Raw genomic sequence first — 55,998 nt, 5'->3', positions numbered from 1 at the left:
TCGGCGCAGCGAAGGTCTTTGCCTTCTGCAACTGTGCGATGTAAGACTTGGTGGCGGAGAGCTGCGCAGGGGTCGTGGTGAAAACAGCAGAGCGATACTGGGTGCCGTGATCGGGGCCTTGGTAGTTCAGCTGGGTCGGGTCATGCACCACTGAGAAAAACACCTGCATCAATTTCCCATAACTTACTTGCGCGGGGTCATAGACCACCTGCACCGCTTCGGCATGGCCCGTGGTTCCGCTGCTGACCAATTCGTAATTGGCATCGGAGGCGTTTCCACCGGCGTAGCCAGAGACCGCGCGCTGTACGCCTTTTACATGCTGGAACACGCCTTGCACGCCCCAGAAGCAACCTCCCGCAAACACGACTGTTTCCAATTGACCTGAGGCTACTGCGCTTGATGACGCGGTCTCAATCGGTGCGGGAACCGCTGCGGCCCGAGCGGATGCGACGACGGAAGGTTTCTGTGCCATAGAGACTCCAGCTATCAGCAAGGCCGTGATGCCAAGGGCAACGGCGGCAGCGATGATCTTGTCTGTCGTGGAATTCATTTCATACTCCCAGAAAGCAGGTCATTCAACCGAAAGTGAAGGCGTGAGCACGAACGCCAGGATCTAGAAAAGCAGCAGACCACTCTTGAAGGAGGGCTGGTCCAACGAGGATCTTTCTAGCCTGTCAGGCCGGCGCGAAGATCATCGCCACACCATTCATGCAATAGCGCAATCCTGTGGGCTTAGGTCCATCGTCGAAGACATGACCCAAGTGCCCACCACACCGCCGGCAATGCACCTCGGTTCGCACCATGCCCAAGGTGGAGTCCGTATCCTCGCCGACCGCATTGTGCAGCGGGGCCCAGAAGCTCGGCCAGCCGGTGCCACTCTCGAACTTGGTAGTGGACGAGAACACGGGCAAGGCACAGCCCGCGCAGGCAAAGGCGCCTTTGCGGTGTTCCGAATTCAATGGACTGGAGTAGGGGCGTTCCGTTCCATCGCGCCTGAGAACCGCGTATTGGCTTGGGGAGAGGCGCTCCCGCCACTCTGCGTCGCTTCGCATGATCTCAAAACGCTTCCCACGAGTAGCAGCAGCAGCTGGAGCCTGCGGAGTACATGCGGCCAAGCCAAGCAGGGAGCCGGCGAGCGCCAGGCCCCCGGTGCGGAGCAGTTCTCTACGGGACAGATTATTCATGCTTACCTCTACGGCCAGGTGGGCCAGGCGGATGCGTGCTACGGTCGTATGCGATCAATATGGGGGCAAAAAGATTCGGGTCCGCTAGGACATGAAGCGATTGTTCAGGAATAGCTGGGAGCCACCAAGCTGGATACTTAATCTGCGGCAGCAGCGCGGATGCAGTGGGTTCGACCGCAACTCATGAGATTCCACAGCGTGTTCAGTGAACAAATCCTTGGCTGCTGCGAGTGAGTGTCGAGCAGATCAACCAGGCGACTCAACCAGGCGACTAATTGCGGCGGCGCGCTCGTGCTTGTAGGGCTTTGGCGGTCGAACTCGTCTCGCGGCTTTCAGAGAAGGTCAGGCGAGGGCACCAAAGCCGGGGCGGGTTATGAGCGGAGTTGAGCCTTAACCCTTTAATGGGGACCCAGTGAGCTGGAGCTGTCCTGAGGGTGACAAGCGAGCAGCGAAGTAGCGGGGCTAAAATAGTCTGATGTCATCTAAGGTCCAGATACATGAATGCGGCGGAGCAAGCTCGCTTTTGCAGGCGTCGGATTGTTTCGTCTTGCCCTCCGGCACGCTTTATCTCGACGCAGCTGCTCAAGGTCCGCGCTTACACAGTGTGTTGATGGCTGGACAAGCAGGCCTTGAGGCCGGCGCTCAGCCCTGGAAGCTCACTTTCGCCCATTGGGAGGCGCAGATAGAGGGCTTGCGCGCATTAGCCGCCGATTTGTTGTTCGAGAGTGATGTTGAGGGCGTGGCCATGGTGCCCTCTGCGGCGTTTGGCATCTCCACCGCCGCGCGCAACTTGCCTTTGCAGCCAGGACAGGAGGTCTTGGTGCTCGAAGGTCAGTTCCCATCGAACTTGCTGCCCTGGCAGCAGCGCTGCACGGAGGTGGGTGCCAAAGTCATCGCAGCAAAACGAGAGCTGGAAGAAGACTGGACCGAGGCTGTGATGCGAGCTTGGGACAGGCGTACGCGCCTGAAGATAGTGTCGCTCCCACACACCCACTGGCTTGATGGGTCGGCGTTAAACATGGATCGGATCGCGCAAAGAGCACGTGAGAGCGGCACCTTTTTGGTGCTGGATCTCAGCCAAAGCTTGGGGGTTTTGCCTGCCGAGCTCGGTCGGTGGCAGCCGGATTTCGTTGTGTCCGTGGGCCATAAGTGGCTGCTGGGCCCGCATGGTCTGGCATGGCTATGGGCAGCGCCGCAGTGGCGCGATCAAGGCGTAGGCCTGGACCAGCACTGGCAAGCGCGCCAAGCAGGGGATCAATGGTACTTCCCGGCTACCCAGCCGCCTCCTTACCGCGCAGGTGCCCGGCGCTTTGACGCCGGTGGCGTAGCCGATCCCACGCGCTTGGCGATGGCAACTGCCGCGCTAGCTCAGCTAAGGCAATGGGGCTTAGCCAATATCACCAGAAGGCTCGACCAGCTCATCATCGAACTTGATCGCGCTTTGGATGCCCACGGTTTGGAGGGATGGAAAACTAACGGACATGGACCGCACTTCACAGGCCTTCGCGCGCCCGACGCGGCCCAATACTTCGCCGCTACGAATGCATTGGCGACTCACGGCGTCGTATACACTGGCCGCAGTGGACTGCTACGCATTGCTCCGCACTTGCATATTGGGGTCGCGGACATGGCGCGAACGGTACAGTTTATTGCCTCGGCCGTGCAACCGGGCTAAAACTCTTCTCCGCGGTTGTTTTCTGATTTCACACTCTCAGCGCAAAGTGGGCGATACCACTGGTCCCAGCTAGCCTCTTGCCCATGCCTCTTTCTAAGTCAAAATTCTCTTCTTCAGCGTGGCCTGACCTTCAAGCGCTTCTTGGTCGTTACCAGGTTGTGCGTGCGCGCAGCATCAAACTTGCTGCGTCACTCTCCCCGGAAGACGCCATGGTGCAAAGCATGGAGGACGCCAGTCCCGCCAAGTGGCACCTTGCGCACACCACGTGGTTTTTTGAGCGATTTGTTCTCGCCGCACGCGAGGGCTATCTCCCAGTCGATGCGCGATGGGACTTCGTATTCAACAGTTATTACCACAGCGTAGGCCCCATGCATGCGCGACCGCGCCGCGGACTGTTGTCGCGCCCTGCGTTGGCAGAGGTGCTGGGTTATCGCCACGAGATCGACGCGCGTATCGCTGCACGATTTGAAGCGGGCGACATTTCATCGGATTTGGCTCGGGTAGTGCTAATGGGCACACACCACGAACAACAACACCAAGAACTCTTGCTTACCGACATCAAGCACGCATTCTGGAGCAATCCCCTGCATCCGGCGTATCGCCAGGAGTTGACCACGCACCCCACTGCCGAAGCTTCACCGCTGCGATGGATCGCTTGTGATGAGGTCATTACCGAAATGGGGGCGGCGCCTTGGCCAGAAGCAAGGGAGTTCGCCTTTGACAATGAAGCGCCCCGTCATCGTGTGATAGTGCCTGCGCATGCCTTGGCCAGTCGCCCGGTGGACAATAGCGAGTATCTCGCGTTCATTGCCGATGGCGGCTATGAGCAGGTGGGGCTATGGATGAGCGAGGGTTGGGATCGGCTACAAGCGCAGGGGCACCGTCGTCCTCTTTATTGGCATCCCCAGGAAGAACTGGAATTCACCTTGGGAGGATGGTGCGAGCTGGACCCCCGCGCGCCGGTTTGCCATCTCGATTATTTTGAAGCCGACGCTTTCGCTCGCTGGGCAGGTGCCCGCCTTCCTACCGAAGCGGAGTGGGAGCAAGCCGCTGCAGGGTTGTCGGCGGAAGGCAACTTCCTCGAAAGCGATGCGCTGCATCCACAAGCCAGTCAGACGACGTCGAACACGGGATTTGAGCAGCTATTCGGTGACGTCTGGGAATGGACCTCGACGGCTTACACCCCGTACCCAGGATTTAAGACCTTGCCCGGCTCACTGGGCGAATACAACGGCAAGTTCATGAGTGGGCAATGGGTGCTGCGCGGCGGGAGCTGTGCCACCCCTGGCGATCATATTCGCGCCACCTACCGCAACTTTTTCCCACCCCCCACGCGCTGGCAATTTTCCGGCGTGCGTTTGGCCAAGGACATATGAACGCTGAGATGATATCGACCGACCTGCACCCGACTCCTAACGACATTATCGGCGATGTGCTCGCAGGCCTTGCGCAATCCCCTAAGCGCTTACCTTCCAAGTATTTTTACGACGCCCGCGGCTCCGAACTCTTCGAAAAAATCACTCGACAGCCGGAGTACTACCTCACCCGGGTTGAGCTTGCGCTGTTGCAAGCCAGTGCTCCAGAGATCTCCCATGCAGTGGGGCCGTACGCGCATGTCGTGGAATACGGTAGCGGCAGCGGAAGAAAGACGCGCCTTCTGCTTGATGCGCTGGAAGACCCGGTGGCCTACACGCCAATCGAAATCTCTGAGAGCGCCTTGCTGGCCAGCGTTGAGCGGCTGGATCGAGAGTTCGGCGATGTGGAAATGCTGCCTGTGTGCGCCGACTTCACTCAGCCTTTCGAAATACCGCAACCTGAGCGGAAGGCAAAGCAGACCTTGGTCTTTTTTCCAGGTTCCACGCTGGGCAATTTTACTGAAGACGAGTCTGTGGCTTTGCTTCGCGCGATGCGCCAGACCATGGGCGCCCGTGGGGGCGCCCTGATTGGCATCGACATGCAAAAGTCCAGCGTACTGCTGGAAGCGGCCTACAACGACAAAGCCGGGGTCACGGCAGCCTTCACCCTTAACTTGCTCACGCGCCTCAATCGTGAGATTGCAAGCGATTTTTCCCTTAAAGACTTCGAGCACCAAGCGCACTATTCCACTGAATGCGGCTCGATCCTCACCTTCCTAGTGAGCAAGCGCGCACAAACTGTGACGATCAGAGATCAGCGTTTTGAGTTTGCCGAACGGGAAAAGATGCAGGTTGAATATAGCCGCAAATACACCGATGCAGGGTTTGCAGCGCTCGCTGGAAAGGCCGGTCTCAAGGTGGTGCGTGGCTGGAAGGATCCACAAGACTGGTTTGGCATAAAGCTGCTCCAGCCCGTATGAATCCGTAGCAGGGGCCGTGGCGCTGGCCTGAAAGCTCGGTCGCCCAGGCTCTCGTTCCAGCTCCAATATTCCCGGCGTTTTGATCTTGCCAAACGCTGGGTCCGCGGTCTTGGCACTTTGAGTCTGCTATGCGGGCGCACCTAGCGCTGTTTAGGCGCGCCTCTTTCGAGGGCAAAACCCGCGAAAACGGGCCTATGCGGCTTTGCCGACGCGCATACTGCCTGCCTCAACCCAACCAAGAGGCAACGCACATGAAACAAGCCATCTGGAACGACACCATCTTGGCAAGCAGCGACGACACCGTCGTGGTCGAGAACAACCACTACTTCCCACCCGCCTCACTGGCGCACGAACACTTCCGCGAATCCAGCCACACCACCGTATGCCCATGGAAAGGCACTGCGCATTACTACGACGTGTTGGTGGGCGATGCGGTCAATGCCAATGCGGCCTGGTACTACCCCGAGCCGAAGGACGCCGCCAAGCAGATTCGCGGACATGTTGCGTTCTGGAAAGGTGTGCAGGTTGCCTAGGGCCTGTTAACGCTATTGGGATAGGCCACGCCACATCTGGGCGCGTGCGGGGCAAGGAAGAGTGAGGAGATGTATGTCGATACCATGATCGAACGATGACGCCGCCCTGCTTTGGCCGAACCTGCCGCGTGCCGGCCTTCCTTGGCCGGACTTGGCTTGCCGTCGCCGCTACACCCTCTATGCCATCGCGAGCCGCAGACGCCTCTGCAAACGCCGCGAGGCCGCGGGGCCAAAGCGGTGAACACGTACACCCAGAGCCTCGAGCGCTCCTTGCGCGCGATAGGTGTTGCAGTGCTCTAGTCCCGCAACGCTCTTGTAGAATGGCGTCATCGGCAACCAGCGGCCGTCGACCTTGGCGAACCAACGGATTCGCCGGTCGTAGCGCCAGCGGTCGGTATAGAACTTTGCTGCGCGACGCAAGTTCTTCTTGATTTCAAGGTTCATTTCAGCGGACTCAAATCGTAGGCAAGTCGCCTACCTCAACTCTTTACAGTGTCGAAATATTCGCTACCCCTGTAATCGTCAAATGGGCCTGCGGATGCGTCTACGAGGCCTGTTGAGGCTTCAAATCGCCCTGTTGAGCCATCCAGCGAGATTTCAGCAAAGTGTCAATGCTGACGGGTCGAGAAGTATTCCAGGATGCGTGCGCCGAGAGCCGAATGTTGATGGCCGAAAAAACCAAGGAGCTTGCGTAACTCTCTACCTCCGCTCGGGGAGAAAGTCAGCGTCGAGGCCTGGATCTGTACCCGGTCAAGCTTTGGATGCCAAGCCTTGGGGTCCAGCTTGAGGTTAAGTTTGAACCAGCTCCAACCGATGTTGAGCGTGGCGGTATCGGTCGGCTTCTGGCCCAGAGCACGCTCCACCTCCTTGGCCAATGTCCGAAGCCGCTTACTCTCGGTTGCGATCGATCTGAACTCGCCTGCGGTTAGCGCCTCCTGATACTGACTGAGCCACGCGCGCAGCTCCGAAAGCCTGTCTCGGATTTGTGACGCCACTACGAACATGTCGCTCAGCGAACTGGCGTCCCGGAGGACCAGCGCCGGCAGCGCAGGCAGAACAACCTGAGCACCGTACAACGCATCGCCACCCGAGGCAGGTCGATACAGGGTGGCGCGATGTTGCGCAACTGCCTGATTGAACTCACCTAAGGCGTTGGCCGGACCGGGAAGTACGACACCGGCGCGCTCGAAGAAGCGACGTCGTAGCGGATGCGGCGTGTAAGGCGCCTCGTTCACCCACGCGCGAGCCAGCATGCCGGCGCCGCCCCAGACGAGCTGCGCAGTGAACTTGTGCGGTGATTGCCCGGATTGGCCCCAGGCTGCCTCATTGGCAGCCTGCTCCCGCGCCATCGTCGGATTGAGGACCAATCGGCGTACGAATTCACGACGCGGACCGTCCAGACGCTCCGGATGCTCTAGGAACGGATGTGGCCGGACGATCGAACGCTGCGCCAGTTCCGCCAATGGGCCTTCGTCTCCGAACCAGGCGTCATGGTAGTTATCGTCGACAAGAATCTGGTCTCGCAATGCGACGTCGGTTATGAAGTCGAACAACGCTTCGAGGTCGGTCACCGCCTGGGGCAGAGCGGTCGTGAGTTTGTCCGGATCTGTTAGAGGGGCGATCCCCGGATTGTCATCGGGGTCCAGTCCCTGGGTGAGCAACTCGCTGACGGCCTGCAACGACCAATTGTCGGCAATGACGCGCTGTCCCATGGCGTTCCTCCGGGCGGGTTCTGCTTGGTAGTGTCCCTCACCAGCCCCACGCGTGCACGACCAATCCGAACGTCTTGTGCCACCGAAGCGTCGCGCTGTCCGGCTTCCCGACACGGCATTGCGAGCGTATGTAAATATTTCACAGCTCGTTTCCTAGAGCATACGGGCCGAGGAATCGGGGTGGAACCAAGTCAAGTGGTGCTGCTGGAATTGTGGAGAAATGGAATCGCAGCTCAGTTCCTTGCTCCCTATACCCGTACAGGTATAATCCATGTTTGGAAAATGAAATTTCCCGCTAGCATAGTCGGGTGAAATCCAGAAGCGATTGAAGGCAGTGCTCGCCCGCTATGGGACGGGCGGGAGAACGTGATGAGTCGCAAAGACAATCCTCAAGGCACTGAAAATGTGCTGATGGATCTTGGTTTCGACAACGCTGAAGAACTATCGGCGAAGGCTGCCCTTGCGCTCAAGCTCAACGAGCTGATCGACAAGAGGGGCTTAAGCCAGACAGAAGCCGCTCATATCACAGGTATGACTCAGCCTAAGGTCTCCCAAGTTCGCCGTTACAGGCTACAGAATATTTCGCTAGAACGGCTGATGCAGGCTCTGGTGTCGCTTGACCAGCACATTGAAATCGTGGTGCTGCCGGCCCGTCGCACCCATGCTCGTGGTATTACGGTCGCTGCGTAATGATTCATCTGGTACCTAGCATGGGGATGCGATGAAGTTCGCCTATGAAGACCTGAGCGACGACCAGTTCGAGAAACTGATCGTCTTTTTGTGCCAACATTTGCTTGGTATCTCCGTGCAAGGTTTCGCTAAGGGGCCTGATGGCGGGCGCGATGCAAAGTTTGTCGGCACAGCCGAACTACATCCGAGCAAGGCTGCGCCTTGGATTGGGACGATCATCGTCCAGGCCAAGCACACTAACGGCTACAACCGAAATTTCTCAGAATCTGACTTCTTCAGTACAAGCGCAGCGAATACAGTGCTTGGCAAGGAGATCCTGCGCATCAAGAAATTGCGTGAGGCCGAGCAGCTCGACCATTACATGTTGTTCGCCAACCGACGGTTAGCTGGCAACGCGGAGAGCGAGATACGCCAGTATATTGCGGAGCAGTGTGGCATTCCTGCTGAGTCGATTTACTTGTGTGGTCTGGAGCAACTGGAGGTCTTGTTAAAGACGTTTCCTAATGTTGCGGTGAAGGCCGATCTCGATCCCATCGATTCGCCCTTGATTGTCAGTTCGGACGATCTTGCCGAGGTCGTCCAGGCGCTGGCACGGCAGAAGGATGACATATCAGCGCTGCTCGACGATCCGCCGACTCCGCGGGTTACCTATGAGCAGAAGAATCTGTTGAACAACATGAGCGCTGATTACGCCAAAGCCCAACGCAGGAAGTACCTGAAGGAAACGACGCAGATCCGTGGATTTCTGGCCGCTCCGGAGAATCTCGAATTGCTGCGCATGTATGAATCGGTGGTTGACGAGTTTCAGCTCAAGATCATTGCCAAGCGCAAGGACTATCAAACCTTCGATGGCGTGATGGAATACCTGGTAGACCTGTTGTTCGGTCGCGACGCCGTCCTACGGCAGCATGCACACAAACGCCTAACCCGTGCCATGTTGTTCTATATGTACTGGAACTGCGATATCGGGGAGGTGGACGATGCTGCGGCCGACTAAGCACTCGCACCCCGATCGTACGGTGATCAACGTTGCATTGCTGCTGCTGGCTCGATTGAAGGATCGTCGAGTAGACGAATACAGCGTGCTGCGCAAGTATGCGAAGAAGGTCGTAAATGGCGGAGACGTGCTGTTTCTGCCGGCTTTGAACTTCCTGTATCTGATGGGACTGATCGACTATCGCCCCAAAACCGACGCTGTGGAATACGTGGGGCCTAATGAAACTGTCTAGACTCTATTCGAACAAGCCTGACTTGTTTGAATCATTGGATTTTGCGCAGGGCCTGAATGTGGTCATGGCGGAGATTCGCCTGCCCGAGAATCGCGAGAAAGACACACATAATCTCGGGAAAACCACGGTGGGGCGCTTGCTCGACTTCGGGTTCCTGGCGGGTCGAGACGCCAAGTTCTTCCTGTTCAAGCACCTGGAACGCTTCAAGGACTTCGTGTTCTTCCTGGAGGTCGAGCTGGAAGACGCTTCATTCGTCACGATACGCCGTGGAGTGGAAGAAGCAACGAAGATCAGCTTCAAGAAGCACGAGGCTGGGCATCAGGATTTTTCCCCCTTGCCAATCTCTGGGTGGGATCATCAGGACGTAGCGTTTGAACGTGCGCGAGACCTGCTCGATGGTCTGCTCGATTGGCGAGCACTCAAGCCATGGTCGTATCGCAAAGGACTCGGCTATCTGCTGCGCTCGCAGGAGGACTTTCGCGAGGTATTCCAACTGCGAAAGTTCGCCTCAAAGCATGCCGATTGGAAGCCATTCCTCGCGCACATGCTGGGTTTCGACGCGCAACTCATCGCCTTGCATTACGAGAAGGAAGAAGAGCTTTCCAAGAAGCAGGCGACCGAACAAACGATAAAGACGGAGCTGGGCGGATCAATAGAAGATATCAGCAAGGTCGAAGGAATTCTGCTGCTCAAGCAGAAGGAGGCTGAGAAGAAGCAGGAGCTTCTCGATGCTTTTGATTTCCGCGCTCAGGATAAGGATAAAACCAAGCAACTGGTCGACGGAGTCGATGAGCGTATTGCGGCGCTGAATAGCGAGCGATATTCGTTGGCCCAGAACAGAAAGAAGATACTGGCTTCTCTGGAAGAAGATCAGATCCTGTTCGATCCGGATGAAGCGCAGCGTTTGTTCGAGGAGGCGGGCGTGCTCTTCAAGGGGCAGGTGAAAAAGGACTTCCAGCAGTTGATTGCTTTTAATCGAGCGATCACGGAAGAGCGCCGGAGCTATCTCCAGGAAGAGCGCACGGAAGTGGAAGCCGAGTTGAAGCGCGTCAACACCGAGCTCGGCTCGCTGGGAAAGAAGCGTTCGGACATGCTGTCGTTCCTGAGTGGGACCGACATATTCGGCAAGTACAAGCAAGTTTCCGACGATATGGTCACGCTACGTGCCGACATCACTTCCCTGGAGCGTCAGCGTGGCTTCCTGCATCGCCTGCAAGAATTGCGTACAGATATTAGGACATTGACCGAGGAGCGCGGCCATCTTCAGACTCAGATAGAAGCTGACGTGGAGAAGCGCAACTCTGACCCGCATAGTTTGTTCTCGACGATCCGGATTTTTTTCAGTGAGATTGTCGAAGAAGTGATCGACCGCAAGGCGCTGCTGAGTGTCTCTCCGAACAAAGAGGGACATCTGGAGTTCCGAGCTGAAATTCTCGATGAGTCTGGCAATGCGACCAGCGCCGACCGCGGTCATACGTATCGAAAGTTGCTATGCATTGCTTTTGACCTGGCCGTCCTGCGCGCACACCTGGATGACAAATTTCCCCGCTTCGTCTATCACGATGGTGTGTTCGAGTCGCTGGATGACCGCAAGAAGGAGAACTTGCTGACAGTCGTTCGCCGCTATGCTGAACTCGGCTTGCAGTCGGTCATCACCTTGATTGATTCAGATTTGCCTGACCGGCCAAGCGGCGAGCCGGTATTCGCCACGGACGAGATTATCCTGACCCTGCACGATGAAGGGGACCAAGGGCGTTTATTCAAGATGCGGGCATGGTGATGGCAGCATCTCGCGGCGCACATCTGGTCGTAACGCCACTATCCGCGGAACAGCTTGATTACCTCCGTCTCTATCCGCCGGGACAGGCTGTGGCGCTGGCGTTGTCCGATTTGTTGCTTAATGACCATCGCCTGCTTGATATCAACGCCAATGAGCGCTCCATAACCTTTCGCTTCGCTATGTATCTCCAGCCACAGTTTCCTGACTGGATCGTGGATTGCGAGTTCAATCGGGACGGGATAGAACCCAAGCGACTCGGGCATTTGGAGCTTAATCCGGACAGCGAGGACGAGGATGCCAAGACGGTATTTCCCGACGTGATCGTGCACAAGCGAGGCACCGAGGCGAATCACCTGGTCTTGGAGTTCAAGAAGTCGACGAGTTATGTTGATCGGGAGATCGACCTCAGGAAACTACGAGGCTACAAAGAGCAGCTTGGCTATACGTATGCGCTGTTTGTCGAAGTCGGAACAGGCGGTCAGGCGAATGTCACCGCAATCCAGTGGGTCTGAAGAGCACCTAGCCAAGTCATGACGCCAATTGCACCGTTCAACCCGCAGCACCTGGAAGCCGCGTGCCGCGTGCTCGCAGATACCGAGCGAGGCCTGACTGGCACGCAGATCGAAAGGCTACTCCAGGAAATCAACGTTACCGATGTCTCGCCTGATCTGTCCAAGTGGAAACGAATGTTCAATGCGCTGGCAGCGGCGCAGAACAAGCACCAACTCGGCAATCACCTCATTATGCTGATAAACCGGGCCATGGATCCGGTGAATTATGCGCGAGATATGGAGGCCTTTCGCTGGCGGCGCGACGAACTAAATGTGGTGCTGGCTTTCTCCGGCTTCTACGTGCGCGATGACGGGAAGGTTGGGAACGCAGACAAGGCCACTACGTTGAGTGCGGCCCGTGCCCGTGCCGGCCGGCTGAAGGCGGCGCTCGAAAGTCGGAATGTCCATGCCGAAGTGCTCAGTTACTGCCGTGCCGAACTGCTGGACGAGAACTACTTCCACGCCGTGTTTGAGTCGACCAAAGGTGTTGCGGAACGCATCCGCTTGATGTCGGGTTTGACCTTGGATGGTGCGGAACTCGTGAACAGGGTATTTTCGATCCAGAACCCGATCTTGGTGCTGGGTCCATTGGCTTCTGAGTCGCAAAAGAGTGAACAAAAGGGATTTTCCACTCTACTGGTCGGACTATTTGGGGCTGTGCGCAATCCACTCGCTCATGCGCCCAAGACCAACTGGCCTATGTCAGAGCAGGATGCTCTCGACATCCTGACGCTGGTTTCGCTCATTCATCGGAAGCTGGACCGTACCCAGAAAGCCGATGCAACAGCAGTGTGATATTGCACCTGGTCCAACACCCTAAGGTGTCGGCGCAGCTATGGGCGTAGTTCCCGGCGCAGCCTTGCGCATCTTGGCCGTCTCTGTGCTGCGTTTTTCGATCTGTACGCGCCATTTCTCCAGCGCTTTAATGTCCTCAAGGAGCTCGTCCGGATCGGGAACTGAAGCGCCTCCCTGAAGCGCTTTGTCGTGCGCGTAGTTTGAACATTTTGTCATGCCGGCATTGACCTGGGCATAGTCCTCGTCATCGACCACGACCCCAGCGAGCCGCTGCGTTTCCACGCCCTTGCGGAAGCGGAGGACGACCTCACGCAGCAGGACTTCCTCAACAGCGCGTTCCCATGTCATGCGCAATCGGAAATAAGCATAGACGGTTTGCTTGCGATGCTCCTGATCCTCGCCATCCTTATGCAGCTTGGCGATGGTTTGCTGTTGAGCCTTTAGCGCGGCGATCCGCTTGCTTGCATTCTTTCCTTCGAATGGCAGTTCTGGATCGGCGACCCCGAATCCTTCGGCGCGACGGACCAGGCTTTGAGTAGAAATGGCTACGCCGGCCAATCTGGCCTCTTCCACTAAGAGGCAAAGAAAGTAGATGTCGTGGGTGAACACGATGACCTGACGGTGCGCGGCTTCGGTGGCTAGACGCTTCGCCACACGCTCTCGCCTGCGATGATCTAGCGACGAAACGGGATCGTCGAACACGATGCCTCCCTTGCCGTCGTCCAATCCCACCTCGGCCAGAAACGAACCGATCGCCACGGCGCGCTGCTCGCCTTCGCTCAGGATGTCGCCGGGACTGCGGACTTGGGGTAGCTCCAGTCTCAGCTTATGCAAAGCCTTCCCTTTATCGGCGCGGCTCTGAAGTGAAACGCTCAGTGTGCCGACACCCAGAGCCTTGAATTCGCGATTCAGTGCTTCAGCCAGTTCCTTGGATACAACCTTCTCGGCCATATCCGATGCCTTCAGCGAGATGGCATTGGTTCTGACAGCGGAGAGGCACTGCACGAGTTTCGCCTGATGACTGAGCTTGCCAGCAGCCGTAACCACGGCATCCCTGACTTGATTCAATTTGATCCGCGCATCGAGATCAGTGAACTGCTTCTGAAGTGCAGCGCGGGCCTTCTCGTCCGAAGCCTGCTCCAAAGTTTCCGCTTCGGCATTCAGTGTGTCAGCCAGTGCTTGAACTCGCGCCGCCGGATTCACCAAGTCTTGAGCGACGCTCTCCCATTGGTGCGAGATCACTGCCGCCTTAATGGCTTCCTGGCGGGTCGCCAGCACTGGCTCGAACGCCTTGGTATCAGCTGCCAGTTGTGGGTCCAAGGCTTCAATCTCGCCGTAGGTCACATCATCGATATTCAATGTCAGCGCATGTGCGATGAACGGTTTGTATTCTGCATAAAGTGCGGTACGGCGGGTCTGTGATGTCTTCTCGGCTTCTTGCTGGATGAATGCTTCGAAACGTAGCAAGCGAGCGGCGCCTTCGGCTAAAGGTTGCTGGCACAGCGGGCAGGGGGTATTGGCGCCCAAGTCGGGGAATTCCTTGGCCGGGTGCGATTCGGCGGCGAACTTGCGGGCGGCATCGAACAATTCGCGCCAAGCCTCGCCACCGGAGCCCGGCAGGAGATTCTCGCTTTCCTTGAACTGGCTGGCTGCGAGTGCAGCTGCTGTCTGCGCGGTGCGATAGCTATCCGCCAAACCACGGAGCTTGGCGACGACGGATTGGCTCACCAGTGCGCTTTTGTTGGTGGCGCTCGTCGCGATAGCTGCTATACGGCGGGCCTGCAGGCGCAGTTGGGCTGCCCTGTCCTTTGGGTTGCTCTCTTTCAGGCTCTTGTCCAGTGCTGGGTGCAGAGCCAATTCTTCCGGTGTCAGAGTTGCCAATGCGTCGATCTGGGCTGGGGTCGTCTTGGCGGATAGCGATGCAATCAGCTTGCCGACCGGTGTGTCGCCTTGCAGCGGCACAAACGCGGAGAGGTCGGCGGCGGACTGCGCATACTCCGTGTCAAGCGCTGTCTTCAACTGCTTGCAGACCTTCGCCAGTGCCTCGAAGACATCAAGTCCGTAAGGAACGTAGGAGAAATCGTCTTCGCTGTCCAGGTAGGCGCGTGCGCATCGTGAGTCGAAGATAGCGAACGACGACAGTTCGGGGGGCGCTGCCTTACCCTGTGTCCATAACACATCCGTTGCAACGCCATTCAAGGTGATTTCAAAGGCTGCTTCGGGAATGGCTGACTTATTCGCCGGAAGGTGGGCGTTGGGGTGGATCGCTTCTACCTGATCGCGAGCGCGGCAAGCGCGCTTGAGTACACGTGAGTATCCCGATTTTCCCGAACCGTTGTCACCATAGATAACGGTTATTCCGGTGGCACTGAATGCCAGATGTTGGTTTTCTGCAATCGCATTGACGTGACGCATGTTCTTCATCGCCAGCAATTCGATGTGTGTTGTTACCTTGACCGGCGCAGGAATCTGGTCGGCTGTGAGCGGTTTTGGCTTGCGGCCTTTCGGATCGGGGATGCCATGAGCCAATTTGAGCAGTGCGAATAGATCGTCCTGATCATCCGCTGTCAGGGTTTGTTTGGCCAGCAGGCGCGCGACTGCATCGCTTTGCCATGCGGGCAGCCCCTGAGTCCAAACCAGTATTTCTTGCAGTATCGACATAGCCCCCTCCAGTGCTCGTCCTACGTTTTACCCCAAGCAGACGCATTTCGCGTCTCGGCGTAACGCCTTCAGGCTCGCGGGCTACGCCCCGTGTCTCCTGCCGAGTCACGGCCGTCCGGCTTGATCCCTGACGCCTCTGTCAGCCGGGCTGCCTGCGCGCTCCGCTTGTCATGAAGGTATGTGGTTGGTTGGCGGTCTTGCTGTTCCCTTCACCGTATCACGGCGTTCTCGCCGTCAGGGGCTGCGCGCCTTTTGCGCTGGCGTCCTGGCGGCCGTCTCCGACCCCTGACTGCTCCGCTGCGCCGTGCTGGTGCTGGTTCCGAGCAATTCCGCCCTGATACCAGAGCACGCACATGCCGCAGTCTTCTTCCTTCATCGATTAATCGCTGTTCCTGCGGGATGAGCTGGGGCAAAATCTGCCGGCGACACCTGAGCAAATTTTGGAGATCGCATGGCGGGTGGTCGACCTGCAGGTGGGGGAGGGGATGTTGTTCTCCTCGCCGACTGTAATGGAATGCGATTCAAAAATCTTTCAAACCCGTACTACTTCCCTGAAGCCAGTACTTTCTGGCTTCGCGTCCGGCACTCCGTACAGCAGTGTCCACAAAGGATGTCCGTGATGATGAAAAACAAGGTCGAGTTGATCTACTGCATCCTGGCGGTAGCTACGGCCGTAATGGCCGGAATCGTCAAATGCACTACTGCCTCCACTTGCGGCAGTTGCGGTGACTTCCTCGATCGCTGATTCCTTCCCTATGGCATTCCTCACAAGGCCCGGCTCGTCCGGGCCTTGTGCGTTTATGCCGCCTACTAAAAGGAAATGACAATGCACCTGATTGAAACAATGGCCTATGTCGGCAACACGCCCTGGCATGGCCTCGGCAACAAACTAGCTCCACACCAACCCATCGAAGTCTGGAAGAAACAGGCCGGCATGGACTGGCAAATCGAGGAGTCCGAAGTCCGCTTCATCAGCGGCAATCACGGCATCGGCGCCATCGAAGCCTTCCCCGAGAACAAGGTGCTGTACCGCTCCGACACCAAAGCTCCGCTGGCGGTGGTGTCCAAGCGCTTCCAGGTGGTCCAGCCGGAGGAAGTGCTGGAGTTCTACCGGGACCTGACCCAGTACAACGGCTTTGAACTGGAAACGGCCGGCGTGCTGCGTGAGGGCCGCAAGTTCTGGGCACTGGCTCGCACCGGCCAAAGCACGACGCTCAAGGGCAGGGACAAGGTGGAAGGCTACCTGTTGTTGGCAACCGCCTGCGATGGCTCGCTGGCGACGACGGCACAGTTCACTTCCGTTCGTGTGGTCTGCAACAACACCCTGAAGATTGCAATCGGGGAATCCAGCGGCGCAGTGAAGGTGTCGCACCGTTCGCAGTTCGACATGGATGCGGTCAAGCGCCAGCTGGGCATCACTGTCTCCTCGTGGGATGGCTTCGTTGCCCGTATGAAAGCGCTGGTCGAGTGTCCGGTGGATCCTGATTCGGTGGATGGGCTCCTGCGCCGCGTGCTGACCTACCAATCGCAGGAGAACAAGGCCACCGTGGTCAACGAACAGGCCTTGGCCAATGTCCGTTCGTTGTACGAAGGCGGTGGCAGGGGAGCGCTGTTGGCTTCAAGCCGTGGCACAGCCTGGGGGCTGTTGAACAGCGTGACGGAATACGTCGATCATCACCGCCGGGCACGTAGCGGGGACCACCGTCGAGATGCGTCGTGGTTCGGTCCAGGCGCCCAGCTCAAGCAACGGGCTTGGGACGAAGCGATGAAGCTGGTGACGTGATGCTGGCCCGGTCACGTGTGCGCGTGCCGACAGTTCCCCGAGTGGCCTCCTCAGACGAGGCCACTCGGGCACGGGACGAGCGGACCATTGCCCGAGCACTTGGCATTCTTGAGCGGCGGGCCTGCGAGCCAGGACAGCTATTTGGGGATGTGTCTACGTGTGGAGCTTTCTTCCGCTTGCGGTTGGGCAATGAGGTGCGGGAGCACTTTGAGGCCGCCTTCCTCGATACCCAGCATCGACTCATCGCTGTGGAGCGGCTGTTTTCCGGGTCGGTAGACAGTGCTGAGGTGCGCCCACGCATCGTGGTTCAGCGGGCACTGGCTTTGAATGCAGCAGCCGTTCTGTTGGCCCATAACCACCCCAGTGGAGACGCCGAACCCTCTGCGGCAGATCGGGCGGTCACGGCCCAGCTAAGGAGCGTCCTGCGGGTGATCGACGTCAGACTGCTGGACCACTTCGTGGTCACGGCCAGTCAGGCGGTCTCGATGGCAGCCCGAGGACTGGCGTAAATCTCATGCTGTTTAGGGAGCGGGGGCATAGCATCCGGCCTTGGGCCGGGTGCTATAGGGAACCTCGGATCACGTGAGGCGAAAAGCTAGGCCCGTAGAGGATTCAATTCAATCGAGAAGCGATCCGGGTCGAACTCCGAGTGCCACGGCGAGACGGTCGATGTTGTAAATCGTTACGTTCTTCTCGCCACGTTCGATCATGCCGATGTAAGTCCTGTGGACGCCGGCTGCCTCTGCTAGCTCTTCCTGGGATAGCCCGCGCTCCTTCCTCAAGCGCCGGACATTGCCGGCGAAGACGGTGACCAACCGAGTTTCATGAGCTGCCCGAGCCATCGTGGGATGGTCTTGGTTTGAATACTACTATTCGACATACTACGATTAGCAATAATTTGGAATTGGGGCTAACTTAGGCAGGCCTATCGCCATCCGGCTACCAATCAAATAGATAGGGGAATCAAGTGAAAAGAATCGTTTATGCCAGCACCGTGCTGGCATCAATCGTTCTGGTTGGGTGTGCAGGAGGCACCCCCGACTGCGGCGATACGGACACATTGTCGTTAATCGACGAAGCCATCGAGATGGAGGTGGAGAAGTACGCCACTCAAACCAATCTCGGTACCGAAGAGGAGTTCCTCGGGATCCTCGATACCTACGAGATATCCAACATCCGCACCCTGGACTACGACAAGAAGGTCGACAGTTATCGATGCGATGCCCGCATCACCTACGTCTATCACGACCGCGAGCGATCTGTGGATTTCAACTACAGAATCGATATTGACCAAGTGAGCGGCAATGTCCTGATCGAGTACCAGAACAAGATGCTGAACCCGATCCTCGGCTATGCCATGGGCTTCTGAAGCAGCCATTCCAACTTCCAATTCAACAAAGGAGCAACAAAGTTATGGGCGTTTTCATTTACTCACTTGCACTGGTCTTCTTCATCATTCCCGTCAGTTTGCGGGCGTATCTGAGTCTCAAGAAAGGTCGTTTCCCCCTGCCGTACTTCCAGAACAACAAGGTGGTCAACCGGGTCAAGCTTCGCAAGGCTATCGGTGTTCTGTCACCGATCGTGTTCTGGGCCTTCCACATATTTTTCCTGTTTTGGTCCCTTGCCATCGAAGCCTGGCTGTCTGCCGTGGCCGTCATCGTCTACATGGTGGTCAGCCCAATGCTGGCGGGCCAAATCAAGGCAAAGCGCATTGTGGTTCTGCAGGAGAAAGCTGCATCAGGGACCGAGGTCGGCAGCTAAGCCATTCGGGACGGGACCCGATGGATCACCACGGGGAGGAGCTTAGGCTCCTCCCCGGTGAGCGGATGTCTTTTCTTCTTGCCCAATCAGGACCGAAGCCGTCGGCGTGCCAGTAGTGGCGCCTGATTCCGGGCGTGATGGGGGGTCGGAGTGGAGCGGGGCGGTGCCGGACCAGGGTCGCAACTGCCACGGCGCAAGAGCAGCCTGCTGAAAATCGCAAAATCCTTGATTTGTTGACCCTTCTTTCCTCGGAACCCACGCATAAAGATGCGGGCGCGATCAATGACGGTCGCATAACGAAACGAGGAAACAATCGTGCTCAGTAGCAAACAACCGCGTGTAACAACACCACCTCACCGGTATGAAGGAGTACCAGCGAGGGAACAAGGGCTTACTGTAGCTCGCGAGGGGATTCGTGAATCGGAAGAGGTCTATGGTCGATTCGGAGAACTGCTGGCAGTAACCAAAGTGAGTCGCAGCCGTGCCTATGAGCTGATGAACCCCAACAGTCCGTTCTTTGATCCCGCGTACCCGAAAGGCTTCTCTCTTTATGACTCTCCGGTGTCGCCGAAGATCTATCGCCTTGATGTGGGTCGGGCCTGGCTTCGGGGACGAGAAGCGAAGTTTCTTCTGGGGCAGGAGGAGTAAGGATGAACACGTTCAACTCTTCTCTGGACCGGATCACGGGTCCGCTCGATCAACTCCAGGCTGAACTCAATCGAGAGCTCACGGAAGGAAAAAGCAAAACGCAGGCCGATTTCACGGAAGCATACCCGTCGATAGAGCAGTTCATTACCAAGGGAGGCACGGTCAGGAAGGCCTTGGAAAAGTTCAACGCCATCTACGGCCACAAGCTTTATCCACCCGGCTTCCGGAAGCTCCTTCTTTCGGAGCGTAGTAAACGCTGCGAAGAGGGCAATGTGGCCTCGTGTCCGAGTTGCGGTCAGCTGCTCCGGACTGCCGAAGTTGTGCCGCCCAATGATAGCGAGACGGGAGGCGAACAGTGAGCGCGCAGGCTGGCTCGATCGCGAGCTCGTCGGAGGCCGCACAGCACGGCGAGTTCATCAACACGGATGTTATCGGGTTTCCGTTCGATCAGCTTCCTCAGGCGGGGGAGTTCAAACTCCCCCGCTACCAAGCGGCCGTACTGGAAGTGATCGAAGAGCACCAAGTGCCGGAAAGGATGGCGTACTACATTGGGATGACGGCGTGCTGTGCTGCTGCGCAGACGCGAGCGGATGCATACAAGCCCAGAGGAGGGCTTGTGGGTCTAGGTGTGTATACGCTGCTGTCGGCCATATCTGGCGAGCGCAAGACAACGGTTGATGGAGAATTCTTTCGATCCTTTGTGGGCTGCAACGAGGAGATCAAGGCATGGTCGAGCATTGAGGCCAAGCGCAACACGGTCCACCAGAAGGTATGGAATCTCAAGATGCGTAAACTCACCTCCAAGTATGAGGAAGCGAAGGAACTCGGCAAGGACACGACGCAACTCTTGCAAGAGATGAAGGATCATGCCGAGTTGGAGCCTGACGAATGTTCAGAGTGGAGCATCGTCATGAAGGACTTCACGATTCCTGCACTCAAGCTCGGACTGAAGAATGTTCCGTGCATAGCTATCCTCTCTAGCGACTGCTGGAAGCTGTTCGCACAGACGATTCTTCCTAATGACGACGACTTCTGCCAGATTTGGAGCAACGAAAGCATCAATGTTAGCCGCGTCAAGGGCGGCTACACCGTTCTCAATCCGCGAGTAACGAAGTGCATTTCCATCCAGCCTGACAAGCTCAAGCTGATCATGGCTGAGAAAGGAGCCGAAAGCATAGCGTCAGGCTACTTAGGTCGCGTGATCTACGTGAAGTGCGGTAGCACTATCGGCACCAGGCTCAGTCGATATGCTCCGACCGATCGCGCTGGACGCGATCTGTTCAACAAGGGGATCAAAGAAGTATTAGATGCATACCTGACTGCACTGAAGGCGGGAAACTACTCAAGAACCATCTTGAAGTTCAGTTCTGATGCCTCGCACTTGTGGATAGAGTACCTTGACTACGTTGAGAAACAGATGCGCGAAGGAGGTAGATACTCCAAGGCGATCGACCATGGGTCGAAGCTCGCTGACAACGTTGCACGGATAGCGGCCGCATTTCATTTTGCTGAGGGATTCGAAGGGGACATCGGCGTGGACTGTGTACTGACAGCGATCGCCCTATGCAACGAAGCATCGAAGGACTACATGGAAGACATCGTCCCCAAAGATCAGGAGGATCTGGATGCGATGGAACTCTACGAATGGTTGAAGAACAGGGACTTCATTACCGGTTCTACTAAAGGAAGGGCTGGCAGATTCATTGACGTTGAAAACATCAGCCAGATTGCTCAGTTTGGACCCTACAGGCTGCGGAAGGCGTCGGTGATAAAGAACCTGTTAGGAGTCCTTGTTCGTAAGGGACTGATCCAGATCGGCAGGCGATCTCAGCCAGGCCGTCGGGACACGTTTTACGTCGACATGACCCCAGGCCCCTTCTAGTCCCAAGCTGGACTGGCCCCCGCCTGAAAATTCACAGGCGGGGGTCAATTTCCTGCTAATTCTGCTAACGCACTAGCAGGCCTAGCGCTTCTAGGCAGTGCCCGGGACTGGCATGTGGTTCTCGCTGATGCTGACTCGTGCTGAGAGCCATGCCTTCCTCTGCGTATCAGAGAGTTGCCGCACGCCCGCAGGGCCCAAGCGGGGCTCCGGAGCTCGAGATGAGCCCCGATCCTTGAGGCTTCGGTGGTCGACGCGCCCGTCGTGGCCATGTGCTGCTAAAGCTTCATTCTGAAGCGTGGCAATCTTCTTGCGTGTCGCAATGACGTCATCTCGGAGTTCTATCGACGTCTTGCCCCCGCTGTCTTTCCGGCACCCGCCAAGTTCCGGCTTTTTGCGGTTGTAACGGGCGAAGCTCTGCTTCTCGGTTCGTTCTATTCCATCTGGAATCCGATCCGAGTACATGATGTGGACATGTGGGTTTGGCGTCCCTCCCAGCTTGCCCTCCGGAACGTGAATCGCGTACTGGTAAGGGCGATCTGGAACTACTTCAGAGACGATTCTCTCTACCAGCGACACAAGGTGTTCGCGACTCAACTCCACGGGCAGTGCAATCTCGTGCTCCCGATATGCTGCTCCATTGCTGCGCTCGTGTCGGTCGGCTCCGCGCCAGAATACAAATGGATCGCCATTCGACCATGCTGGTAGATTGCCGCACCCTCTATGGACCAAGTCCACTCTGTTGCTGTACTTCCCACGCCTGTCGATGTAACCAGCTTGATTGCGTGCGGTTCCCTTTCTTCCGCTCTTGATCCGATGATGGAATGTGGCCATTTCATTACTACCCTTTCTCTAAGTTGGCTAATGACAGCCAAGCGATGGCTTGGCTGCCTCCTAGAGATGGTCTCCAAACACTACTCTCACTCTGAGAGGAGAAACGGTAAGTGCGCTCCCCTCTTTACACCACGTAGTACCTATCATTATCTGGGTGAACTACGTGGCTCTGAGTGGAGATCTTGAGTCCATCTCCATAGCCTGAGATGGATATGTAAAGAATTACATCGCACGACGACTTAGCTGGTCGAGTGTGTTCCGAGCGCCATGAAGACAAAGTTCGTCGAACTGTCTTGAGCCTTTGACGATTGCGGATATGTCATTGAGCTTGAGGAGTTTCTCATACACATCTAGACGAGCCATCTGGAATCTCATCCAGGCGCGGTAGCTGCCGGTGGTGTGAGTGAGTGCGGCGCGATACTCAGAGAACTTGTAGTAGTAGAACTGAAATGCGGCCTGGTATTGGTAAGGGCGATCATCTCTTAGTCCCTTCCTAAGGAGCTGCTCGGGATCTTTGCCTTGACTCTCTTGGCCAGGCCAGTACGGCGGTTCGAGCTCCTTATCTGCCCGAGATTTCTGGCCGTACGCGAAGGCGCAAAGTGCCGCAACCATGTCGACAACCGAGATGCACTTTGCATCGGGATCTGTTTCGTCATAAGACCGATACGCATGTGCCCTGAGGATGAACTGCGAGAGTCCAATGTTCTTCATGTGCCTGGTCTTCACTGTCTTCCATCCGGTAGCGCCGGTCACCAACTTGTTCAATCTGAGTTGGAGAGATTCCATGAAGAGTTGGCATTCCCTGACCGATACAATTTTGGTATCGGGGCAAATCAGCCATCCTGCTTTCTTCGTTAGATACTTGCAGAATGACGCAATGAGTTCATCACATGGCAGTACGCCGTGGATATGTGAATTGCTCTCGAATCGGTCCCGATGCTCCGCAATGAAGTGCTGAAGTCCTAGCGTTTTCAGGTGGCAGTAGATGGCCTCGGCAACCGCAGGTTCGCTTTTCGGAGTAGCAACTGAAAGAGAGCGGATGTTGATCGAGATCTTGTCGTAAACCTCGATCAACTGGTCCTCGGATGAGAGGCCTCGCTTGAAGAGGACAAGAGTTGCGTCATTAACGTGCTCAATGCGCCGATTCAGTCCCTCCGCGAAAGTGAGCTGATCGCCTGCCGAGGCCATGTCATCGAGTAGGCGCAGTTTCACTGGATCAATCTCATTCGCTAGAGCGCGTGCAAGTTTGCTGATGATCCGCGCTCCTTCGGGATCGCGTGGCGTTGTAGTGATGGAGCATTGCTCCATGGTGGCGCGCGCGCTGCTGCCAAGTGGATCGATGAGGGTGAAGAGTTGCTTCTTTTCCCTGCGACTGGTGCGCAAGAGAAGCTTTATGGCTTTTAGGTGTCCTGTCGGGACAGGTTCGTCCAGAGTGGCTGGCTTACGACCGGCCACGAGTGAGATAAATGTCTGAACGCGATCAAGCGAGTCGTATGAGAACAGCTCCCCATTGCTCAGCGCGTTGTCTCCATTCAGTTCTTCTAGTAGTTCGCGAAGAGATGCGCGCGTGAGGGGAGCCGCGTCTGAGTCTCTTCCGAGGTCAAAGCGTGGTTCCGGTGTGGCGGTCTTCCTTGATCGAGGCTTTCGTATGCTCTCTACTTGCTTGCGGTCTCTCATCAGTGCCTGAGATGTATAGCGGTCGCTGAGAATAGCTTACGGATAATTCCGAGACCGGCTCTGGATATGATGGCATAGGTCTTTCGTGCGATACAGAGGGGTGGTGTCTCTCGGGCGCTAATGGCGGCTGCTCTTCGATGGAGTGAAGGCGAGGCGGGGCAGGACCGATTGTTGAGCGGTGCTCCGGCTCAAAATTCTCGTGCATTGCGCTTGCTTGAACCTTGGGGCTTTCGACCTGTTCCAGAGAGGGAGAGAAGTCAGCGCATCCCGGGCATCTTGCCGAACTACGTTGTTCTTGAGCTTGCACGCTCTTTACGGACGGGTCCCTGGCAGTCACAGTCCAGGCGAGCGGAAAAGTGAGTCAGATGTGAATCGCTGCTAGCTCGGGTGGAACGTCGTACAGGGCACGCGGACAACCCTTCTCACATTGGGCGTGCATGCCGTGCAGATGGCTGATGTAGGTCACCGGCTATGATGGGAACTGCCGTCCCGCGCGTTGCCGCTGCTTTCTCTCGGAGTCGCCCGCGGTGATCGTCTCGGGCGCCTAAGCTTGGCCAGCGTCAGGCTAAGGCGGCGCACGTGTCCAGTCCACACAACCCCAGCCGAGCCCAAAGTAGATGACGAACGTATCCAAGGCTCAACTTAAGGTGGAGCTTCTCGACGTCGGTCACGGAGATGCGCTGCTGTTGCACTGGATCCCTGAGCAAGGAGATCCCTCGACGATCCTTGTCGACGGAGGTCCCCGCGCTGGCGGGGACAGGATCAGGCAGTCGGCCGAAGGCATCGGGGCATCGAAGATCGATCTGGTCGTCCTCAGCCACTGCGATGCCGACCATGTGGACGGCCTACTGGCCTACGTCCAGAGCCAGCCTCGCCTTCCCATCGAGAAGTACTGGGGGCCATGCATCCCCGCATTCGAGCGTCACAGCTGGCTCTTTCCGCCACGGATCAGACGAGGGCTTGACCAGACCAGGATACTGCAGAATGCCCTTGGTCCCGGGTGCAAGATCTCTTGGCCTGTCGAAGGGGCCACATGGGTCAGCCCCGACGAGGGGCTTTCGATCAGGGTTATTTCGCCTGCCGGCCGTCTGATCGAGCGCCTGCTTCTCGGTGAAGATGCGTTGAGCCTGTTTCTCGAGTACCCCACACCGTTGGGATGGTTGCTTACCGGTTCCCCCGAACCGCAAGGCGGAGAAGATCCTTTCGAGGACCTGCGAGATGCGATCGCAAGCGGTGAAATCACGCCGGACAGGATCACTGGCAACCTGAAGAGCACGGCCTCGCCGGGCTCCCTCCATGATGCCGTACAGGAGGCGGCTGGCAAGGGCGTGGAACCGGAGTTCTTCGGTAATTCCGTGCTCAACGACACTTCGATCGTGCTGCTTGTCGAAGCCCGGATCGGCAGGGTGCGTCGGCGGCTGTTGTTCACGGGCGACCTAGAGAACTTCACTTACCTGATGGCGCGCTGGCCCATGGGCTTAGGATGCGACATCGTGAAGGCGCCACATCACGGCTCCTATTCGTTTGTCGACCGCGCCCCGGCCTACGATGCGGTATGGCAATGGCTGCGTCCACGCGCGGCCCTGGTGAGCGCCAATGGCAAACACAACTTGCCTCGCACTGATTTCCGGGATGCGGCCCTGCGCTATGGCGCAACCCTGTTCTGCACGTCGCGGCGGAGCCGTGAGATCGTGAGCGGACCTGTCCAGTCGCAGTGTTGCCATACCCTGTACGGCTGCAAGCAGCGTAAGCAGGAGGCGGTTTCGCTTTCAGTCAGCGAAACCAGCATCTATGCGGAGGGCGTAGCGTGTGCGCGCGGCAATCTTTCGGGCGTCATGCCCGTGATCGAGGTTCGCCAGCACGTGGTCGAACCAAGCCCAATTCTTTCCACGCTTGCCGATGGCGAGATTAGGAAGCACGTCGAATGGGTGATGAAGTGGTTGCGTCGCACGATGCAGGATCGACGTGAGCGACCTGCCAATGCCGATCTGGAGCCGATTTCGATCGATACCCTGCAGAAGGCGGCGGTGGCCGAGGGCAGGATTTCGGCTTCGGTGGAGATGGAAACGATTCTTGAGCGCGCTGCTCGCGAAGGCAAGGTCTGGCTTTCGCGGAAAGATCGGTTCCGAAGCACGGATCGGAAGGCGTGGGCTATGCCTACCAAGAACGATCTGGATGATCTGAAAGCCTGGATCGACGGGTACTACGTTGTGCAATTGGCTGTGAAGGATGCAAACAGCGCCTCCGGAATGGAGGAGCTGCTTTATGCGGCCGATACGCAATGGCTCGCCAAGCGAATGGCAGAGAACCTGCGCTTTCCCCACGCCATGTTTGATGAAGCCATCTGGCCCTCGCTGGTCGTGCATCTGCTGCGCACGCGTGCTGTGGGCGAGCGCTCGCTCGTGGATCACAGTCGAAGCGTCTACAGCAGGGCGATGATCAATGCCAACGACGCCACGAAAGTCATAGTCCTTGTCAAGGAAGGGAGTATCGAGAACGGTGCGGTCGGGCTTGCAAGGAAGCTGAGTTCCATAGGCTCTATGGAAGGGCTGAAGCAGTACCTGCAAGACTCTGTGAATGGGTTGGATGCCTTGCGTGCCCCACCCCTGACATGGCCGGACAAACTCATGGGCCTAGTGTCGCCTCTGTCGCTAGCGGAGGCGGTGTTACCTCCCAGTGGACTGATGCGATACAACAAACACGAGACCCCGGAATACATTGGCGTGGAGGGTAAGGAGAAGGAACTCATCGAAAGCCTGATAACCAGCAGGGCGTTTGAATACGGTCACCGCACGATCACCCCCGAGTTGGTTCTGAGGATGTTTTCCGTGCTGATCTTCGCTGGTCTCAAACCCGTCAGTCTGCCCGCCAACCTCAAGCGAAAATAGGATCGGACGACCAACACGTCCAATCCAATCCCGGACTGGTAAGCTCGCCAGTTGTCATGATCGGCGCGCAGACGCGCTCGGTCTACGTCGTGGTCTCAAACTTGGCGGCGAGCCCGACAAACCAGTGGCTGCCTTCCCCCTTGCAGAAGCTCAGCAGGTCATAGGTCCGCACCATGCTCAGCAGGACCGAATGACCATAGGTCTTTGGCGAAAATGCCGGATCGTTGTGCTTCAGGTACTGCCCAAGGACTGCCAAGCTTACCTTGCCTTCGGACGTGCCACTTGCCAGTAACGCAACGGCATCTAACAGAAAACGCCGGCGTTGCTTGGGCAAGGGGGTCGTGGTCTCGGGCTTGGCCGCCTCGGTTCGGCCAGCATCGTTGCCGTCGGCTGCGACAGTCGCGCTCTCGGGATTGCCGGGCGGCGGTTGGCGTGCCCACTCGAAGAACTGATCTTTGGCATGACACATAGCGTTTGGGGTCTTGGGTTCGCCGACGATGTGCGCCGTGGCGCCCCTTTCGTTCGCCGTCTTTCGCGAGTACGGGCTAAAGGCATTCGGCTGAAACTGCGGTACACGCATTCGCCCAGCTCAAGTCGTCAAGGTACTATGTGTGGATGAACTGAAACTTCTTGAAATCAACTACGAAATCGCGAGAAGCGCAAACGAAAGTCCAGACTGTCAAGCCAGATCCAAGCGACGATGGGCTAGGCGGTGGTCGCTACGGTCTTTTACGAACTCAGCTTATGAGCGGCCAACAAGCGGCTATGGGCCATCGCTACACCTCGCTCGACACAGCAGTGCTCCGCCGTTCTTTGACCCACCGCATTAGAGCTTCGGTAGTATCGGTGGGTGAGTCGAGTGTCTGGTAAGAATCCATTCGGGGGTGCTTGCAACACAAACTGGATCTCAATGGATGCGGAGAGCAAAGGTTCCCCTTGAAGGGATTAGCCAGGAGCTGATTGCTGCGGCATGCGTACAACCAAAGGCAGTGCTTACGGCAGAGATCGCCGGTATGTCGTACGACGGCGGACCATGCTGTGCGATAGTTCCTCTACTAGTCCCCTGGCAGATTGAATCGCGTTAGCCGGAGAAAGCTGGCCCCATCTGTTTGAACAGCTAAGCCCGGTTGGATAAGTGGATTGCATACGGTGGACTGGGCTCACGCGCAATCTGCGGCCGCCAGCCGCCGGTTATTCCAAGTGATTGCGCGAGGCCTTTGACTGTCCGAGGATGTCCAGAATGGTCCTGCAGAAGTCGGCAAAGAAAGTGAGTCAGAAAGTGAGTCAAATGATATATTAAATTTAATAAAGACTTTAAATATCAATTATTTATAGGTTAATTTCGGTTGCTGGTGGGCCACCACTAAACGCCTTACGGTTCAACGGTCTATCCGTTTTGCTTCTTGGTGATTTTGGAGACTCCTGAAAAATGTCCCGAGAAATCGGGCATTTTTGCGGTTTCCACGACTGGAGCGTCGTGATCGTAGGTGTCGAGCATTCCCGTGTCTTTATGATCGTTACTTTGTTGCTTGGGACCGTGCGGGCTGAATCGCTCGGATTCTGTGATGACGCCGTCGGTCATCGCAGCGGTGATTTTCTTCTGCCACGCTGCATCTAGATCGTCTTTCGTCAGCTGCTCGCCGCACTCTCTGTGATGAAGATAGGGCGCTGCTCAGGCTTGAGCGGCGCGAGGCGTGCGCTGTTGCGGTCCGTGCAAGGATCTTTGCACGCAATGCTTTGGCTTCATCCCATGCCACCCGTAGCTCAGGAATCCACCGCGCGCTCTTGTCTCGGCTCCCGAGGTCATCCCAACAAAGGCTGACTCTGTCCAGAAAAACCTGGGAACTCCAGTCATCGGCGCTTAGTAATCGGGAAGGTCGCTTCCGGCCAGTGGGCGCACGTCTTGAACAAGATGCACCAGCACTCGTCCCGGCTCTTCGGTTGCAATCATGTGGGCTGAATTTTCAAACCACACTATTTTTTTGAAGGGCGCCTCGACCTTTGGTAGCCAAGATGCGACGTTCTCGGAGGGCGTCGTATTGTCATGGCGACCCGCGAAAATAATGATCGGGGTATCGAACCTGGTGAGACCGGTCAGGTCCAGCTTTGCCTCTTGAGGAAGAAGCGACTTCAAGGACATGGCGGTTCCGCTGTCGATGGCCTCTATGTCCTTGTCCGAATACTCGGGAGACAATTCGATTGCATTGCCGTACCAGCCGTGCGTACTCCTGCCGGCAGCCAGCCCTCCATAGTGCCCCGACCATTTCCTAAGCACACGGACCTTCTCCAACGGCGTACTCCCGTCCACATTCGGATATGGGGCGATGGCCTCAAGCTCCTTGGTGGCCTGTGTATTCCCTGCCTCTCGCGCAATCTGCAGTGTATTGGCGTATCCGACACGCTCATTGTCGTGACCGTTCAGTAGCTGACCTTCGCCCACGTACGCGTAGAGCCACTCCGGGTGGCGCTTGGCCAAACTCAGCCCGAGCACGCTCCCCCAAGAATGTCCGAGCACAAACACTTTCTTCTTGTCGTAGTGCTTTTGCAGATACTGCACTACCTCGCCAGCGTCAGAGATCATGCGCTCAATGGTCAATGTGGGCTCGACCAACTTGGCATCATTGGACGCGTGTGTCTTTCCTGCACCCCGCTGATCCCATTGAACTACGGTGAAGTAGTCTTCCCAGCCGGCTTGATATACCCAGCCCAGGGGCATTTCCACCGAACCAGGCCCCCCGTGGATGACCAGCAGGATTGGGTTTTGGCGATCGCGTCCGCGAACGCTGATCCATTGCTTTATGCCCCCGATCGGAATCTCAAGCTGCTCCTGAACGCCATTAGGCGACACAATCTTCTGAATATCACCGATTGCAGCCCTCACTTCCTCACGCGTATATCGTTGCCCTTCATCAGCGAAAGCGGAGGTGGAGTAGCAGAGAATTGATGCAGCCAACGCGAGCACAATGTGTTTCATTGATCGAGCCTATCCCCTTTTTCTCGCGAACTGTACAGCAATCACATGCAAGCCATCTCAGCTTCGCTGCACTTCAATGTCTGATCGTTAGAGGCTCGAATTTTGTCCAGCGAATCGCTAGCGATGGAGGCCGTCCGCGCCTTGAGCCTACGATGGAAATTGGCTTTTCTGACTTCACACATGCGTACCACGAGTTGGACAAGGCCAACGCTTCAGTGGCTGTGCTGATCATGGGGTATCTCCTTTCTGCTGATCGGCAAGTGCTTTGTAGCGGGGTGCGTTGTCCGATAGAAAGACTTGGGCTCCTCGCGCACCAGCTTGGAGAGTTGTAAGCAAGGCGTGCTGTATCAGCGGCGATGCGGCAGCCAGGAGCGGTTGCAACCTGGAGCAGCAGCAATCACCTGCCCAGTGATAGTCGAACTGCAGTTGGTCGGACCTTGGAATCTTTTGGCGGCTCGCGCGCTGCCGTGCCTGATACAACTCCTGCAGGGCTACATGTGCCTGAAGCTCATTGGCACGACGCACGACGCACGACGCACGACCAACGCGAATCTATTGCTGTGGCAGTGGTTGCCGTTGCCCCGACTCCGGACCTCGGTCGGCCACGAAAGGCTTGGCTAATGGCACCAATCTCGAACAAATAGTATTGCGAATCATTCGCAATTGACTTAGGGTAGCGCCCGCCGGCATATAGCCGGTCGCTCCCATGAGACCTGTCGATGAACTTCCGTCCTTTGGCCTGCCTGCTGCTGGCCGCTGCGGTACTGCCTGCCCAGGCGCATACGCCGTATCTCGCCCCGGCCACCTTCAAGGTGCAGCCGACCAGCACGGTTACCCTGGATGCCAGCTTCGCCGAGCATTTCTTCGTGCCTGAAGTGGTGTTCGACAACAGCGAGTTCGTCGTCACCGATCCTGACGGTGTGCAGCATGCGCCCGATGTGGTGCAGCGACTGAAGACACGCGCCGTGGTCGAGCAGACCCTGCCGGGCAAGAAGGGCACGTACCGCTTCTCTACCGGCAACCGCCTTGGCGCCGTGTTCCGCACCTGGGAAGTGGATGGCCGCAAGGAAAGCAGCCGTGATCCGGCCAAGCCACTGCCGGCCGGTGCCACCATGCTCTCGCACTACCAGAGCCTGTCGCGCTCGGAGGTCTACCTGACCGCCGGTGAGCCGACCCGGCAAGCCTTGGCGCCGTATGGCAAGGGCCTGGAGCTGGTGCCGGTGACCCATCCATCGGACCTGTATGTCAGTGAGCAGTTCGTCTTCGAGGTGCATTACGACGGCAAGCCGTTGCCGGCACAGAAGGTGGAGATCCACGCCGCACGCGGTGACGACGAGATCCAGCCGGCTCCGGCCGAGTTGACCACCGATGCTGCAGGCAAGGCCTCGTTCGCCTTGCAGCAGCCGGGCACCTACCTCGCCCTGATCCGCTACCGCGGTCCGGCGCCTGCCGGCGCGACGGCGCCGGAGTACGGCAACAACTACACGCTCAGCTTCCGCGTGCTCGAGCCCTAAGCCGCTTTCCAACAGGGATATCCCCGATGAAAACCTCCTTTGCTGTTGCCACGCTGCTGGCAGCGGTGCTGGCCCCGCTTGCCTCGGCGCAGGCCGCCGCGCCGCCCGTGGTATCGCCGACGGTTACCGCCTTCCTGACCCAGTTCGATCCGGACAAGACCGGTGCAGTGAGCTGGGATGCCTTTGAGCAGTTCCGTCGGCAGCGTTATGACGCCACCGATGCCAACAATGATGGGCACGTTGATCGCCAGGAATACGTGGACGAGTACCTGCAGCGCTTCGATGTGCGCCTGGCCGATGCGCGTGCCGGCCACCTGCGCCAGACCGATACTCGCTTCAAGGCGCTGGACCGCGACAAGAATGGCAGCATCAGCCGGGCCGAGTTCGATGCTGCCGGTGAGCGCACCTGGGCCGGCTACGAGAAGAGCCAGGACGCCACCCGGGAAACCGCTGCCAGTGACAACCGCGATCCGCTGAAGATGCCAACCTCGCACACCGCCAACGGCATGCTGGAGTTGTACGACCGCAATGGCGATGGACTGGTGGAGCGCGCCGAATTTGACGCTGCACGTAGTGCGACTTTTGCTGCCGCCGCTGCCAATGGCGATGGCGTGTTGGATCTGGCCGAATACACCGCCGAGTTTGAAGGCCGGCTGGACGCCCAGCGCAGCAAGGTCCGCGACGCGGCAAGCCGCCAGGCCAGCGTGCGCTTCGATTCGCTGGATACCGACAAGGATGGCCGCATGACCTTCGCCGAGTATCAGGTGTCCGGCAAGCGCCTGTTCGACCGTGCTGACAGCAACGGCGACGGCATCGTCGATGCGCGCGATCCCGAGCCGGTTGCCGGTGCCCATTCGGCCAACGGCAACCGTTGAGCCCCGCGTACCGGTCGCAGCTCGCGACCGGTCACTCCAGTTTCTGCAATGACACGGCGCCTGTTCGGCGCCGATGCCCCCCAGCCGGCATGGTCCATGTGATCGAGCAGCCAGGAACGGCGTATTCCCGCCATTACCTTTCTGTGGAGATCTCTCATGAACTCAGCTGTATCCCTGCTTGCGCTGGCCGTGCTGGCCAGTCTGTCCGGCACTGCCCGCGCCGAAGCGCTGGCTGACGCCTCCAACCTGGACACGGTCCGGGTTCAGGCCGAGCGGGCAAAGAAGAGCAAGTCGCGCAACCAGAACGTGACCGTTCTAAGCGCCGCCGATCTCGATGCCGAGATGGCCAACAACATGGAAGAGGCGATCCGCTACATCCCGGGCGTAAGCGTGGTCGACATGGGCCGCTTCGGTGACAACGGCTTCAACATCCGTGGTCTGGAAAGCGATCGCGTGGCGATCACCGTCGATGGTCTGAGCCTGGCCGAATCGGTGGAGACGGCGCGCTCCTACGAGTTCTTCCGCAGCGGCCGCGGTGATGTGGATATCGATACGCTGAAGAGCCTGCAGGTGGTCAAGGGTGCTGATTCGATCACCTCCGGTAGCGGTGCGCTCGGTGGCGCGGTGGTATTCACCACCAAGGACCCGGCGGACTACCTCAAGCCTGAAGGCAACGACACCCACGTCGGGGTGAAGTTCGGCTACAGCGGCTCCAACGACGAGAGCATGGGCACGCTGAGCTTCGCCAACCGCACCGGCATCGTCGAGTCGATGCTGGTCTATACCCGCCGCGAAGGCCATGAAAGCGAAAGCTGGTACGACAGCACGGTGGACCGGATCGGTGTCGGTCGGCGCACGCCGGATCCGGTCGACAGTACGCGTGACAACCTGCTGGGCAAGGTTGATCTACAGTTGTCGGACGCACACACGCTGGGCTTCATGTACGAGCGCGGCCGCGCCCACAACGAGGTCGACAATCTTTCACGCGTGTACGCGCCGGGCTATCTGGAGCGCAAAGGCGACGATCGCAATGACCGTGATCGCTATGGCGTGACCTGGCAGTGGCGTGCAGGCAATGCCGTGTTCGACACCCTTGATGCGCAGCTGGACCGCCAGATCACCGACAGCCGCGGCGTTACCCGAATTCTGGCCGGCAGCGGCTGCCCGGGTGGTGGTGCTCCCTGCAAGCGCAGCGAAGACCGCGCCACCGAGCAGACCCTGGATCGCGCCGCGTTGGATTTCAGCAAGGTGGTGGAAGGCCCGGTGCGGCATGACATCGGCTACGGCCTGGCTTGGCAGCAGCGCGACATCGATTACACCGCGGTGGACACCCGTTGGAATGCGGCCGGTGGTATCGCCAGCGTGGAGCATGATCCGCGCCAGGTGCCCAAGACCGATGCCCGCTCCTGGAACCTGTACTTGCGCGACAGCCTGAGCCTGTTCGACGAGCGCCTGCAGCTCAGCGGTGGCCTGCGCTATGACCGCTACGATTACTCGCCGCAGGTAGACAGTACGTTCGTCGACAAGACCGGCAGCGTGCGTGACCTTCGCTTCTCGGCGCCGAGCTGGCAGGTGGGGGCGGAGTTCCGCTTCCTGCCCGACCATGCGCTGTGGGCGCAGCTGGGCCGCGGCTTCCGTGCACCGAGCGTGGCGGATCTGTATTCGCCGACCAGCGCCAGCGCCGCGTTCGATGCAGTGAGCGGTGCACCGATCCAGCTGGATACCTCGATGTCCAACCCGGACCTTGATGCAGAGAAGAGCCTCAATATCGAACTGGGCTATCGCTGGACCACCGATCGCGCGCAGTTGGGGTTCTCGGTGTTCCGCGACCAGTACGACAACTTCATCGAGACGGTGACCACGCCGGTGCCGTATGCCAATGGTTACCGCACCACGCCAACCGGCCCTGTGCAGTACAGCTACAACAGCACGATGCCGATCAATGCGGGCAAGGTGACGGTGAAGGGCGCCGAGCTGGAAGGGCGCTGGCAGATTGCCGACGCGTGGTCGTCGCGGATGGCGGCGGCGTATAGCAAGGGCGAGAAGCACAATGGCGATCCACTGGAGAGCATCGTGCCGGCCAGCGCGGTACTGGGTGTGCGCTATGCACCTTCGCCGCTGTGGAACGTCAGCGCCAACCTGACCCATGCCTGGGGCAAGAGTGCCAGCGATGCCTACACCACATCGGCCAATGGCACGCAGGTGGTGCCGGCGTGGACAGGCAAGGCCGACGGCTACACGGTGCTGGACCTGACCGGCAGCTGGAACATCACCTCGCAATTGCGGGTGACCGCGGGCATCTACAACCTGACCGATCGCGAGTACTACCTGTGGCAGCGCGTGCGGGTGATCAACAAGGGCACCAATACCCTGTACGGCTACGTCAACGATGACGGCATCGGCCGTTACAGCGAGCCGGGCCGCAACGCCCGCGTCACTGTGGCGTATTCGTTCTGAGTCATGGAGGGGTTGACCCCAACCCCCTCGCCCCTGGAACAACAGCGCAGGCACTGCGCTGTTGTTCTTTGGATGGGCCGGTGCGGTTCTACGTGCAGGCGACAACGCTTCCAAAGGTATCGCCCAACTCTCCCCGAACACCGGCTAAGCTCAGTAATCCGTAACGGAGGCTGTTGGCAATGCCGATTCGCACAGTTTCAGGTCGCCGTCGCTTTATCACCCACTCCGCAACCTTGGGCATTCTCGCCGCGTTGCCTTCGGCGCGTGCGCTGGCCGCTTCGTGCAAGGACGCTGCCACCAACTCCTGGATTCCGGACGACACATTCCTCGCCGAGCTGCCCCGGATCATGCAGGCCTTCGCGGTTCCGGGCGTTGGCATCGCCGTGGTTGAAGATGGTGTTGTGGTGTGGAGCAGGGGATTTGGCCTCGCCAATGCGCAGGCGCACACGCTAGTCGATGCGCGTACGGTGTTCGAGGATGCTTCGCTCAGCAAGCCGATGTTCGCCTATCTGGTGATGCAACTGGTGGAGCAGGGGCGGATCGATCTGGATGTTCCACTGGTGGGCTATCGGCGGCCCGACTATCTCGGCGATCATCCGTGGCTTGCGCTGATCACCGCGCGCGATGTGCTGCGGCACACGACCGGCCTGCCTGATTGGCGCAAGTCTCCATCAACCGAGAAGCTGGTGCCGATGGTGAAGCCAGGTACGCGCATCAACTATTCCGGTGAGGCCTTCGTGTGGCTGCAACTGGTAGTTGAGACAATCACCGGCCAGAGCCTGGATGAATCGATGCAGGTGCATCTGTTTGGTCCGGCTGGTATGAACGACAGCAGCTACACATGGAATGCGGATCTGGCGGCACGCTCGGTCTATGGACATCCTGCGCACGATCGAACCGACGCCGGAATGCCGCGCCAGGTGCTCCGCGAACAATGGGGTGTCGCCCAGCAGATCGCAGATCGTTGGGGTAAGCCGCTGTCGGCATGGAAGTACGCAGATGCCGAACGGGCAATGCCTGAAGTGCTGGCGCTGGCGCCGCCGGGTTTGGTGACATGGCCGGGCGATATCCTTGCCAATGCGGCAGCAAGCCTGCGCACGACGGTGCAGGATTATGCGAGCTTCCTGAGTCTGATGATGGCCGGCCGGCAACCTGCGTCATGGGAGATCAGCGAGGCTGCGCGGCAGGCGATGCTCACGCCGCAGATCAGCTTGCCTGGACGATGGACCGAGAAAGGGCTGGGTTGGAACACGGAGCAGACCCGCGACGGCCCGGTGTTCTATCACTCCGGCAGCAATAGCGGCATCTTCAAGAATTTCGCGATTGGTGATGCGCAGCGGCGGCGTGGCATCGTGGTGCTGACCAATGGTGGAAGCGGCTCGTTCGTACACCAGCGCGTGGTGCGTGCGGCGACGGGGTATGACCTGCTTTCCTACGATCTATAACCAAGATTCCGCAATCTGACCGGTTGCAAACGCTAGCCTGACCGGATGGTCTAGACGCTCCAGTTCAGCGTTTGATCCGGAGTTCCCGGATCACTCAAGTGGTTCTGTTCAATGCATCTAACTACTCGCCATCGGCTTGGAACCCAACCTTCTTGTGGCTGCCATCGCAGAAGGGCTTGTTGTTGGAGTGGCCGCAGCGGCACAGCCAGGTTTCAGTGAGCCGGTCGATGGTGCGGCCGGTGCCGCTGACGACTTCGAGATTGCCGATGACGTGCAATGGGCCGTTCTTTGTTGGATTAACCTGCAGCGGACCATCGCGTTGTGGCAGTGCTTCGGATTTCTTCTCCGCCGGTTCACCGGTAGCGATGAAGCCGCACTCGACATGGCGGTGATCGCAGAAAGGTTTGTTGTGCGATTCGCCGCAACGACACAGCGTGGCGCGCATGCCTTCGTCCTTGCCGGCGATCAGCAGGGGTGCGTTGAAGGCGAGCGGGCCGTTCTCACGGATATGCACCAGGTTCACCACCGGTGCCGGTTCGCTGTGCGTGCCGTCGTTGTATTCGTAGCGGATGGCACCGGAAGGGCAGTTGCGTGCGATCAGCTCCACTTCTTCCGGGGCGACTGCATCTGGGTGGATCCATTTACCCACCACATTCGGCACGAATACGTCCGGATGGCTGAGCACGCAGTTGCGCGAGTGGATGCAACGCTCGCCGTCGAAATGGATGGTGACGGTTTTGCCGCGTACGGTTTCGGTTGCCATGGGCTGCCTCCGCTTCGGAGTACGCAGTGTCGCGCGGAAGAGGTGAAGGCGGGGCGTATACAGCTAGGTTTTTTTGTGGGAGCGGCGTGAGCCGCGAAGCTGGGGCCAATGAAGCAACCATTGGACTGTGGCTTGATGGGGTACGAGCTTCGCGGCTTACGCCGCTCCTACAAAGGCAGGTTACTTGCGGGTGGCGAGCACGCCGTCTAGTGCAAGTTCTGCCTTGAAACCGGCTTTCTGCAGTCGGGTGGCGACTTCACGGGGTACATCGCGGCCGCTGGTGAGCTTGTTGGGGGCGCCGGTGTAGTGGAATAGGCGGCCACCTTTACGCAGCACGCGGGCGAGGTGATCGTAGAACACCTGCGAATACAGTTCGCCGGCAATGCCGAAGCGCGGTGGGTCGTGCAGGACGGCGTCCATCGAGGCGTCGGCGATGTCTTCGATTTCCTTGGAGACATCGCCATGCTTCAACTGCAGGCGGCCGCCAGCGTGTTCACCATCGGGATCCGGTGACCACGGGTTCAGGGTGCGCAGCCACAGCACTTCGGGGCTCTTTTCAAAGGAGCGGATGGCGGCCACGCCTTCATCCAGGCAGCAGGCGGCGAAGTAACCCATACCGCCGCAGGTATCGAGCACCTGTTTGCCGCGTGGCTCCACCAGCGCCACCTTGCGGCGGGCATCGTCCAGCGGCGAGATCTGCGCGCTGACCAGCATCTTGATGCCGTCGATCTCGAAGGTGGGGATACCCCAGTCGGTGGGCACCAGCTTGTACAGTCCGCTGCCGAAGCGCGAGGCAGCACTGAACTCCTCGCCATCCCAGTAGTAGATGGTGCGGTCCTTGAGCTTGGCCGGCCACGGGTAGTGCTGGCCGCGGTAGTGCCAGCTGTCGGCGCTGAGACTGACCGTGTCCTGGCTGCGGCCGAGGTCGAGCGATGCGCTGAACTCGCTGCTGCCTTTCTTCAAAGCGCTTTGCAGCTGCTCCAGCAGAGGGCGGGTTAGCAGGGGGCCGGTGTAGTGGGGCATGGGGGGCGAAGGCGATGCGGGGGAGGGAATGCTACCGCAGGGTTGGTTCTAGGGTTTTGGTTCTGCTCGAAAGGCACCCCTCCCCAGCCCTCCCCTTGCCTGCGGCAAGGGGAGGGAGCTTCTGCCCCCTCCCTTTTGCGGAGCAAAGGGGAGGGCCGGGGAGGGGTAGCTTTGGACGTTCACGAAAGCCAGCCCAACCAGCACCCAGCAACTCAAGCGGGCATAATTCGCGCCCCTTACCTTGATTCTGCCCGCACTGCCGCACCTCATCGGTCAGCGCTGGCGGCCAGCCCGTATGTCCTTCCTGCATTCTGAACTGGCGCAATGGCGTGCCAATCCCCTGCGTGAAATGTTGGCCGGTGCGGTGGCCACGTTTGCGCTGATCCCCGAGGTCATAGCGTTCTCGTTCGTGGCTGGGGTGGACCCGCAGGTCGGCCTGTTCGCCTCCTTCGTGCTGAGCATCGTCATCGCGGTGTTCGGCGGGCGGCCGGCGATGATTACCGCGGCTGCGGGTTCGGTGGCCTTGGTGGCGGCGCCGCTGATCAGCGCGCATGGTCTGCCCTATCTGTTTGCCGCGGGTCTGTTGGCGGGCGTCATCCAGATCGTGTTCGGCGTGCTGCGGCTAGGCGTGCTGATGCGCTTTGTCAGCAGCTCGGTGCGTACTGGTTTCGTCAACGCGCTTGCCATCCTGATCTTCGCCGCCCAGTTGCCGCAGCTGCATGGGGCCACTGCCGCCACCTGGGCGATGTTGGCGCTGGGACTACTGGTCATCTACGGACTGCCGCGGCTGCCCCTGCCAGGCGTCCGTGCGATTCCCTCCCCGCTGATCTGCATCGTGGTGCTGAGCGTGCTGGCGTCGTGGTTGAAGCTCGATCTGCCCACCGTCGCCGATCTGGGGAAATTGCCGGATGCCCTGCCGCAATGGATGGGTCTGCCATCGTTGCCGTTTGATCTGGAAACGCTGCGCATCATCGCGATGCCGGCCTTGGCGATCGCGATGGTGGGCCTGCTGGAGTCGATGATGACGGCACGGGTGGTCGATGAGCTCACCGATACGCCCAGTTCCAAGAACAGAGAATGCACCGGTCTGGGCGTAGCCAATATCACCGCCAGCCTGTTCGGCGGCATTGCCGGCTGCGGCATGATCGGGCAGACCGTCGGCAACGTGAAGTACGGCGGTCGTGGTCGGCTTTCGACCTTGTTTGCTGGCGTGTTCCTGCTGGTGCTGATGGTGTTGCTGAAGCCCTGGGTTGGCCAGGTGCCGGTGATCGCACTGGTGGCGATCATGGTGATGGTCAGCGTGTCTACCTTTGATTGGCGCAGCCTTGGCGCCCTGGTACGGCATCCGCGTCTGTCTGGTGTGGTGATGCTGGCGACGGTGGCAGTGACCTCGGGTACGCACAATCTGGCGGCCGGTGTTGGCGTTGGTGTGCTGCTGAGCGGGGTGTTCTTCGCGTTGAAGGTAGCGCGCCTGCTGCGTGTGGAAGCGCTGGATCAGGCTGATGGGAGCCTTCGCTATGTGGTGCGCGGGCAGGTGTTCTTTGCGTCGGCAGATGCGTTCATTGATGCGTTTGACCCGCGTGTGGCTGATAGGCGTGCGGTGGTGATTGATCTATCCGGCGCCCAGCTGTGGGATATCACCGCAGTAGCAGCGCTGGAGAAGGTGGTCAGCCGCTATCGCCAGCATGGCGTGAAACCGCGCGTGCTGGGGTTGGACCGACAGGGGCGGGCATTGATGCGGCGGGTGCTGCGTGAGGGTGAGCTGGCTGTGGACGACCTGCCGTTGTAGGAGCGGCGTAAGCCGCGAAGCCGGTGGAACTGCCGATCACCAGGTTGATTGCAATTACAGGATCTTCTTCGGCCGGTAGTTCGATGGCTTCGCGGTTTACACCGCTCCCACAAGCGTTGGCCGCAGGTGATGCTGCTGTGGGAGCGGCATCAGCCGCGAAGCTGATGCACTTGCCGGTTGCCTGGGAGTTTGCAATTGCAGGAACTCCCTCGGCAGATGGCGCTGTGGCTTCGCGGCTTACGCCGCTCCCACAAAACACATGGTTTACATCACATCCCAGGCATAGCCGCCGCGCTCCAGTACCGATGCCGCCAGCGATTCGACGATGTCGTCTTCGTTGCGCTCCAGCCCGCGTACGTTGCGCGCCATGCGTCGGCGCGCCTGGCGGGCAAACAGGCGGGCGATCTTCACTGCGTCGTCGGCTGCCGGGTGTCCCGCCTGCAGCAGGCTCTCCACGCGCGACAGCACGCACAGGCCGACAAAGAGATCGATGGCGATATCGGCTACGCGCTTCTGTGCGTGCTGCTGGTCGGCGATCTTCTTGCCGTGCTTGCGCAGCAGCCGGTCCGAGGCCTTGGACAGTTCCACTGTGTACTTCTCGCACAAGCGCGCCAATGGCCGCAGTGCATCGTTGAGCGGTGCACGAATACGGCCGGTGCCATAGCCGGTAGCCTCGCGCACGCGGCGGCCAGCGTAATCGCTAAGCACGCCGAAGCCCTTGATCGGGTCGTTGAAGATGCCGCCGACTGCAGTCTGCAGTTCACTCAGCGTCGCGCCAACACCCTTCAGGCCATTCAGTGCCACATACAGGCGCAGGATCTCGTTGGTGCCTTCGAAGATCGAAAGGATGCGCGTGTCACGGGTCATCTGCTCATACGGAAGTTCACGCATGAAGCCGTTGCCGGCGGCGATCTGTAGCGCCTCGTAGCAGCTGCGCTGCACCGCTTCGCTGGCGAAGATCTTGCTCATCGCCGCTTCCACCGAGTAATCGCTGCGACCGCTGTCGATCAGATGCGCCACCATCCACACCGTGCTTTCGGCGGCGAAACAGTCGGCGCTCATCTGCGCGATCTTTTCGCGCACCAGACCGAACTCGGCAATCGGCTGACCAAACTGTTTGCGCTCGTTGGCTTGGGCGCAGGCCATGCGGATCAGCGCACGCATGCCGCCCACGGCGCCGCCGCCCAGACCGGTGCGGCCGCTGTTGAGGATGTTCATCGCCACCTTGAAGCCCTTGCCGACCGGGCCCAGCACGTTGGCTGCGGGCACACGTACATCGCTGAAGGCGACCGTGGTGGTGGACGAGGCGCGGATGCCCATCTTGTCTTCGTGCGGGCCGTGGCTGACGCCTTCCCAGCCGGCTTCGACGATGAAGGCGGTGACCTTGCCTTCCGGCGTGTCGGTGCGTGCGAATACGGTATAGAAATCGGCGATGCCGCCGTTGGTGATCCAGATCTTCTCGCCGCTTAGCGTCCAACTGCCGTCGTCGTTGCGGTGTGCCTTGGTGCGGATGGCCGCAGCATCGGAGCCAGCGCCGGATTCGGTCAGGCAGAACGCGGCGATCATCTCGCCGCTGGCCAGCTTGGGCAGGTAGCGCTGTTTCTGCTCATCGTTGCCGAACAGCAACAAGCCCTTCATGCCGATCGAACTGTGCGCACCTATGGTCAGCGACACCGAGCTGTCATGGCTGCTGGTCTGGCCCAACACGCGCGCATAGGCACCGTTGGACAGCTCCAGCCCACCGAATTCCTCGGGGATGATCAGGCCGAACAGACCCATGTCACGCAGTGCCTGGATGAACTCCGGCGGCTGCTCGGCATCACGGTCGTACTGGCGCAGATCGGCGGCCTTGTCGGCCAGGAACTGGTCGATGGCATCGGTCATCGCGCCCAGCATCTCGCGGTCACGCTCGCGGATCTGGGGGTAGGGGAACAATACATCTTCGGCGATATGGCCAAAGAACAGCTGCTTGGCGATGCTTTCATCCAGGTTCTGTGCTGCAACGGTATTCACGTACGGCTCCTTGTGCTGCGAACGATGACGGCGTTTGCCCGATGATGACCCACTCTTGCCACAGGTTCACGCATTCGAAGGGCACAATCGTGGAACTCGTTGCGCTCTTGTCGGTCTCTGTCCTGTGCGTTTGTACCGTGACAGGGCCGGTTAGTGCTCTGCGTCGTGTTTCTGATGGAGTTGCATGCGTTCTGACCGTTCAGCCGAACCGCTATCGACCCGACTGACCGCCGGCGTTATTGCCTTGGCATTCATGTCAGGGCTGGCGCGCCTTATGTTGCAGCTGCCGGAGCTGAACGTAGCGCGGGAAGAGACGCGGATCCAGCTGCGCTGGTTGGCGCCGTCAGCGGCGCCTGCCGTGCCGTTACTGCCGCAACAAGCGACGACGGCAGCGGTGTCGCATGAGCACACCGCACCGGTCACGGCGGTAGTCGATCGGCGAGCGGTTGCAGCCAATGCGCCACCTGCGCCGGCAGCGGCGAGCGCACCTGCGGCAGCGCAGGCGGGGTGGTCGCAGCGACTGTATGGCAAGGACGGCAACTTGGCGGTGCCCAAGGACGGCGCTGATCCGCGCCAGAAGAGTGCGACCGAACGCGTGTTCGAACACCGTGATGAACTGGCTGCCGGCGTTGGCGAGCGGCCGCTGGAGAAAATGGTTTCCGGCATGTTCGAGGACAAGACCAAGCCGCCGACCCTGGGTCAGATCGGTTCGCGTTTGATTCACGGCGCGGACATCCAGCCGGCGCAGGCAAGGCGCCCGCCTGAGGTGGCGTTCAATCCCAACCTGCATGAGCGCAAGTCCGACCTCGGTAGCGAAGCTACCGGAGATGCCTATAAGGCGGCGCCCATCCGTTACGAGAAAGCGCCGGACATGAAGGGTGAGGCCAGCCGTCGCATTCGTGTTGCGCTGGGCGCACTGGAGCAGCGCTATCCACGTTGCAATGCGCAGCAGCGAAGGCAATGGCTTGCCCCGGTGATGACACATCTGGATGCACTGCAACGCGCCGAGTACCGCTACAACAACGGGGCCGATCCGGTGGAGGCAGTGCACAGCCTGCTCAGTGCGGCCGACAGCGCCTACGACATGGCCCGTCGCGCGCTATGGGACGCCGAGCGACGCATGAAAATGTGCACTTGAGCGGAGGTCATCGCGGGCCAGTGGCGAGCCTTGCTGTCGTCATTGCCGGTGTCCATTGATCAGGCTGCGCGTCATGCCGCGGACAAACCGGGACAAACCAGGACGACTTTTATAAGTTGTTGTCTTTAAATGGCTTTTTGCTGGTTTCGCATGCCTAGAATCGGGCGTCTTCCTTTTCTGGTGTTGTGATGAAGTCGATCGGACTGTTGTTCTCCACGTTGGCGCTTGCTTCCACATTTGGCTGTCAGGCAAAGCCGGTGCCGGTGCCGTCCGCAGGCGTGGGCGTCGCTCCCGGGCATAGCCATGCGCTACCCAAGCATGCGCTGGTTGGCTATCTGCACAACTTCGACAACGGTATTGGCGTCTTGCCGGTCGGCAAGGTGGATGAAAGCTGGGACGTGATCGTGCTGGCTTTCGCCGATGACAAGGGCGAAGGCAAGGTGGCGTTCAACCCGGATCGCGCATTGGATCGCACGCAGCTGATCGCCGACATCGCCGCCAAGCGTGCGCAGGGCAAGATCGTGGTGCTGTCGTTCGGTGGTGAGCTGGGCACGGTGACCTTGAACACGCAGCGTGATGAAGACAACTTCGTCCGCACCACCGCCGATGCGATCAATACCTATGGCTTCGATGGCATCGATGTTGATCTGGAGAAGATTGCCGGTGTGGTGCACGGTGCACCGGTTACGCCGCACCTGATCTCGGCGGTGAAGCGCCTGCACGGCATGTACCCGAACCTGTACGTGTCGATGGCACCGGAGCACCCGTACGTGCAGGGCGGCTTTGTGTCGATGGAAGGTATCTGGGGTGCCTATCTGCCGCTGATCGACGGCCTGCGTGAGGAATTGGATCTGCTGCACGTGCAGCTCTACAACAATGGTGGGCTGCCCACGCCTTACCGTGCCGAGAAGTACCCGGGTGGCAGCGTGGACATGATGGTTGGCTCGGCCAAGATGCTGATTGAAGGTTTTGATCTGGCCAGTGGCAAGGGGCGGTTTGCAGGGCTGCGTGCCGATCAGGTTGCGCTGGCGTTGCCGTCGGGTTTGCGCGCTGCAGGCAATGGTTATGCGACGCCAGCGGATATCAATCGTGCCTTCGATTGCCTGACCACGGCTACTCAGTGTGATGAGGTGAAGCCGAGTCAGCCGCATCCGGATTTCCGTGGCGTGATGACCTGGTCGATCAATTGGGATGTTGCCGATGGGCGCGCGTTCTCGGTGCCGGTGGGCGGGCATCTGCGGGCGGCGCAGGGGCGTTGATTGCGGCGGGAGCTTTTGTGGTTTTGGGTTTTGGTTGAAGCAAAAGCAAAAGCAAAAGCAAAAGCTCCCCTCATCCGGTGCTTCGCACCACCTTCTCCCGTGAACGGGAGAAGGGAAGACTCAAAGCTAGAGCTAGAGCTAGAGCTAGAGCTAGAGCTCAAAGCCGAAGCCCAAAGCCCAAAGCCCAAAGCTCAAAGCTCAAAGCCGATCTGTTCGCTTCTCTGACGTCTGCGCTCTCACTCCACCCGGAAATGCACTAGCGTCACCAGCTCATCGCTGTGAAACCCGGGATACAAGCGCTGCATCACCGCAAGCAATCCTGCAGGCGTACGACAGTCAGGATCATGCTCATCGCGCAGATCGGCTTCATCCAGGGCATCAAAGGCCCGCAGCTCGGTCTGCAGTGACAATGGACCAATCTGGCGGCCTTCACCCAGTTCGATAAACGCCAATGCCACTCCGTGCCAACGCGCGCCTCGCCGTACGCTGGTGTTGCGTCCGGTATGGAACTGGGGGTTGTCAAAGCCGAGCAGGGGCACAGTCATGGGCGCTGGAAGGGGCTGGAAAGCAGGTATTCATTCTGGGCGCGATTGGCGGGTTTTTCATCACCTGCCGTTCAAACAGGCAGGCTCAGCATCGTCTCCTTCCTCACGATTGGATCCGGCCCCATGCCGCGCGCGGCCGCGCTTGTGCTGTTGCTGCTGTTGTACGGGCTGTGCTCGCCGTTGCAGGCGCGCACGGTGTACCGCTGCGTGCAGAAGGGCACGGTCAGCATGGCCACTGCGCCGGAGCCAGGCTCCAGCTGCAAGGCTATCGAGGTCGATGACAACGCCGTGCAGACGCCCAATCTATGGGGCAACTTCGGTGTGTTCAGCGGCACTCTGTATGAGCGTGAGCAGGACGGCAAGCTGGTCTATTCCACCCGCAATCTGCCGGGCTCAACGCCTTACCTGCGCTTCACCGTGGCCACGCCGCCGGGTGAGCCTGCGCATGAAGGACTGGGCCGGGTAGGCACGCCGCAGTTGAACCGGCATGCCCCGCAATTCCGCGCCGCTGCCAAGGCCACCGGCGTGGACGATGCCTGGCTGCGTGCGGTCGCTCATGCAGAAAGTGCGTTCGACGAAAAAGCGGTATCGCCTAAGGGCGCACAGGGGGTGATGCAGTTGATGCCGGAGACGGCAACCGAGTACGGGGTGAGTGATCCCTTGTCGCCGGCACAATCCATCAGTGGTGGCGCGCGTTACATGAAATCGCTGCTGCGTCGCTACAACGGTGACCGGACGTTGGCGGCAGCGGCTTACAACGCCGGGATCGGCGTGGTGGCACGCTATGGCGGAGTGCCGCCCTATGCGGAGACGCGGCAATACGTGGACAAGGTGCTGGCCTTGTATGGGCGTTACCGGGAGGCGATGGGGACGGCGCCGGAGAAGCCTGCTTTGTAGTGGGTTTTTCGGGACTGGGAAAGGCAAAAACGGAGCAGAGGCACCCCTCCCCAATCCTCCCCTTGCCTGCGGCAAAGGGAGGGGAGGTTCGCGCGGCGCTGCAGTTTTGGCTTGAGCCCCCTCCCTTGCGCAGCAGGGGAGGGCTGGGGAGGGGTGCTGTTGCTCTTGCTCTAATTCTCAGCACCAGCCAGCCCAGCTTCCAGCAACCGCAACTGCTCCCATCCGACGTGGTGCATCAGCTCACGCACCACCACCAGCGCGGCCACGAAATCCGGGCGCTCAGGGATATCCAGGCTCTTTGCCGGCATCCCCGCCGCAACCTGTGCCAGCTGGTTGAACGCCCGCTCGACTTCGTCGATGTCCAGCTCACAGATCGCTTGCGGCGGATAGCCCAGCACGCCCGGCAAGGGAGCCAGCACCGCATCGGCACACTCCAATACCTCCAACGAATCCAGGCGCAGGGCCGGAATCCACGGCATCAAGGCATCTTCGGTGCTGGCGATGGCCTGTTCCATTGCCTGCTCCGAAGGCGGGAAATGCTGCAGTCCCGCCTCCAACAACGAGGGCAGTGACAGCGACAGGCTGATATCCGTGCTCTGCCCAGCCTGCAGCCGGATCGCCTCTTCTTGCAGATATAGATGCATACGGTTCTCCACCATGCAGGGCTTTCGGCGGTTTCGCCGCGGGCCGTGAGCGTCTATGGTGCCGGGTCCGTAGTTGGTTGGGTGTACATGGATCGCAAATATTGGGCAATTGCCGTCATCGCCGTGACCGCCGCCGCGCTGGCTGCCACCTTCGTGTGGTCACCGCAGCCGCCCGCGCCAGCTGGTCCGCTGCCTACGCCGCTGGGCTGGCAGGCGCAGATCGAGCTGCTGGGTGGAGATGGCGTGGCGGGTAACAGCGCCGGCAAGGCTGCACAGACCCGCTTCAGTGATCCCTGGGGGCTGGCGATGGGCGGTGGCCTGTTGTTCGTCGCCGATGCCGGCGACAACAATCGCATTCTGTATCGCGGCTTGGACGGTGCCTTCCAGGTTCTGGCTGGTGGCATTGAAGGCTTTGCCGACGGGCAGGGCGCTGCGGCGAAGTTCAACACGCCTTCGGGCATCGCCTTGGATGCACAAGGCAATCTTTATGTGGCCGACACCGGTAACCACGCCATCCGCAGGATCAGCACGCAGGGCCAGGTCACTACCCTGGCCGGTGATGGCACGCCAGGCTTCGCCGACGGCAAGGGCGCGCAGGCGCGCTTCAATGGACCCATGGGCGTGGCGGTGGGTGCGGACGGCCGCGTCTATGTCGCCGATACCTGGAATGACCGCATCCGTGTGATAGCTGCTGACGGCACGGTCAGCACCCTGGCTGGCGGCGCACTGCCGGGTTGGGAAGACGGGCAAGGCGCACAGGCACGTTTTGATACGCCGACCGACCTGAAGTTCGACAGCCACGGCAATCTGTGGGTCGCCGATCTGCAGAACAACGCGCTGCGCACGGTCAGCAGCACCGGCATGGTCAGCACCCGCGTTGGCATACCCGATGCCGAACGCGTGCTGTGGGGGCCGATGACCCTGGCCATCACCCATGACGACGTGGTCTATGTGGGCGAGCGCCTCAGCGGGCGCGTGGTGCAGCTGTCACCGCATGGCCATAGGGTGGCCATCGCTGGCAACGACGCGCAGCGTTTCGCGCGTCCAGCGGGATTGGCGTTGGCACCCGATGGCAGCCTGCTGTTGAGCGACGCTGATGCCTATCGCATCCATCACCTTGTGCCGCGCACCGCGACCACAGTGCAGATGCTGCCGCAGCTCGGGCCATCGGCAGATAATCCGCTACCCGCCAACCAGGGGCGTTGGCCGCTGGCACCACAGCTGGGCTGGCATGAAGTGACCGGCACGCTGGGCGAGGTGCGTGGCAACTTCAGCGGCGAGAGCCGCCATCATCTGCATAGCGGTTTCGATGTGCGCGGTGATGTGGGCCAGACCGTGCTGGCCGTCGCCAGTGCCAAGGTCAGCAGCCCCGCATCGACCTGGACGCTGGGGGGCCAAGCCGAGGGCCTGTCGTTGGACAAGCTCGACTACATCCACATGAAAGTTGGTCGCGATGCAGCCAATCGCGGGCTGGATCCAGCGCGCATGCAGCTCGTGTACGACGAAGCAGGCCAGCTGGATCGGGTGCGCGTGCGTCGCGGTACCCGCTTCCAGCCAGGAGATGCGCTGGGCAGCATCAACAACCAGGCGCATGTGCATCTTGCCGTGGGACCGTCAGGTTATGAACGCAACGCGGTGCGTCTTGGTTTCTCCAACTACGCCGATCACGTCGCCCCGAAGATCGACGACATCGCCCTGCTCGACAGCAACAATCAACGTTTGACCGAAAAGGTTGATGGCCGCCTGCAGGTGCCACGCGATGGCGGGGGCCTGCAGTTGGTGGTGGAAGCCTGGGACCAGGTCGACAACAACCTGCCGCGTCGCCGCCTTGGCCTATACAGCCTTGGCTATCAGATCCTCGATGCGGGTGGCCAAGCACTGCCCGGTTACGAACAACCGCGTACCAACATCATCTTCAACCGCATGCCGCCGCAGCGCGAGGCAGTGAAGCTCGCCTATGCCGCCGATAGTGGCATCACCGTGCATGGCAGCAGCAGTACCCGCTTCCGCTATGTGCTGACCAATACCGTGCGTGATGGTTTGTTGGCCAGCGGAGAGCTGCAGCCGATGGAGCTGCAGCCAGGTATTTACACGATCCGGATCAGTGCCAAGGACTTCAGCGGCAATGCGGCGGTGGCAGGTAAAGAGTTGGCGCTTCAGCTTTACTGAGTGCAGTCCATAAGGGACCCGGGCGAGGGGAGCAGCTCCCTTGGGGCCTGAGCGAATTGTTTGCACCGGCCTGTTGCATGGGCGGGTACAAATCTGCGAATGGAGATCACGCCCTGACCCGCACCCGCTCAGCATCCAGATCATCCACCGCCCGTACCTCGATGCTGCCGTAAGCCGCCCACGGGAATTGCCTGGCGATGCGCATGGCCTCATCGGCGTCTGCTGCTTCGATCAGGTTGAAACCGGCGAGGATTTCGCGTGTCTCCGCGAACGGGCCATCGATGATCCGCGACTGGCCCTGACGGCTGCGCAGGGTCTGTGCGCTGGCTGCTGGCTGCAGACGTTGCGACATCAGCAAGGTGCCCTGCGCCTGCAGGGCATCGGCGTGTTGCAGGCAGCCACGCATCAGCGCGTCGTAGTCGTCGCCAGGCAAGGTCTGCAGCAGTTGCGGGTCGATGTAGATCAACAGCATGAACTTCATGGGTCCAGCCTCAGGCGCAGGGGTTGCACATGATGTCGCATCGCGTGTGCTGCGTTGCCGCATGAATCCATTCATAAAAAGGTGCCGGGAGCTTGTCGAGGTTGCCCGTTGTGCATCGTCGTACCTGATGTGTAGCGGGCATGCCGCCTGCAACGGAGCACAGTGATGAAAGTGATGGTGCTGGTGAAAGCCACCTCCGAGACCGAGGCCGGGGTCATGCCCACGCAGGCGGAGATCGCAGCGATGGGCGCTTTCAACGAAGAACTGGTCAAGGCCGGCATCATGCTGGCCGGCGAGGGTTTGAAGCCCACGTCGCAGGCGGCGCGGGTGCGTTTCGCCGCCGAAGGCCGCAGCGTGATCGATGGCCCGTTCGCCGAAACCCGCGAGCTCGTTGCCGGCTTCTGGCTGTGGCAGGTGCGTTCGCTGGATGAGGCGGTGGAGTGGCTCAAGCGTGCCCCATTCACCCCAACCAACGGCAGTGCAGTGGAAGTGGAAATCCGGCCGTTCTTCGAAGCTGAAGATTTCGGTGCGGCCTTCACTCCGGAATTGCAGGCGCAGGAGCAGCGTTTACGCGAGCAGATCGAACGCAACAACTGAACCCAACCCCGAGCAGCAGGAGCAAGACGATGAAATTGATTCCTTTTTTGGGCTTCAACGGCCAGACCCACGAGGCGATGGCGTTCTACGCCAAGGCCTTGGGCGGCAAGGTTGTATCGGAAATGAAGTACAGCGACATGCCGCCCAGTCCGGACATGGACGCGGAAGGTTGCGGCGGTTTCATGCCGCAAGCGGATCAGGTCGCGCACTGTCAGGTTGAAGCCGGCGGCGCGACGCTGATGGCTGCTGATGGTCCGCAAGGCGCTGGCGGCAGCGCCACCACCATCAATGTCGACGTCGACAGCATCGAGGAGGCCGAACGCGTGTTCGCAGCCCTGGCCGAAGGTGGGCAGGTGCAGATGGCGCTTGCCGAAACCTTCTGGGCGCACCGCTGGGGCATGTTGCTGGACCGCTACGGCAAGCCGTGGATGGTCAACTGCATGAAGCCGATGCCGGCGGAGGGCTGAGCATGAGCAACCCGCAGATGATCTTCGTCAATCTTCCGGTGCGTGACCTGCAGGCCTCCAGGACCTTCTTTGCTGCGCTTGGCTACAGCTTCAACCCGCAGTTCAGCGATGACAACGCCGCCTGCATGGTGATCAGCGACAGCATTTTCGTGATGCTGCTGGTGGAACCGTTCTTCCAGACCTTCACCACCAAGCCGCTGAGCGATGCACGCAAGCAGACCGAGGTGATCACCTGTTTGTCGGCGGTCAGCCGGACGGCGGTTGATGAGCTGGTGGACAAGGCCTTGGCCGCAGGTGGCAGCGAGCCGATGCCGGCGCGTGACTACGGCTTCATGTACCAGCGCGGCTTCCAGGATCTGGATGGCCACCTGTGGGAAATCGCCCATATGGATGGCGAGCCGGGCCAATAACCAGGAGACGATCATGGCTTACGTGGATGGATATGTATTGCCGGTGCCCAGCGCGAGAATCGATGATTACAAACGCATCGCGCGCAAGGCCGGAAAAGTGTGGAAAGAACATGGCGCCTTGGCCTATGTAGAGGCAGTGGCCGAGGACGTGAAGCCAGGCAAGCGCACCTCGTTTCCGCAGGCGGTGAAGCTGAAGGAGGACGAAGTGGTGATATTCGCCTACGTGCTGTTCCGCTCGCGTGCGCATCGCGACAAGGTAAACGCCAAGGCGATGGCTGATCCACGGCTGGCCGGCATGGGGCCAAAGGACATGCCGTTCGATGGCAAGCGCATGTTCTGGGGTGGGTTCAAGCCTTTCGTGCAGTTGTGAGGCGTCGCCCCCTCCCTTGCGTCGAAGGCGGAGGGGAGGGCTGGGGAGGGGTTGGCTTTTCGCATCACTGGTGCAGGCCCTTGCCGAGCATGGCTCGGCACTACCGCCGCTCACGCAAATGCAGGTTGCTCACTTGCGGTGATCGCACCACGATGCTCTGATCGCGCCCTATGACCGATCCACAACTGCAGCGATTGCTCGAGACCCTCTGGCGCATGGAATCGTCGCGCTTGATAGCGCGTTTGGCACGCATGCTCGGCGATCTCGAAAGCGCTGAAGAACTTGCGCAGGACGCATTGGTCGCGGCATTGGAGCATTGGCCAAAGCAAGGCGTCCCGGACAATCCCGCCGCCTGGTTGATGGCCACCGCACAGCGGCGTGCAATTGACCGGTTGCGACAGCGTCGCCTGCATGCGCAGCGGCAGGCGCAGGTCATCGACGAACAACAGGACTACGCCATGGGCGCGGATCAGTCCGACCATCTGGACGACATCGGTGACGATCTGCTGCGGTTGGTGTTCGTCGCCTGCCATCCTGAGTTACCAGCTGACGCACGGGTCGCACTGACCCTGCGCCTGCTATGCGGCTTGAGCACAACCGAAATCGCCCGCGCCTATCTGCTGCCCGAGCCCACCATCGCCCAGCGCATCGTCCGCGCCAAGCGCTTGTTGGCCGAACGTAAGGTGCCGTTTGAAGTGCCGCGTCTGCATGAACTTTCCGTGCGGCTACAGTCGGTGCTGGACGTGGTCTATCTGGTGTTCAACGAGGGCTATGCCGCCAGCAGCGGTGAGGATTGGATGCGCCCAGCGCTATGCGAGGAAGCGCTGCGCCTGTGCAGGGTGCTGACCGGTTTGATGCCCAATACCGTACCGGTGCTCGGCCTGTTGGCCTTGATGGAGCTGCAGGCCTCGCGTCTGCGCGCCCGCGTGGCGGCCGATGGCTCGGCCGTGCTGTTGCTGGATCAGGACCGCAGCCGTTGGGATTGGCTGCAGATCGCGCGCGGCCAAGCTGCGCTGGATCAGGCGGAGAAGTTGGGCGGCGGCGATGACGCCTATGTATTGCAGGCTGCTATCGCCGCCTGTCATGCGCGCGCACGGCAGGCCGAGCAGACCGATTGGCAAACCATTGCTGCGTTGTATGCGCGTCTGGCCGAGGTGATGCCGTCACCGGTGGTGGAGCTCAATCGTGTTGTGGCGGTAGCGCAGGCCCACGGTGCAGCGCCGGCCTGGAGCTTGCTGCAGGCGTTGATCGATGACCCGCAGCTACAAGGCTACGCACCACTGCAGGCCGTGCGCGGTGATCTGCTGGCGCGGCTTGGGCGTGCGCCCGAAGCGCGGCAGGCTTTCGAGCAGGCCGCTGAGCTGAGCAGCAATGCGCGCGAGCGCGAGGCGTTGCTGAGGCGAGTGGCAACCCTGTAATAAGACACTGCACACGAGCGTGCTGGGCTGGCTACACTCCAAAGCTTGCCTTACCACTGGAGTACTGCGTGAAACGAGTCGTAATCAGCCTGTTGGCGATGTCGGTATCCACGGCCTTGATGGCTGCACCGCCCAAGTTTGATGGCGCACGCATCTCGGCCGACGTCCGCGAGCTTTCCTCCGACGCCTATGAAGGTCGCTCCCCGGCGACTGCGGGCGAGGAAAAGACCATCGCTTTCCTGAGCAAGCAGTTCGCTGCTGCCGGCATGCAGCCGGGCGGCGACCTGCAGGACGGCAAGCGCCTGTGGACACAGGCTGTGCCGCTGCTCAAGGGCGATATCGTCGGCAAGCCGGTGCTGTCGCTGAGCAGCCAGGGCAAGCCGCAGACGCTGACCCAGGGCCAGGAAATCGCCGTGCGTGCCGCCATGAACGGTGCCAGCGCAGTGGATATCAGCAACGCACCACTGGTGTTTCTGGGCTATGGCGTCAAGGCGCCGGAGCGCAACTGGGACGACTTCAAGGGCGTGGACCTGAAGGGCAAGATTGCCGTGGTGCTGATCAACGATCCGGATTTTGAATCCGGCACCGGTGACTTCGACGGCAAAGGCATGACCTATTACGGCCGCTGGACGTACAAGTACGAAGAGGGCGCGCGCCAGGGCGCGGCCGGCGTGCTGATCGTCCACGAGACCGCACCGGCTTCCTATGGCTGGGCGACGGTGGCTGGTTCCAATACCAACACCATGTTCGACGTGGTCCGGCAGAACCCGGCCGAGGCGCACCCGGCGCTGGAAGGCTGGATCCAGCGCGATCTGGCGGTGGAATTGTTCAAGCGCGCCGGTCAGGATTTCGAAGCGCTGAAGAAGCAGGCGCAGTCGCGTGACTTCCAGCCGGTGGAGCTGAAGGGCGAAACCTTCTCGGCCAACTACCAGGTCAAGAACGAAGTCATCACCTCGCACAACGTGGTCGCACGTCTGGAGGGCAGCACCCATCCGGACGAAACCGTGATCTATTCCGGCCACTGGGATCACATCGGCGTGGGCGAGCCGGACGCACGCGGCGACCGCATCTTCAATGGTGCGATGGACAACGCCTCGGGCACTGCCGCGCTGGTCGAGCTGGCGCGTGGTTTTGCCACCCAGCCCAAGCCGCAGCGTTCGGTGTTGTTCCTGGCGGTAACCGCGGAAGAAAAGGGCCTGCTGGGCTCGGAGTACTACGCCAGCAATCCGCTGTACCCGCTGGCCAAGACCGTTGCCGTGATCAACATGGATGGCATGTCGCCGTACAGCCCCTCGCGCGACTTCGGCATCTACGGCACGGCCAAGGTCGAGCTGCTGGACCAGCTCAAGGACGTCGCCAAGGCTTGGGACATCCGTTACACCCCGGACACCAAGCCGGAAGCTGGCCTGTTCTTCCGCTCCGATCACTTCCCGTTCGCCAAGCGCGGCGTGCCGGCGCTGTCCTACGGTGCGGGGCAGGACTGGATCGACGGTGGCGTAGCAGCCGGCAAGAAGGCCTCCGACGAGTACACCGCCAAGCGCTACCACCAGCAGGGCGACGAATGGCAGGCCGACTGGACCTTCGCCGGTGCCGCGCGTGACCTGGAAGTGCTGTACACCCTGGGTGAGAAGCTGGCGAACTCGCGTGCCTGGCCGAACTGGAGCCCGGAAGAAAGTTTCCGTGCGACGCGTGATGCGAGTGCGGTTGAGCGGAAGTAAGGCGCGAGGGCTGTGCTTTGAAGCTTGTGCGTTGAAGCCCCTCTCCCGTTTACGGGAGAGGGGTTGGGGTGAGGGCAGCTCTTGCTGTAGAGCGCAGCCATGCTGCGCTTGGGACATTGCCGGTAAGGCCTCTGCCGAGCATGGCTCGGCACTACAGCCCCCCACCGGGAGAGGGGTTGGGGTGAGGGTACGGGCTCCCCACATACATATGGCGCCTCCAGAATCCCGACACAGCACCACCAAGGAAGACCCATGACAAACACCAGCGCTTGCCGCGCGATCCTGTGCCTGGTCGGCATTACCTCTTCGTTGTTGGTCTCCGCCGCGCCCTTGCCGGCAAACTGGCAGCTGCTGCCCACAGCACAACAGGAAGCAGAGAAGGGCCTGCCCTCGGCCCTGCAGACGCCGTTGCTGGCAAAGAACCAACGCCCGCTGCAGCAGGTCGAGTTGCTGGTGGCATTGCCGTTCGAGCAAGTGCTGCCGGTGGTACAAGCCAGCCTGGCACCGATGGGCAAGTTCAACGCATCGGTACAGCGCACCCGCGTGGCCTATATGGATCACGGCTGGGGCAATGTGCTGATCGCGCGCCGACCGGAGCTGAAGGCCGAGTTCATCCGTCGCTACCGCATGCCAGCATTGCGTACGGCGGTGGAGCAGGGCGCGTTGTTGGCCGAAGAGCTGCCGCTGCGTGAGCAACGCCTGCAGCGCGATCCAACGGTCGATGCAATGAGCGACAAGCTGGCCGAACTGCAGGGTAGCTTTGCCAGCTGGCAGGCCAGCGCCGAACAGAAACATGGTGTACTTGGTCGCGCCAGAAGCACAATCGAAGTGCGGGTCATGCAGGTCGACGAAGCACTGGGCAAACCGGCTACGGTGATCACCTTGAGCCGCACCGACGACTGGCCAAATCCGAACGGCGGCATCGTCGACCAGCTGCGCGAGTTCAACGTGATGGGCGGTGGGCCCTCGCCACGTCTAAGCCGCCGCCGCGTGCCTGAGGCGGTGTTCACACCGGTTTATGACGCCGTGCGCGTGCTGCCCGGCGCTGCGCTGCAGATCGGCGTCAGCGCCAGTGATTGGCAGCTGCCGGTGCAGGCAGGCAGTCGCATCGTCGAACCGATCTTGACGGCGCCGGGCGGCAACAAGGACGCAACCGCAGCGCAACGTCTGCTGCCCTTCGGCAGTGGTGACTACTACGACATGCGGCCGCTGGCCGATGGCAGCGTGCTCCTGCTCAGCAGCTATCCCGAGGCCCTGTGGCGCTGGGCGCCGGGCATGGGCGACAAGCCGCAGAGGCTGTGGCAGGCAGCTGCGGATGCCGGCCGCGCTGGCCTGAGCGTTGACCCGCAGGGCCGCAATGCCTGGCTGGCGGTGCAGCAGCAGCTCGTCAGCTACAGCCTGGACCAGCAACGTGCGCTGGCACATCCGCTGCGCTGGGCAGCCGGTGTGCGTAAGCCGATCAGCGGCGGCTGGAAATGGATGCAGGATGCACAAGGCAGGCCGGTGCCGTATGACCATGCCCTGGATGGCGGTGGCGGTATCCGCGACGTATTACGTGTACTGCAGCCGCAGACGATGCCGTCGGCCGACGGTGAGCCCTGGGTCTATGCGCAGCGCTTCGACGCGACACGACAGGGCGTGGTTGGCAGCTATCCCGGCAACTCGTTGGTCAAGCCGGTGCGCTGGGACGGACCGGGACGGGGCTTCTGGATCGAGGATCCGGCGGGCTTGACCGAATTGGATGGCACTACCGGTCGGGTCAGCCGCGTACTGAGCTTGCCGCGTCGCTTTGGCAAGGTCGATGGCAATGATGACACCGGCATGGCGCAGTGGGTGCCAGCGCCGTTTGGTTCGGGCAAAGGTGGTTGGGTCGCGGTCGGCTTCGTGCTGATGGAAGGCAACAGGCGCGATCCGGGTATGCATGTGGTGGATCTGGCCAGCGGCAAGCTTCGGCATTCACTGGCATTGCCGGGCCTGAACTCCTTGAACGCGGCAACGGCCTCGGCCGACGGGCGTCTGCTGGCCTTGGGCGGTAACGATGGCGGCACCCCGGTGCTGGCGGTGTGGAATCTGCAAAGCGGTCAATCGCTTTCCTTGAACCCCAGTCGCTCTGCCTGCTGGGATCTACGCCAGTTGCACTGGGCGCCGCAAGGTGACGCGCTGATCGGTCTGTGTGGCGACGGCGTGGCGCGTTGGGCGCTGCCAGCCGAATGGCGGTCCCGGTGATGCAGGTCGGATTTGTAGGAGCGGCGTAAACCGCGAAGCAGGTCGATCATCTGATTGCGGGCTTGTCTGGCCCGTCATTGCTGCCGGCTTCGCGGCGTAACCCCGCGCGAAAACCGCCCCGCCGAAACAAACCCCCCCAAACCAGCAGGGGGGCCGTTTTGAGGGGTTTGTAGGACGCCCCGTGCCAGCGG

General features: G+C 59.9%; 53 protein-coding genes (1 of these 53 only partly in view). 35 read left to right on the top strand and 18 right to left on the bottom strand.

What is annotated here, in order from left to right; translation table 11 throughout:
• Positions 1 to 550, bottom strand: the 5' portion of a protein-coding gene (gene msrA, locus ACVOLZ_RS08715; RefSeq protein WP_180872663.1) for a peptide-methionine (S)-S-oxide reductase MsrA. It extends 182 nt beyond the left edge of the window; the window shows 550 of its 732 coding nt (coding positions 1-550); the start codon lies at positions 548 to 550; its stop codon lies off the left edge, out of view.
• Positions 551 to 674: 124 nt separating this feature from the next.
• Complete coding sequence (msrB, locus tag ACVOLZ_RS08710; protein ID WP_180872662.1) at positions 675 to 1,184, bottom strand: peptide-methionine (R)-S-oxide reductase MsrB; 510 nt, start codon at positions 1,182 to 1,184, stop codon at positions 675 to 677.
• A gap of 475 nt (positions 1,185 to 1,659) precedes the next feature.
• Between msrB and ACVOLZ_RS08705 the strand changes: the two genes are divergently transcribed.
• The 4 genes from ACVOLZ_RS08705 to ACVOLZ_RS08690 all read left to right on the top strand — a co-directional run bounded on the left by ACVOLZ_RS08705 (position 1,660) and on the right by ACVOLZ_RS08690 (position 5,727).
• Positions 1,660 to 2,859 carry an aminotransferase class V-fold PLP-dependent enzyme gene (locus tag ACVOLZ_RS08705; RefSeq protein WP_180872661.1) on the top strand — a complete coding sequence of 400 codons (1,200 nt, stop codon included), beginning with the start codon at positions 1,660 to 1,662 and terminating at the stop codon, positions 2,857 to 2,859.
• Between the two features lie 83 nt (positions 2,860 to 2,942).
• A complete protein-coding gene (egtB, locus tag ACVOLZ_RS08700; RefSeq protein WP_481515822.1) occupies positions 2,943 to 4,235 on the top strand; it encodes an ergothioneine biosynthesis protein EgtB in 1,293 nt (430 codons plus the stop codon).
• Positions 4,232 to 5,194 (top strand): L-histidine N(alpha)-methyltransferase, encoded by a 963-nt coding sequence (gene egtD, locus ACVOLZ_RS08695; RefSeq protein WP_481515821.1) that lies wholly within the window; start codon positions 4,232 to 4,234, stop codon positions 5,192 to 5,194. Before egtB ends, egtD begins: the two co-directional genes overlap by 4 nt.
• Before the next feature lie 251 nt (positions 5,195 to 5,445).
• On the top strand, positions 5,446 to 5,727 hold the full coding sequence (locus ACVOLZ_RS08690) for a DUF427 domain-containing protein (protein WP_481515820.1): 282 nt from the start codon (positions 5,446 to 5,448) through the stop codon (positions 5,725 to 5,727).
• A 177-nt stretch (positions 5,728 to 5,904) separates the two neighbouring features.
• Here the strand turns inward: ACVOLZ_RS08690 and ACVOLZ_RS08685 are convergent, their stop codons facing one another.
• On the bottom strand, positions 5,905 to 6,171 hold the full coding sequence (locus tag ACVOLZ_RS08685; RefSeq protein ID WP_481515819.1) for a hypothetical protein: 267 nt from the start codon (positions 6,169 to 6,171) through the stop codon (positions 5,905 to 5,907).
• A gap of 164 nt (positions 6,172 to 6,335) precedes the next feature.
• Complete coding sequence (locus ACVOLZ_RS08680) at positions 6,336 to 7,439, bottom strand: hypothetical protein (RefSeq protein WP_481515818.1); 1,104 nt, start codon at positions 7,437 to 7,439, stop codon at positions 6,336 to 6,338.
• Positions 7,440 to 7,808: 369 nt separating this feature from the next.
• Here ACVOLZ_RS08680 and ACVOLZ_RS08675 point away from each other — a divergent pair, with 369 nt between their 5' ends.
• From ACVOLZ_RS08675 to ACVOLZ_RS08650, 6 genes are read left to right on the top strand one after another with little or no spacing between them, the layout of a single operon-like run.
• A complete protein-coding gene (locus ACVOLZ_RS08675) occupies positions 7,809 to 8,129 on the top strand; it encodes a helix-turn-helix domain-containing protein (protein WP_481515817.1) in 321 nt (106 codons plus the stop codon).
• Between the two features lie 31 nt (positions 8,130 to 8,160).
• On the top strand, positions 8,161 to 9,126 hold the full coding sequence (locus ACVOLZ_RS08670; protein ID WP_481515816.1) for an ABC-three component system protein: 966 nt from the start codon (positions 8,161 to 8,163) through the stop codon (positions 9,124 to 9,126).
• Positions 9,110 to 9,358, top strand: coding sequence for an ABC-three component system middle component 8 (locus ACVOLZ_RS08665; RefSeq protein ID WP_481515815.1), 249 nt, complete (start codon positions 9,110 to 9,112; stop codon positions 9,356 to 9,358). The genes ACVOLZ_RS08670 and ACVOLZ_RS08665 overlap by 17 nt, the downstream gene beginning before the upstream one ends.
• Entirely contained in the window at positions 9,345 to 11,138 is a 1,794-nt protein-coding gene (locus ACVOLZ_RS08660) for a DUF2326 domain-containing protein (RefSeq protein WP_481515814.1), read from the top strand. The genes ACVOLZ_RS08665 and ACVOLZ_RS08660 overlap by 14 nt, the downstream gene beginning before the upstream one ends.
• Positions 11,138 to 11,650 carry a hypothetical protein gene (locus ACVOLZ_RS08655; protein ID WP_481515813.1) on the top strand — a complete coding sequence of 171 codons (513 nt, stop codon included), beginning with the start codon at positions 11,138 to 11,140 and terminating at the stop codon, positions 11,648 to 11,650. Before ACVOLZ_RS08660 ends, ACVOLZ_RS08655 begins: the two co-directional genes overlap by 1 nt.
• A gap of 18 nt (positions 11,651 to 11,668) precedes the next feature.
• Entirely contained in the window at positions 11,669 to 12,484 is an 816-nt protein-coding gene (locus ACVOLZ_RS08650) for a TIGR02391 family protein (protein ID WP_481515812.1), read from the top strand.
• 21 nt (positions 12,485 to 12,505) lie between these two features.
• Here ACVOLZ_RS08650 and ACVOLZ_RS08645 read toward each other — a convergent pair whose 3' ends face one another.
• Positions 12,506 to 15,145, bottom strand: coding sequence for an AAA family ATPase (locus ACVOLZ_RS08645; protein WP_481515811.1), 2,640 nt, complete (start codon positions 15,143 to 15,145; stop codon positions 12,506 to 12,508).
• Positions 15,146 to 15,362: 217 nt separating this feature from the next.
• On the bottom strand, positions 15,363 to 15,521 hold the full coding sequence (locus ACVOLZ_RS08640; RefSeq protein WP_481515810.1) for a hypothetical protein: 159 nt from the start codon (positions 15,519 to 15,521) through the stop codon (positions 15,363 to 15,365).
• Between the two features lie 450 nt (positions 15,522 to 15,971).
• Here ACVOLZ_RS08640 and ACVOLZ_RS08635 point away from each other — a divergent pair, with 450 nt between their 5' ends.
• Positions 15,972 to 16,928: a DUF932 domain-containing protein gene (locus ACVOLZ_RS08635; RefSeq protein ID WP_481515809.1), complete on the top strand. Its 957-nt coding sequence runs from the start codon at positions 15,972 to 15,974 to the stop codon at positions 16,926 to 16,928.
• The gene (locus ACVOLZ_RS08630) at positions 16,928 to 17,437 is read left to right on the top strand and encodes a JAB domain-containing protein (protein WP_481515808.1); all 510 of its coding nucleotides are present in this window, start codon (positions 16,928 to 16,930) and stop codon (positions 17,435 to 17,437) included. Before ACVOLZ_RS08635 ends, ACVOLZ_RS08630 begins: the two co-directional genes overlap by 1 nt.
• A gap of 108 nt (positions 17,438 to 17,545) precedes the next feature.
• Here the strand turns inward: ACVOLZ_RS08630 and ACVOLZ_RS08625 are convergent, their stop codons facing one another.
• Positions 17,546 to 17,743: a helix-turn-helix domain-containing protein gene (locus tag ACVOLZ_RS08625; RefSeq protein ID WP_481515807.1), complete on the bottom strand. Its 198-nt coding sequence runs from the start codon at positions 17,741 to 17,743 to the stop codon at positions 17,546 to 17,548.
• Positions 17,744 to 17,988: 245 nt separating this feature from the next.
• Here ACVOLZ_RS08625 and ACVOLZ_RS08620 point away from each other — a divergent pair, with 245 nt between their 5' ends.
• From ACVOLZ_RS08620 to ACVOLZ_RS08600, 5 genes are all read left to right on the top strand, one after another.
• Positions 17,989 to 18,297 carry a hypothetical protein gene (locus ACVOLZ_RS08620; RefSeq protein WP_481515806.1) on the top strand — a complete coding sequence of 103 codons (309 nt, stop codon included), beginning with the start codon at positions 17,989 to 17,991 and terminating at the stop codon, positions 18,295 to 18,297.
• A gap of 44 nt (positions 18,298 to 18,341) precedes the next feature.
• Positions 18,342 to 18,689 carry a hypothetical protein gene (locus ACVOLZ_RS08615; protein WP_481515805.1) on the top strand — a complete coding sequence of 116 codons (348 nt, stop codon included), beginning with the start codon at positions 18,342 to 18,344 and terminating at the stop codon, positions 18,687 to 18,689.
• Between the two features lie 315 nt (positions 18,690 to 19,004).
• Positions 19,005 to 19,337: a hypothetical protein gene (locus ACVOLZ_RS08610; RefSeq protein WP_481515804.1), complete on the top strand. Its 333-nt coding sequence runs from the start codon at positions 19,005 to 19,007 to the stop codon at positions 19,335 to 19,337.
• 2 nt (positions 19,338 to 19,339) lie between these two features.
• Positions 19,340 to 19,696: a hypothetical protein gene (locus ACVOLZ_RS08605; protein WP_481515803.1), complete on the top strand. Its 357-nt coding sequence runs from the start codon at positions 19,340 to 19,342 to the stop codon at positions 19,694 to 19,696.
• Complete coding sequence (locus tag ACVOLZ_RS08600) at positions 19,693 to 21,219, top strand: DUF3987 domain-containing protein (protein WP_481515802.1); 1,527 nt, start codon at positions 19,693 to 19,695, stop codon at positions 21,217 to 21,219. Before ACVOLZ_RS08605 ends, ACVOLZ_RS08600 begins: the two co-directional genes overlap by 4 nt.
• 90 nt (positions 21,220 to 21,309) lie before the next feature.
• On the opposite strand, the gene ACVOLZ_RS08595 is transcribed toward ACVOLZ_RS08600, so the two are convergent.
• Positions 21,310 to 22,050, bottom strand: a complete 741-nt coding sequence (locus tag ACVOLZ_RS08595; RefSeq protein ID WP_481515801.1) for a MobA/MobL family protein — start codon at positions 22,048 to 22,050, stop codon at positions 21,310 to 21,312.
• 222 nt (positions 22,051 to 22,272) lie between these two features.
• Positions 22,273 to 23,433: a hypothetical protein gene (locus ACVOLZ_RS08590; RefSeq protein ID WP_481515800.1), complete on the bottom strand. Its 1,161-nt coding sequence runs from the start codon at positions 23,431 to 23,433 to the stop codon at positions 22,273 to 22,275.
• A 911-nt stretch (positions 23,434 to 24,344) separates the two neighbouring features.
• On the opposite strand from ACVOLZ_RS08590, the gene ACVOLZ_RS08585 reads away from it, so the two are divergent.
• The gene (locus tag ACVOLZ_RS08585) at positions 24,345 to 26,615 is read left to right on the top strand and encodes a ComEC/Rec2 family competence protein (protein ID WP_481515799.1); all 2,271 of its coding nucleotides are present in this window, start codon (positions 24,345 to 24,347) and stop codon (positions 26,613 to 26,615) included.
• 82 nt (positions 26,616 to 26,697) lie between these two features.
• Here ACVOLZ_RS08585 and ACVOLZ_RS08580 read toward each other — a convergent pair whose 3' ends face one another.
• Positions 26,698 to 27,195 (bottom strand): OST-HTH/LOTUS domain-containing protein, encoded by a 498-nt coding sequence (locus tag ACVOLZ_RS08580; RefSeq protein ID WP_481515798.1) that lies wholly within the window; start codon positions 27,193 to 27,195, stop codon positions 26,698 to 26,700.
• 304 nt (positions 27,196 to 27,499) lie between these two features.
• Between ACVOLZ_RS08580 and ACVOLZ_RS08575 the strand changes: the two genes are divergently transcribed.
• Positions 27,500 to 27,700: a DUF5990 family protein gene (locus tag ACVOLZ_RS08575; RefSeq protein ID WP_481515797.1), complete on the top strand. Its 201-nt coding sequence runs from the start codon at positions 27,500 to 27,502 to the stop codon at positions 27,698 to 27,700.
• A 302-nt stretch (positions 27,701 to 28,002) separates the two neighbouring features.
• Here the strand turns inward: ACVOLZ_RS08575 and ACVOLZ_RS08570 are convergent, their stop codons facing one another.
• Together ACVOLZ_RS08570 and ACVOLZ_RS08565 are read right to left on the bottom strand one after the other, a co-directional pair.
• A complete protein-coding gene (locus tag ACVOLZ_RS08570; protein WP_481515796.1) occupies positions 28,003 to 28,197 on the bottom strand; it encodes a hypothetical protein in 195 nt (64 codons plus the stop codon).
• A 279-nt stretch (positions 28,198 to 28,476) separates the two neighbouring features.
• On the bottom strand, positions 28,477 to 29,589 hold the full coding sequence (locus tag ACVOLZ_RS08565; RefSeq protein ID WP_481515795.1) for an alpha/beta hydrolase: 1,113 nt from the start codon (positions 29,587 to 29,589) through the stop codon (positions 28,477 to 28,479).
• Between the two features lie 719 nt (positions 29,590 to 30,308).
• Here ACVOLZ_RS08565 and ACVOLZ_RS08560 point away from each other — a divergent pair.
• The 4 genes from ACVOLZ_RS08560 to ACVOLZ_RS08545 all read left to right on the top strand — a co-directional run bounded on the left by ACVOLZ_RS08560 (position 30,309) and on the right by ACVOLZ_RS08545 (position 35,880).
• Positions 30,309 to 31,103, top strand: coding sequence for a DUF4198 domain-containing protein (locus ACVOLZ_RS08560; RefSeq protein ID WP_481515794.1), 795 nt, complete (start codon positions 30,309 to 30,311; stop codon positions 31,101 to 31,103).
• A gap of 26 nt (positions 31,104 to 31,129) precedes the next feature.
• A complete protein-coding gene (locus ACVOLZ_RS08555; protein ID WP_481515793.1) occupies positions 31,130 to 31,978 on the top strand; it encodes an EF-hand domain-containing protein in 849 nt (282 codons plus the stop codon).
• Between the two features lie 156 nt (positions 31,979 to 32,134).
• Complete coding sequence (locus tag ACVOLZ_RS08550; protein ID WP_481515792.1) at positions 32,135 to 34,435, top strand: TonB-dependent hemoglobin/transferrin/lactoferrin family receptor; 2,301 nt, start codon at positions 32,135 to 32,137, stop codon at positions 34,433 to 34,435.
• A gap of 179 nt (positions 34,436 to 34,614) precedes the next feature.
• Positions 34,615 to 35,880 carry a serine hydrolase domain-containing protein gene (locus tag ACVOLZ_RS08545; protein WP_481515791.1) on the top strand — a complete coding sequence of 422 codons (1,266 nt, stop codon included), beginning with the start codon at positions 34,615 to 34,617 and terminating at the stop codon, positions 35,878 to 35,880.
• Between the two features lie 121 nt (positions 35,881 to 36,001).
• Here ACVOLZ_RS08545 and ACVOLZ_RS08540 read toward each other — a convergent pair whose 3' ends face one another.
• Together ACVOLZ_RS08540 and ACVOLZ_RS08535 are read right to left on the bottom strand one after the other, a co-directional pair.
• Positions 36,002 to 36,643, bottom strand: coding sequence for a CDGSH iron-sulfur domain-containing protein (locus ACVOLZ_RS08540; RefSeq protein ID WP_481515790.1), 642 nt, complete (start codon positions 36,641 to 36,643; stop codon positions 36,002 to 36,004).
• Positions 36,644 to 36,823: 180 nt separating this feature from the next.
• Positions 36,824 to 37,666: a class I SAM-dependent methyltransferase gene (locus tag ACVOLZ_RS08535; protein ID WP_481515789.1), complete on the bottom strand. Its 843-nt coding sequence runs from the start codon at positions 37,664 to 37,666 to the stop codon at positions 36,824 to 36,826.
• A 295-nt stretch (positions 37,667 to 37,961) separates the two neighbouring features.
• Here ACVOLZ_RS08535 and ACVOLZ_RS08530 point away from each other — a divergent pair, with 295 nt between their 5' ends.
• Complete coding sequence (locus tag ACVOLZ_RS08530; RefSeq protein ID WP_481515788.1) at positions 37,962 to 39,455, top strand: SulP family inorganic anion transporter; 1,494 nt, start codon at positions 37,962 to 37,964, stop codon at positions 39,453 to 39,455.
• A gap of 264 nt (positions 39,456 to 39,719) precedes the next feature.
• Here the strand turns inward: ACVOLZ_RS08530 and ACVOLZ_RS08525 are convergent, their stop codons facing one another.
• Positions 39,720 to 41,468 (bottom strand): acyl-CoA dehydrogenase family protein, encoded by a 1,749-nt coding sequence (locus ACVOLZ_RS08525; protein ID WP_481515787.1) that lies wholly within the window; start codon positions 41,466 to 41,468, stop codon positions 39,720 to 39,722.
• Between the two features lie 184 nt (positions 41,469 to 41,652).
• On the opposite strand from ACVOLZ_RS08525, the gene ACVOLZ_RS08520 reads away from it, so the two are divergent.
• Both ACVOLZ_RS08520 and ACVOLZ_RS08515 read left to right on the top strand, forming a co-directional pair.
• On the top strand, positions 41,653 to 42,606 hold the full coding sequence (locus ACVOLZ_RS08520) for a hypothetical protein (protein ID WP_481515786.1): 954 nt from the start codon (positions 41,653 to 41,655) through the stop codon (positions 42,604 to 42,606).
• 188 nt (positions 42,607 to 42,794) lie between these two features.
• Positions 42,795 to 43,865: a chitinase gene (locus ACVOLZ_RS08515; protein ID WP_481515785.1), complete on the top strand. Its 1,071-nt coding sequence runs from the start codon at positions 42,795 to 42,797 to the stop codon at positions 43,863 to 43,865.
• A 236-nt stretch (positions 43,866 to 44,101) separates the two neighbouring features.
• On the opposite strand, the gene ACVOLZ_RS08510 is transcribed toward ACVOLZ_RS08515, so the two are convergent.
• Complete coding sequence (locus tag ACVOLZ_RS08510; RefSeq protein ID WP_481515784.1) at positions 44,102 to 44,410, bottom strand: ASCH domain-containing protein; 309 nt, start codon at positions 44,408 to 44,410, stop codon at positions 44,102 to 44,104.
• Positions 44,411 to 44,533: 123 nt separating this feature from the next.
• Here ACVOLZ_RS08510 and ACVOLZ_RS08505 point away from each other — a divergent pair, with 123 nt between their 5' ends.
• A complete protein-coding gene (locus ACVOLZ_RS08505) occupies positions 44,534 to 45,307 on the top strand; it encodes a lytic transglycosylase domain-containing protein (protein WP_481515783.1) in 774 nt (257 codons plus the stop codon).
• A gap of 170 nt (positions 45,308 to 45,477) precedes the next feature.
• Here ACVOLZ_RS08505 and ACVOLZ_RS08500 read toward each other — a convergent pair whose 3' ends face one another.
• Positions 45,478 to 45,951 (bottom strand): hypothetical protein, encoded by a 474-nt coding sequence (locus tag ACVOLZ_RS08500; protein WP_481515782.1) that lies wholly within the window; start codon positions 45,949 to 45,951, stop codon positions 45,478 to 45,480.
• An 87-nt stretch (positions 45,952 to 46,038) separates the two neighbouring features.
• On the opposite strand from ACVOLZ_RS08500, the gene ACVOLZ_RS08495 reads away from it, so the two are divergent.
• A complete protein-coding gene (locus ACVOLZ_RS08495) occupies positions 46,039 to 48,120 on the top strand; it encodes an NHL repeat-containing protein (protein ID WP_481515781.1) in 2,082 nt (693 codons plus the stop codon).
• A 106-nt stretch (positions 48,121 to 48,226) separates the two neighbouring features.
• Here the strand turns inward: ACVOLZ_RS08495 and ACVOLZ_RS08490 are convergent, their stop codons facing one another.
• Positions 48,227 to 48,601: a YciI family protein gene (locus tag ACVOLZ_RS08490; protein WP_481515780.1), complete on the bottom strand. Its 375-nt coding sequence runs from the start codon at positions 48,599 to 48,601 to the stop codon at positions 48,227 to 48,229.
• 165 nt (positions 48,602 to 48,766) lie between these two features.
• Between ACVOLZ_RS08490 and ACVOLZ_RS08485 the strand changes: the two genes are divergently transcribed.
• The 7 genes from ACVOLZ_RS08485 to ACVOLZ_RS08455 all read left to right on the top strand — a co-directional run bounded on the left by ACVOLZ_RS08485 (position 48,767) and on the right by ACVOLZ_RS08455 (position 55,807).
• Positions 48,767 to 49,198, top strand: coding sequence for a YciI family protein (locus ACVOLZ_RS08485; protein WP_481515779.1), 432 nt, complete (start codon positions 48,767 to 48,769; stop codon positions 49,196 to 49,198).
• A gap of 29 nt (positions 49,199 to 49,227) precedes the next feature.
• Positions 49,228 to 49,665 (top strand): VOC family protein, encoded by a 438-nt coding sequence (locus ACVOLZ_RS08480; RefSeq protein WP_481515778.1) that lies wholly within the window; start codon positions 49,228 to 49,230, stop codon positions 49,663 to 49,665.
• Complete coding sequence (locus ACVOLZ_RS08475; RefSeq protein ID WP_481515834.1) at positions 49,662 to 50,075, top strand: VOC family protein; 414 nt, start codon at positions 49,662 to 49,664, stop codon at positions 50,073 to 50,075. Before ACVOLZ_RS08480 ends, ACVOLZ_RS08475 begins: the two co-directional genes overlap by 4 nt.
• Positions 50,076 to 50,088: 13 nt before the next feature.
• Positions 50,089 to 50,445, top strand: coding sequence for a DUF1428 domain-containing protein (locus ACVOLZ_RS08470; protein WP_481515777.1), 357 nt, complete (start codon positions 50,089 to 50,091; stop codon positions 50,443 to 50,445).
• A 170-nt stretch (positions 50,446 to 50,615) separates the two neighbouring features.
• Positions 50,616 to 51,863: an RNA polymerase sigma factor gene (locus ACVOLZ_RS08465; protein WP_481515776.1), complete on the top strand. Its 1,248-nt coding sequence runs from the start codon at positions 50,616 to 50,618 to the stop codon at positions 51,861 to 51,863.
• 68 nt (positions 51,864 to 51,931) lie between these two features.
• The gene (locus ACVOLZ_RS08460; protein ID WP_481515775.1) at positions 51,932 to 53,581 is read left to right on the top strand and encodes a M28 family metallopeptidase; all 1,650 of its coding nucleotides are present in this window, start codon (positions 51,932 to 51,934) and stop codon (positions 53,579 to 53,581) included.
• 252 nt (positions 53,582 to 53,833) lie between these two features.
• Entirely contained in the window at positions 53,834 to 55,807 is a 1,974-nt protein-coding gene (locus ACVOLZ_RS08455) for a hypothetical protein (RefSeq protein ID WP_481515774.1), read from the top strand.
• Positions 55,808 to 55,998: the final 191 nt, after the last annotated feature.

The sequence above is a fragment of the Stenotrophomonas sp. STEN020 genome (genome assembly GCF_056760195.1).
This window is presented reverse-complemented; position numbering and strand designations above follow the sequence as displayed.

Coding starts and splice junctions, on each gene's coding strand:
- ACVOLZ_RS08605 (WP_481515803.1), top strand. CDS start 19,340: ATGAACACGTTCAACTCTTCTCTGGACCGGATCACGGGTCCGCTCGAT.
- ACVOLZ_RS08585 (WP_481515799.1), top strand. CDS start 24,345: ATGACGAACGTATCCAAGGCTCAACTTAAGGTGGAGCTTCTCGACGTC.
- ACVOLZ_RS08615 (WP_481515805.1), top strand. CDS start 18,342: ATGGGCGTTTTCATTTACTCACTTGCACTGGTCTTCTTCATCATTCCC.
- ACVOLZ_RS08570 (WP_481515796.1), bottom strand. CDS start 28,197: ATGACCGACGGCGTCATCACAGAATCCGAGCGATTCAGCCCGCACGGT.
- ACVOLZ_RS08635 (WP_481515809.1), top strand. CDS start 15,972: ATGCACCTGATTGAAACAATGGCCTATGTCGGCAACACGCCCTGGCAT.
- ACVOLZ_RS08705 (WP_180872661.1), top strand. CDS start 1,660: ATGTCATCTAAGGTCCAGATACATGAATGCGGCGGAGCAAGCTCGCTT.
- ACVOLZ_RS08465 (WP_481515776.1), top strand. CDS start 50,616: ATGACCGATCCACAACTGCAGCGATTGCTCGAGACCCTCTGGCGCATG.
- ACVOLZ_RS08595 (WP_481515801.1), bottom strand. CDS start 22,050: ATGGCCACATTCCATCATCGGATCAAGAGCGGAAGAAAGGGAACCGCA.
- ACVOLZ_RS08530 (WP_481515788.1), top strand. CDS start 37,962: ATGTCCTTCCTGCATTCTGAACTGGCGCAATGGCGTGCCAATCCCCTG.
- ACVOLZ_RS08630 (WP_481515808.1), top strand. CDS start 16,928: ATGCTGGCCCGGTCACGTGTGCGCGTGCCGACAGTTCCCCGAGTGGCC.
- ACVOLZ_RS08680 (WP_481515818.1), bottom strand. CDS start 7,439: ATGGGACAGCGCGTCATTGCCGACAATTGGTCGTTGCAGGCCGTCAGC.
- ACVOLZ_RS08470 (WP_481515777.1), top strand. CDS start 50,089: ATGGCTTACGTGGATGGATATGTATTGCCGGTGCCCAGCGCGAGAATC.
- ACVOLZ_RS08675 (WP_481515817.1), top strand. CDS start 7,809: ATGAGTCGCAAAGACAATCCTCAAGGCACTGAAAATGTGCTGATGGAT.
- ACVOLZ_RS08645 (WP_481515811.1), bottom strand. CDS start 15,145: ATGTCGATACTGCAAGAAATACTGGTTTGGACTCAGGGGCTGCCCGCA.
- ACVOLZ_RS08535 (WP_481515789.1), bottom strand. CDS start 37,666: ATGCCCCACTACACCGGCCCCCTGCTAACCCGCCCTCTGCTGGAGCAG.
- ACVOLZ_RS08565 (WP_481515795.1), bottom strand. CDS start 29,589: ATGAAACACATTGTGCTCGCGTTGGCTGCATCAATTCTCTGCTACTCC.
- ACVOLZ_RS08690 (WP_481515820.1), top strand. CDS start 5,446: ATGAAACAAGCCATCTGGAACGACACCATCTTGGCAAGCAGCGACGAC.
- ACVOLZ_RS08685 (WP_481515819.1), bottom strand. CDS start 6,171: ATGAACCTTGAAATCAAGAAGAACTTGCGTCGCGCAGCAAAGTTCTAT.
- ACVOLZ_RS08540 (WP_481515790.1), bottom strand. CDS start 36,643: ATGGCAACCGAAACCGTACGCGGCAAAACCGTCACCATCCATTTCGAC.
- ACVOLZ_RS08495 (WP_481515781.1), top strand. CDS start 46,039: ATGGATCGCAAATATTGGGCAATTGCCGTCATCGCCGTGACCGCCGCC.
- ACVOLZ_RS08670 (WP_481515816.1), top strand. CDS start 8,161: ATGAAGTTCGCCTATGAAGACCTGAGCGACGACCAGTTCGAGAAACTG.
- ACVOLZ_RS08520 (WP_481515786.1), top strand. CDS start 41,653: ATGCGTTCTGACCGTTCAGCCGAACCGCTATCGACCCGACTGACCGCC.
- ACVOLZ_RS08485 (WP_481515779.1), top strand. CDS start 48,767: ATGAAAGTGATGGTGCTGGTGAAAGCCACCTCCGAGACCGAGGCCGGG.
- ACVOLZ_RS08560 (WP_481515794.1), top strand. CDS start 30,309: ATGAACTTCCGTCCTTTGGCCTGCCTGCTGCTGGCCGCTGCGGTACTG.
- ACVOLZ_RS08480 (WP_481515778.1), top strand. CDS start 49,228: ATGAAATTGATTCCTTTTTTGGGCTTCAACGGCCAGACCCACGAGGCG.
- ACVOLZ_RS08650 (WP_481515812.1), top strand. CDS start 11,669: ATGACGCCAATTGCACCGTTCAACCCGCAGCACCTGGAAGCCGCGTGC.
- ACVOLZ_RS08545 (WP_481515791.1), top strand. CDS start 34,615: ATGCCGATTCGCACAGTTTCAGGTCGCCGTCGCTTTATCACCCACTCC.
- egtB (WP_481515822.1), top strand. CDS start 2,943: ATGCCTCTTTCTAAGTCAAAATTCTCTTCTTCAGCGTGGCCTGACCTT.
- ACVOLZ_RS08515 (WP_481515785.1), top strand. CDS start 42,795: ATGAAGTCGATCGGACTGTTGTTCTCCACGTTGGCGCTTGCTTCCACA.
- ACVOLZ_RS08490 (WP_481515780.1), bottom strand. CDS start 48,601: ATGAAGTTCATGCTGTTGATCTACATCGACCCGCAACTGCTGCAGACC.
- ACVOLZ_RS08665 (WP_481515815.1), top strand. CDS start 9,110: ATGCTGCGGCCGACTAAGCACTCGCACCCCGATCGTACGGTGATCAAC.
- egtD (WP_481515821.1), top strand. CDS start 4,232: ATGAACGCTGAGATGATATCGACCGACCTGCACCCGACTCCTAACGAC.
- msrB (WP_180872662.1), bottom strand. CDS start 1,184: ATGAATAATCTGTCCCGTAGAGAACTGCTCCGCACCGGGGGCCTGGCG.
- ACVOLZ_RS08580 (WP_481515798.1), bottom strand. CDS start 27,195: ATGCGTGTACCGCAGTTTCAGCCGAATGCCTTTAGCCCGTACTCGCGA.
- ACVOLZ_RS08555 (WP_481515793.1), top strand. CDS start 31,130: ATGAAAACCTCCTTTGCTGTTGCCACGCTGCTGGCAGCGGTGCTGGCC.
- ACVOLZ_RS08455 (WP_481515774.1), top strand. CDS start 53,834: ATGACAAACACCAGCGCTTGCCGCGCGATCCTGTGCCTGGTCGGCATT.
- ACVOLZ_RS08640 (WP_481515810.1), bottom strand. CDS start 15,521: ATGAAGGAAGAAGACTGCGGCATGTGCGTGCTCTGGTATCAGGGCGGA.
- ACVOLZ_RS08660 (WP_481515814.1), top strand. CDS start 9,345: ATGAAACTGTCTAGACTCTATTCGAACAAGCCTGACTTGTTTGAATCA.
- ACVOLZ_RS08505 (WP_481515783.1), top strand. CDS start 44,534: ATGCCGCGCGCGGCCGCGCTTGTGCTGTTGCTGCTGTTGTACGGGCTG.
- ACVOLZ_RS08550 (WP_481515792.1), top strand. CDS start 32,135: ATGAACTCAGCTGTATCCCTGCTTGCGCTGGCCGTGCTGGCCAGTCTG.
- ACVOLZ_RS08500 (WP_481515782.1), bottom strand. CDS start 45,951: ATGCATCTATATCTGCAAGAAGAGGCGATCCGGCTGCAGGCTGGGCAG.
- ACVOLZ_RS08510 (WP_481515784.1), bottom strand. CDS start 44,410: ATGACTGTGCCCCTGCTCGGCTTTGACAACCCCCAGTTCCATACCGGA.
- ACVOLZ_RS08655 (WP_481515813.1), top strand. CDS start 11,138: ATGGCAGCATCTCGCGGCGCACATCTGGTCGTAACGCCACTATCCGCG.